Below are 56,306 nucleotides of genomic sequence, written 5' to 3'. Positions count from 1 at the left end.
TTGCCTGCTTTTTTAACAAATAAGAAAGTATTAACTGTCTAGCTCCAGCGCCTTCCCCCCTCGAGGTGTCGGGGGTGACCAGGGCGCTTGCGCTTTTCTAAAAAGAGGAGTCAAAAATATGAATTATCAAGCGATTCTCCCGGCGGCCGGGCAGGGGAAACGAATGGGAGCCGGAAAGAATAAGCTTCTTCTGGAAATTGGGAATGTCCCTGTGTTTATACATACGTTAAGAGTTTTTGAGAGTGACCCGGAGTGCACAGGCATTTTACTGGCCATTAATCCTCAGGATGAGGAAGAAATGTGCAATCTCTTAAAAAAGCATCAGATTAAGAAGGTGGCTGCTATGGTTGAAGGCGGTAAGGAAAGGCAGCATAGCGTCTATAATGCGACCAAGGCAGCTTCGGGCGAGGAAGTAGTGCTGGTTCATGACGCTGCCCGTCCTTTTATTACCCGGGATTTACTGCAGCCTCTGGTGAAAGCAGCCTGGGAAAAAGGAGCTGCTGTTCTGGCAGTGCCGCTGAAGGATACCATTAAAAAAGCTGACGGGCATTTAATCACAGAAACGCTTGAACGTTCCTATCTGTGGGCAGTTCAAACTCCACAGGCCTTTCGCGTTTCTTCCCTGCTTGAGGCACACCGCAAGGCAGACGAAGACGGCTTTTTAGGAACAGATGATGCGAGCCTCGTGGAGCGGTTAGGCAATGAAGTGGTGATTGTTGAGGGAAGTTACGATAATATTAAGCTGACAACGCCGGAAGATATTTATTTTGCGGAAGCAATTATAAAGAAAAGAAGTCATATGTAAAGGGGATTGTGATCATGTTTCGGATTGGACAAGGATTTGATGTTCACCAGTTTGCTGAAGGACGCCCGCTGATTATCGGGGGTATTGAAATACCATATGAGAAAGGGCTTTTAGGGCATTCAGATGCAGATGTCCTGCTGCATACAGTGGCAGATGCCTGCCTTGGGGCCATTGGAGAAGGGGACATTGGACGGCATTTTCCTGATACCGATCCTGAATTCAAGGATGCCGATTCGGCAAAGCTGCTGCAGCATGTATGGGGAATCGTAAAAGAAAAAGGGTATGAGCTGGTTAATGCAGACTGCACCATCATCGCCCAGAAACCGAAGATGGCTCCACATATCGGTAAAATGCAGGAGCGGATTGCAGAGCTTCTGGAAACCGAGAAAGAAAATATTAATGTGAAAGCAACAACTACAGAAAAGCTTGGCTTTACGGGACGGGAAGAGGGAATCGCTTCCCAGGCCGCTGTTTTGCTGAAAAAGATAGAGAACCGTTAAAATTACCTTTCAGAAGAAAAACCTGAGTGTTAAAATATAGCTTACGATAAACTCAAGATTCAAGATTTTAAGGAGGCAGTCAGTATGTCAAATGAAATCCGCGTCCGCTACGCTCCGAGTCCGACTGGGCATTTACATATCGGAAATGCGAGAACGGCGCTTTTTAACTATTTGTTTGCAAGAAGCAAAGGCGGAAAGTTCATCATCCGCATTGAGGATACAGATAAGAAACGGAATATTGAAGGCGGCGAGGAAAGCCAGCTTCATTATTTAAAGTGGCTTGGCATGGATTGGGATGAAAGCATTGACAGGGAAGGCGAATACGGCCCGTACCGCCAATCTGAAAGAAATCATATCTATGAAACCTACTACAAAGAATTGCTCGAAAAAGGGCATGCCTATAAATGCTATTGTACGGAAGAGGAGCTGGAAGCAGAGCGTGAAGCTCAATCTGCAAAAGGCGATACTCCTGCTTACTCAGGAAAATGCCGCCATCTGACAGAGGAAGAAAGAGCTGCGCTTGAAGCTGAGGGCAGAAAGCCGAGCATCCGCTTCCTTGTTCCAAAAGGCCAGATGCTGACATTCAATGACATGGTAAAAGGGGAAGTGTCATTCGAGTCGGATGGCTTCGGGGATTATGTCATCGTCAAGAAAGATGGCACGCCTACCTACAACTTTGCGGTAGCAGTGGATGATCACCTGATGAAAATCTCTCATGTTCTGCGCGGGGATGACCATATTTCCAATACGCCTAAGCAGCAGATGATTTATGAAGCATTGGGCTGGGACCTTCCGGTGTTTGGCCATATGACTTTAATTGTCAATGAAAGCCGCAAAAAACTGAGCAAGCGCGATGAGACGATCATTCAGTTCATTGAACAATACGAAGAGCTCGGCTACTTGCCGGAAGCACTCTTTAACTTTATTGCGCTTCTTGGCTGGTCTCCTGCAGGGGAGGAAGAGATTTTCTCGAAAGAAGAATTCATCGATATCTTTGATGAAAACCGCCTTTCAAAATCTCCGGCCCTTTTCGATAAGCAGAAGCTTGAATGGATGAATAACCAGTACATGAAGAAGCTAGATCAGGAGCGATTGGTGTCCATTTCAGCCCCTCACCTGGTGAAGGCAGGGAAGATCAGCGAAAACTGGCAGCAGGAAAACGAAGAGTGGGTTAATAGCCTGATCACTCTTTACCAGGAAAAAATGAGCTTTGGCGCTCAGATTGTCGAGCTTTCAGAACTGTTCTTCACAGCGGAAATGACCGTTGATGAAGAAGCGAAGGAAGTTCTGGCTGAAGAGCAGGTTCCTGAAGTGCTGTCTGCATTCCTGACGGAAATTGACGCACTTGCAGAATTCAAAGCAGATGAAATTAAAGCGGCTATGAAGGCTGTGCAGAAATCAACAGGACACAAGGGCAAAAAGCTCTTCATGCCTATCCGTTCCGCAACGACCGGCCAAACCCATGGACCGGATCTGCCGCAGGCTATCGAGCTTTTAGGAAAAGAAAAAGTAAAATCTCGTTTAATGAGCATTATTGGTTAACATCTTGGAGAAAATGTAATATAGTATTAAGTAAATTATTCTATATTGAAAAGTGTTGAAGAGGAAAAGTAAGAAAAAAGATGCTTTTTAGAGAAAACCATCACCGGCTGAAAGTGGTTTAAGCCTCTCTTTATTCTGAAGTGCGCCTCTGAGCCTCAATTCGAACGGATGCCATGCTTCCAAGTAGATTTGAGCGGAAACTTATCCGTTAACAAGTTAAAGTTGAGGCTGTTTTAGCCTAAACAGAGTGGAACCGCGCGTAAAGCGTCTCTGTCCGATTGTGGCAGAGGCGCTTTTTTTATATGCAAAATCCGCAACAAATTAGTATATGAGAAAAACATTAATAAAAAAGAAGATCTACGTCAGGAGGGGAAATGAACCATGTTTGCAAGAATGAAGGAAGATATCGAAGTGGTATTTGAACAGGATCCGGCAGCAAGAAGTTATTTGGAAGTAATATTAACCTACTCAGGATTGCATGCTGTCTGGTCACACCGCATTGCCCACGCTCTTTTTAAGCGGAAGTTTTATTTTCTTGCAAGAGTGGTTTCCCAGATCAGCCGCTTTTTCACAGGAATTGAAATTCATCCGGGAGCAAAGATCGGCAGACGCTTTTTTATCGACCATGGCATGGGGGTTGTCATCGGGGAAACATGTGAAATCGGTGATAATGTAACAGTTTTTCAGGGTGTGACACTGGGAGGAACCGGGAAGGAAAAAGGCAAGCGCCATCCTACCATTAAGGACAATGCGCTGATTGCAACAGGGGCGAAGGTTTTGGGCTCAATTACAATTGGCGAGAATTCTAAGGTGGGTGCAGGCTCTGTTGTTCTTCATGAGGTTCCGCCAAATTCAACAGTAGTCGGGATTCCTGGAAGAGTGAAAATTCGGGATGGTGTGAAAATCAGCAAGGATTTAAATCATTGTGATCTTCCCGATCCAATTGCAGACCGGTTTAAGGAACTGGAAGGGGAGCTGCGGGAATTAAAAATGGAAGTGGAAACATTGAGGAAAGAAAGGAGCCAGATTCATGGCCATTCAAATCTATAATACACTTACTCGTCAAAAAGAAGATTTTATTCCCCTGGAAGAGGGAAAAGTGAAAATGTATGTGTGCGGGCCAACCGTTTATAACTATATCCATATAGGGAATGCCCGTCCGCCGATTGTATTTGATACGGTAAGAAGATATCTTGAGTTCCGCGGCTTCGATGTACAGTACGTCTCCAATTTTACGGATGTGGATGATAAGCTGATCCGCGTGGCTAATGAATTGGGAACGGATGTTCCGGCAGTTGCAGAACGGTTCATTAATGCCTATTTCGAGGACGTTTCTGCTCTCGGCTGCAGAAGGGCTGATGTCCACCCGAGAGTGACAGAAAGCATCGATATCATTATTGAATTTATCCAGACATTGATTGATAAAGGCTTTGCGTATGAATCAGAGGGAGATGTCTATTACCATACACGGAAATTTGATGAGTACGGCAAGCTTTCCCATCAGTCCATTGATGAATTGCGTGTCGGCGCCCGCATTGCGGTCGGGGAGAAGAAACAGGACTCCCTTGACTTTGTTCTTTGGAAAGCGGCGAAGGAAGGGGAAATCGCGTGGGAGAGTCCTTGGGGGCAAGGAAGACCCGGATGGCATATCGAATGCTCGGCGATGGCGAAGAAATACCTTGGGGAAATGATTGACATCCATGCCGGCGGTCAGGATCTGGCCTTCCCGCATCATGAAAATGAAATTGCCCAGTCGGAAGCACTGACAGGAAAAACCTTCGCCCGCTACTGGATGCATAACGGGTATATTAATATCGACAACGAAAAAATGTCCAAATCACTGGGGAATTTCGTCCTGGTTCATGACATTATCCAAAAGCATGACCCGCAGGTTTTAAGATTTTTCATGCTGTCGGTTCATTACAGGCATCCGATCAACTACAGCGATGAGCTTCTGGAAAACACACGGACAGGGCTTGAGCGCATTAAAACGTCTTATCACAATTTGCAGCACCGCAGAGAAGCAAGTGTGAACCTGACCGATAATAATCAGGAGTGGCTGGATAAAATTACGGCTCTTCATGAGCAGTTCATTCAAGATATGGATGATGATTTTAACACAGCGAATGCTGTATCCATTTTGTTCGAACTGTCTAAGCTTGCGAATTATTATCTGATGGAGAAAAACACAGCTGTGGAAGTGATCGATGCTTTCATGAAAGAATTTGAAACGCTGTTTGATGTATTGGGACTTTCACTTGAAGAGGCACATGCAGACCTTCTGGATGAGGAAATCGAACAGCTGATTGAAGAGAGGCAGCAGGCCAGAAAAGAGCGAAATTTCGAACGGGCAGATAAAATCCGCGATCAGCTGAAAGAAATGAATATTATCCTTGAAGATACACCGCAGGGAATCAGATGGAAAAGAGGCTAAGCAATGCTTCACTATGAAAACAAAGTAGATGAAAAACAATTGAATAGTCTTGCCCTGGCGTATATGGGAGATGCAGTATTTGAAACCTATATACGGCACCATCTCCTGCAAAATGGACGGGTCCGGCCTCATTTTCTCCATAAGGAGGCGACCCGGTATGTTTCTGCAAAAGCCCAGTCCCTGATCATTCATGAATTAATAGACGCTAAGCGGCTGACTGAAGAAGAACTGGCAGTTGTCCGCAGGGGGCGGAATGCCAAGTCCGGTTCAGTGCCGAAAAATACAGATGTCCAAACATACAGATACAGCACAGCTTTTGAATCACTGATCGGCTATCTGTTTTTAGCGAAAAGACAGGAGCGCATGGAAGAGCTGATTCTGGAATCCATTGATTTAGTTGAGAAAAAGAAAGGAGGAGCGGTAAAATGAGCCAGGATTTTATCATTGGGAAGAATCCCGTCATTGAAGCGTTGAAGTCAGAGAGGGATATTAATAAGATTTTTATTGCAGAAGGTTCGCAGGGCGGGCAGATGCAGCAGGTAATCGGTTTGGCGAAGTCAGCCGGGGTCCTCGTCCAGTTTGTACCCAAGAAAAAAATAGATGGGATGGCAGAGGGAAATCATCAAGGTGTCATCGCACAGGTTGCTGCCTATCAATACGCAGAAATCGATGATCTGTTTGCAGCTGCAGAAAAGAAAAATGAAGCACCATTCTTCCTGCTGCTGGATGAAATTGAAGATCCGCACAATCTGGGATCCATCATGAGAACGGCCGATGCAGTCGGTGCCCATGGGATCATTATTCCGAAGAGGAGAGCGGTCGGGCTGACAGCAACGGTAGCTAAAGCATCAACAGGGGCGATCGAGTATATTCCGGTTGTCCGTGTTACCAATATGTCCAGGACGATTGATGAATTAAAAGAAAGAGGCGTCTGGATCGCCGGTACGGATGCAAAAGGAAAACAGGACTACCGCCAGATGGATGGAGCGATGCCTTTAGGCCTTGTGATTGGCAGTGAAGGAAAAGGAATGGGCCGCCTGATACGTGATAAATGCGACTTCCTAATTAACCTGCCGATGGCTGGACATGTTACTTCCCTTAATGCATCAGTTGCGGCTGCACTGCTCATGTATGAGGTTTATCGGAAACGGCACCCGCTTGAGGGATAAAAATGGACATCCTTCTTGTTGACGGATACAACATAATTGGTGCTTGGCCGGAACTCAGGGAGCTCAAAAACAAGGATTTATCATCTGCCAGAGACCGTCTGATTGAAAAAATGGCCGAGTACCAGGGATATTCCGGGTACAGAGTGATTGTCGTGTTTGATGCCCACTATGTAAAGGGCACTGAAAAAAAGTTTAAAAATTCAAAGATCGAAGTTATTTTTACGCGGAATAATGAAACGGCCGATGAACGCATCGAAAAACTGGCTATCGATCTCAGTAATATTAAAACTCAAATTCATGTAGCAACCTCCGATTTCACAGAGCAGTGGGTCATATTTGGCCAGGGGGCCCTAAGGAAATCAGCGAGGGAGCTCTTGAATGAAATGAATTTGATTGAAAGCAGCATCGAAAAAAAAGTAAAAAAAATTCAGGAGAAAAAGCCAGTTTCCAAGATACATCTCAGCGATGAAGTGGCAGAAATTTTTGAAAAATGGCGCAGAGGAGGCCAATGAGCGGTTGACGCTTGAAAAAACCGTGCTGTATAATGTTTCTAACCATGCTTGTACGGTCGGGGGGATCTAAGTGAGTGCTGACTTCAAGACAATCGACGAAAATCTTATAGACTTTATACAGCTAGAGGACGAAGAAATAGTGGAGCTCGTGCATAAGGGCGAGAGTGAGGCGCTGGATTATCTGATTCATAAGTACCGCAACTTTGTCCGGGCAAAAGCAAGATCCTATTTTTTGATTGGCGCAGATAAAGAAGATATTGTACAAGAGGGAATGATCGGCTTATACAAGGCGATCCGTGATTTTAAAGAGGACAAGCTGTCTTCATTTAAAGCGTTTGCCGAGCTGTGCATCACCAGGCAAATCATCACCGCCATTAAGACGGCGACCCGCCAAAAGCATATTCCGCTGAACTCGTATGTGTCTCTGGACAAGCCCATTTATGATGAGGAATCAGACAGAACGCTTATGGATGTTATCTCCGGGGCGAAGGTTATGGACCCTGAAGAGCTGATTATCAACCAGGAAGAATTTGATCATATTGAAGTGAAAATGTCCGAGCTTCTGAGTGACCTTGAACGCAAGGTGCTTGCCCTTTATTTGGACGGGCAGTCCTATCAGGAAATTTCCGAAGAACTGAACCGCCATGTGAAGTCGATTGACAATGCTCTGCAGCGGGTGAAAAGAAAGCTGGAAAGATATCTGGAAGTGCGGGAATTTTCCCTGTAGACAGAATTTGCCAACACCTTGCTTTTTTTTGCAGTTATTGACATGATTTAGGGTGCGTGTTAAAGTTTTAAGGGCGTAATGTGACTTAGTAGGTGGAAATGATGACGAAAAAAGTAATATTGGCATGCTCTGTATGTGGTTCCAGGAATTATTCCACTGCGGGCAAAGATGATGCTGTACGGCTGGAATTGAAGAAATTCTGCAGCACATGCAGTGCTCATACGATCCATAAAGAAACAAAGTGATTATATAGATAAGAAGTTTGTTCTTTTAATAGACTGAAGCTGAGTGTTTTAGGCAGATTGGAAGACCGGTCTGATTTTGAAGCCGCTTTCGCTTCTTGTTAAAGGATATATCTTTCGAAAGTTGGGGGTTACGAAATGCAGCGCATCGTGAATTTTTTCCGTGAAGTTGGCCGGGAAATGAGAAAGGTCAGCTGGCCTAAACGCAAAGAGCTGACAAGCTATACTGTTACCGTACTGGCTACAGTTACGTTTTTCGCTCTGTTTTTTGCAGTGCTTGACCTGGGAATTTCTGAATTGATTCGTATAATTCTTGAATAACCCCTGAGTTTCCATGGTATAATGGAGAATAACACAGGAAACATTTGCAAAGCCCGGAAACGGGTTTTTTAATTTGGAGAAAAATAATAAATTGTTGAATACAGGGAGGGAAGGACGAACAAGTCCTCGTGAATGGAAAAGAATTGGTATGTTGTTCATACGTACTCCGGCTATGAAAATAAAGTAAAAGCCAATCTGGAGAAACGTGTTGAATCAATGGGTATGCAAGATAAGATCTTTCGGGTGGTAGTCCCTGAAGAAGAAGAAACAGAATTTAAGAACGGCAAGAAAAAGGTAGTGAAGCGCAAGGTATTCCCTGGTTATGTACTGGTGGAAATCGTGATGACAGATGATTCCTGGTATGTAGTAAGAAATACTCCGGGTGTAACCGGATTTGTAGGTTCGGCAGGTTCAGGCTCAAAGCCGACTCCGCTATTGCCTGAGGAAGTTACTCAAGTTCTTAAGCATATGGGTGTTGAAGAAGCCCGCTTTGATATCAACTTTGAGATCGGCGAAACGGTAAAGGTGAACGAAGGTCCGTTTGCGAACTTCACAGGCTCTATTGAAGATATTGATAAAGATAAGGCAAAGATTAAAGTGCTTGTGAACATGTTTGGCCGCGACACTCCGGTTGAACTTGATTTTTCACAGATTGAAAAACTGTAAGAATCAGCCTTCTGTGAAAGTACTTTTATATATCTTTGTAAAAAAACTTGAAATTGGCTTTGAAAAGTGATAATATTTCAAAGGTCAGTATGTCTCGGACAAAGAGACTGGACAGTAGTTAAAAGTTCTTTATCTTAATATAAAGACTATAAGTTGAGTGGGAGGGAACTTTCCCTATTACCACATCACGGACTTTAAGGAGGTGTGTCTCGTGGCTAAAAAAGTAATCAAACTTGTAAAGCTGCAAATCCCTGCAGGTAAAGCGAACCCTGCACCACCGGTTGGACCGGCACTAGGTCAAGCAGGTGTTAACATCATGGGATTCTGTAAGGAATTTAACGCTCGAACAGCTGAACAAGCTGGCTTAATCATTCCTGTTGAAATCACGGTTTTTGAAGACCGTTCATTTACATTTATTACGAAAACTCCTCCTGCTGCAGTTCTTCTTAAGAAGGCGGCTGGAATCGAGTCTGGTTCTGGTGAACCAAACCGTAATAAAGTAGCAACAGTCAAGCGTGACAAGGTACGCGAGATTGCTGAAACAAAGATGCCTGATCTAAACGCTGCAAGCGTAGAAGCTGCAATGCGTATGGTTGAAGGTACTGCACGCAGCATGGGTATCGTTATCGAAGACTAATCCATGTATGAAGCAGATTAAGGGATGAGGTTGCGACGTTGAATTTGGTTTCACTCGCAACCTTTGTTCTGTCAAGAGCGGGCGCCTTAATGGGCGCCTCCGCTTTTCGTGTTGAGCAGCGGCGCCTAGCACCTCGAGGTCATAAGCCAATCCTCCCGGAAAGGTAAAGAACACCTTTCAGTGAGGCTCGTCTTATGCTTGTCGGGGCTGACCAAGGCGCCTCCGCTTTTACTCGTGGGAGGTTATTCCGCTAAAACCACAATCAAGGAGGAAATAAAAATGGCTAAAAAAAGTAAGAAGTACGCAGAAGCTGTGAAGCTTGTTGATTCTTCAAAAGCTTACCCGATTGCTGAAGCAATTGAACTTACGAAGAAAACTAATTTTGCAAAATTTGATGCAACTGTTGAGGTAGCATTCCGCCTTGGAGTTGACCCTAAGAAAGCTGACCAGCAAATCCGTGGAGCAGTAGTTCTTCCAAACGGAACTGGTAAAACTCAGCGCGTTCTTGTATTCGCTAAAGGCGAAAAAGCGAAAGAAGCAGAAGCAGCTGGAGCAGATTTCGTAGGCGATTCTGAATACATCAACAAAATCAGCCAAGGCTGGTTCGACTTTGATGTAATCGTTGCTACACCTGACATGATGGGTGAAGTTGGTAAACTTGGCCGCGTATTAGGACCTAAAGGCTTAATGCCAAACCCTAAGACTGGCACAGTTACTTTTGACGTTCAAAAAGCAGTTAACGAAATCAAAGCAGGTAAAGTTGAATACCGTGTTGACAAAGCTGGTAACATCCACGTGCCAATCGGTAAAGTATCTTTCGAAGACGAAAAGCTTGTTGAAAACTTCAACACTATTTTCGACACAATGATGAAAGTGAAGCCTGCTGCTGCTAAAGGAACTTACATGAAGAACGTTTCTGTTACTTCTACAATGGGACCTGGCGTTAAAGTAGATCCTTCATCTGTTGCAGTAAAATAGAAAAGCGTAAGCGCCTTGCCCAGCCCCGACAAGCATAAGACGAGCCTCACTGAAAGGTGTTCTTTACCTTTCCGGGAGGATTGCCTTATGACCTCGAGGGGCTAGGCGCTGAAGCTGGACAATAATAACAATTGACATTCTGAAATACATGCTGTAATATGTATTTTGTTGTTAAAATATAATAACATTTGTGCCGTAGACAGCAGGTGCTTTATTGCTTAATTTCCTGCCGAGGTATTACGATAGAATTGCTTTTTCTCGCTATTGTATACTTCCTCCATGTCTGCAAAGTCGTGGAGGTTTTTTATTGAACGGTATGAATGTAGAAAATTCTACAGGAGGTGTAAGGATGAGCAGCATTATCGAACAAAAGAAACAAATCGTAGACGAAATTGCTGATAAACTTAAATCAAGTGTATCAACAGTTGTTGTTGACTACCGTGGTCTTTCTGTTGCTGAAGTTACTGAACTTCGTAAACAGCTTCGTGAAGCTGGCGTGGAATTCAAAGTATACAAGAATTCAATGACTCGCCGTGCTGCTGAAGCTGCTGAACTTTCCGGTTTAAACGAGTCTTTAACTGGACCTAACGCAATCGCGTTCAGCACAGAAGATGTAGTTGCTCCAGCGAAAATCCTTAATGATTTCGCGAAAAAGCATGAAGCACTTGAAATTAAAGCAGGTGTAATCGAAGGGAATATCGCTTCAGTAGAAGATGTCAAAGCTCTTGCTGAACTACCATCACGCGAAGGCTTGCTTTCTATGCTACTCAGCGTACTTCAAGCACCTATCCGCAATCTTGCTCTTGCTGCAAAAGCTGTTGCAGATCAAAAAGAAGAACAAGGCGCGTAAGTTGATTTTAGCGTTAAACTAATAGATTCAAACCAAAAATAAGGAGGAAACATAATCATGACTAAAGAACAAATCATTGAAGCAGTTAAATCTATGACTGTTTTAGAACTAAACGACTTAGTAAAAGCTATTGAAGAAGAATTTGGTGTAACTGCTGCTGCTCCTGTAGCAATGATGGGCGGAGCTGCTGCTGGTGGCGCTGCTGAAGAGCAAACTGAATTTGAAGTTGTTCTTACTTCTGCAGGCGACCAAAAAATCAAAGTTATCAAAGTGGTACGTGAAATCACAGGTCTTGGACTTAAAGAAGCGAAAGAACTTGTTGACAACACTCCAAAAGCTCTTAAAGAAGGCGTTTCTAAAGAAGAAGCTGAAGAAGTTAAAGCTAAGCTTGAAGAAGTTGGAGCTGGCGTTGAAGTTAAGTAATAGCCTTTATGAAAAGTCCGCTGCTTAAGCGGGCTTTTTGTTTTGGGGTCGAAATTACATTATTCTTTAACTTTTTGCTTTTTAGTGGGCAATCTTATATAATTCCTTCGAACCCACATAATTTGTGATTCTCCTTTTATCTTCTTATATATACTCCTGGAGGTGATTTCATGTCTGACCACTACTATTCCAAAACACAGCAAGTTGATAGCAGCCCTAAAACCTGGAGCTATACTTTAAAGGAATTTCCTTTCTGTTTTAAAACAGACAACGGTGTTTTTTCAAAGGGTGAAGTGGATTTTGGGTCTAAATTATTGATCGAAACATTTGATCAGCCGGAAGCGGATGGGAATATTCTCGATGTCGGCTGCGGATATGGGCCTATCGGGCTGACTGCTGCAAAGCTTATGCCGGAACGAACTGTTCATATGGTTGATGTAAATGAGAGGGCGCTTGGACTTGCGAAGGAAAATGCTGAATTGAATGGCATAAAAAATGTCCAAATCTATGAAAGTGACCGCCTTGAAAGTACAAAGGGCAATAAGTTTGCGGCTATCCTGACAAATCCGCCAATCCGCGCCGGGAAAAGGATAGTGCATGATATTTTTGAACAAAGCTTTGAGGCTCTGATATCGGGCGGAGAGCTATGGGTTGTCATCCAGAAAAAGCAGGGTGCACCATCTGCGATCGATAAACTGACAGAGTTATTCGGTGAAGTGGAGACAGCAGAAAAGAAAAAAGGCTATTTAATATTAAGAGCAAAAAAAGATTGACTTGACTTTTTTGCTATGATAGTATTGTAAAATGCCAACATATTATATTCCTATTTATAACTAATATTTATCTAATAGTTGTATAAAATTGGTTTTAATGGGAAAGCTAACAAAATAATAGTCGTATTGTGAAAATGTGGTTTTTGAAGTGAAAACCCTTTTTCTTTTTGTCTTATAAGAATGGAAGCTTGGCTCATGTCCCTGTGCTTTTTTTGGGGGAGAAGCCTGCTTCTGGGCCAGTTTTACTGGCTGGCTTCGTGCGCCATCGGTCCAGTCGCTAATACCTGAACCGATAGGCAGGCGCTCATCGCTTTTCTTATAGGATGATATAAATTGCTATTAGCAACAATAACGCTTGATTTGAGGGGTGAATCAGTTGACAGGTCAACTAGTTCAGTATGGACGACACCGCCAACGTAGAAGTTACGCACGAATCAGTGAAGTTTTAGAATTACCAAATCTAATCGAAATCCAAACCTCTTCTTATCAATGGTTTCTTGATGAGGGTTTACGAGAAATGTTCCATGATATTTCTCCGATTGAAGACTTTACTGGTAATTTGTCGCTTGAATTTATTGATTACAGCCTTGGCGAACCAAAATATTCCGTTGAGGAATCGAAAGAACGAGATGTTACATATTCTGCACCTTTACGTGTGAAAGTGCGTCTTGTAAACAAAGAAACAGGCGAAGTTAAAGACCAGGATGTCTTTATGGGTGACTTCCCGCTTATGACAGAGACAGGTACGTTCGTTATTAATGGAGCGGAACGTGTCATTGTATCCCAGTTAGTGCGTTCTCCGAGCGTATACTTCAGTGGAAAGCTTGATAAAAACGGGAAAAAAGGCTATTCAGCAACCGTAATCCCGAACCGCGGCGCATGGCTTGAGTATGAAACAGATGCCAAAGACGTCGTATACGTCAGAATAGATCGTACTCGGAAACTGCCCGTTACGGTTCTTTTGCGTGCACTTGGGTTCGGCTCTGATCAAGAGATCATCGATTTGGTTGGAGACAACGAGTACATTCGCAATACGCTTGAGAAAGACAATACGGAAAGCACAGATAAAGCTCTCCTTGAAATCTATGAGCGTCTCCGTCCGGGCGAGCCGCCAACGGTCGAAAATGCGAAAAGCTTGCTTGTCTCAAGATTCTTTGATCCAAAGCGTTATGACCTTGCGAACGTTGGACGCTATAAGATCAATAAGAAGCTTCATATTAAAAACCGCCTGTTTGGCCAAAAACTGGCTGAAACGCTTGTGGATCCAGAAACTGGCGAAATCATTGCGGAAAAAGGAGTTACACTTGACCGCCGTACATTAGACCGCATTCTTCCTAACCTTGAGAAGGATATCGGCTTCAAAACGGTAAGCTTATTAGGCGGAGTAGTAAATGATGAAGTATTGCTTCAGTCTATTAAGATTTACGCGCCTAATGAAGATGGCGAAAAGGTCATCAATGTGATCGGCAATGCCTATGTGGAAGAAGCAGTGAAAAACATTGCACCTTCTGACATCATTGCATCTATCAGCTATTTCTTTAACCTTCTGCACTCTGTAGGAGATACAGATGATATTGACCATCTTGGAAACAGACGTCTTCGTTCAGTCGGAGAACTATTGCAGAACCAGTTCCGCATCGGTTTATCCCGTATGGAGCGTGTGGTCCGCGAGAGAATGTCCATCCAGGATACAAATACGATTACACCTCAGCAGCTGATTAATATCCGTCCTGTTATTGCGTCAATTAAAGAGTTCTTTGGAAGCTCTCAGTTGTCCCAGTTCATGGACCAGACGAATCCGCTTGCTGAACTTACGCATAAGCGCCGTCTTTCTGCGTTAGGGCCGGGTGGTCTGACGCGTGAACGTGCCGGTTTCGAAGTCCGTGACGTTCACTACTCTCACTATGGCCGTATGTGTCCGATTGAAACGCCGGAGGGACCAAACATCGGTCTGATTAACTCCTTATCTTCCTTTGCGAAGGTGAACCGCTTCGGATTTATCGAAACACCATATCGCCGAATCGACCCTGAGACCGGAAAAGTCACATCCCGCATCGACTATCTGACAGCCGATGAAGAGGATAACTATGTAGTGGCTCAGGCAAATGCGCTTCTTGGTGACGATGGTTCATTCCTTGACGAAGAAGTAGTTGCCCGTTTCAAAGGTGAGAACACAGTTGTCAAGCGCGACCGTGTTGACTACATGGATGTATCGCCGAAACAGGTAGTATCTGCTGCGACAGCATGTATCCCGTTCCTTGAAAACGATGACTCCAACCGTGCCCTCATGGGAGCGAACATGCAGCGTCAGGCTGTGCCATTGATGCAGCCGGAGGCGCCAAGAGTCGGAACTGGTATGGAGTATGTATCAGGTAAAGACTCAGGTGCTGCAGTCATCTGTAAGCATGAAGGAATTGTTGAGCATGTAGAGGCCCGCGAAGTTTGGGTTCGCCGCATTCAAAACGTAGATGGCCAGGAAGTTAAAGGCGATCTTGATAAATACAGAATGCTTAAATTCATTCGATCCAACCAGGGAACCTGCTACAACCAGCGTCCTATCGTCGCTGTTGGCAACCGTGTAACAAAAGGAGAAATCCTTGCTGACGGTCCTTCCATGGAACTCGGTGAATTAGCTCTTGGACGCAACGTTCTTGTAGCGTTCATGACTTGGGATGGCTATAACTACGAGGATGCGATCATCATGAGTGAGCGCCTTGTAAAAGATGATGTTTATACATCCATCCATATTGAAGAATATGAATCAGAATCACGCGATACAAAGCTTGGACCTGAAGAGATCACAAGAGATATCCCTAACGTTGGGGAAGATGCACTGCGCAACTTGGACGAACGCGGAATTATCCGTACAGGTGCGGAAGTAAAAGATGGCGATCTTCTGGTTGGTAAAGTAACTCCTAAAGGGGTAACGGAACTGACAGCTGAAGAAAGGCTATTGCACGCAATCTTTGGTGAAAAAGCACGTGAAGTCCGTGATACATCCCTTCGTGTGCCACATGGCGGAGGCGGTATTGTACTGGATGTTAAAGTGTTTAACAGAGAAGACGGAGACGAGCTTCCTCCAGGGGTTAACCAGCTTGTACGTGTATATATCGTTCAGAAGCGTAAAATCTCTGAAGGTGACAAGATGGCCGGACGTCACGGTAACAAAGGTGTTATCTCCCGTATTTTACCGGAAGAAGATATGCCTTACCTGCCGGATGGCACTCCAGTAGACATCATGTTAAACCCTCTTGGGGTTCCATCGCGTATGAACATCGGACAGGTGCTTGAGCTTCACCTTGGTATGGCTGCCAGAGCTCTTGGCATCCATGTTGCATCTCCTGTATTCGATGGTGCACGTGAGGAAGATGTATGGTCAACGATCGAAGAAGCAGGCATGGCGCGTGATGCGAAGACTGTCCTTTATGATGGACGTTCAGGCGAGCCATTCGACAACCGTGTATCTGTCGGTGTCATGTATATGATCAAACTGGCACACATGGTTGACGATAAGCTTCATGCCCGTTCAACAGGACCTTACTCTCTTGTTACGCAGCAGCCATTGGGCGGTAAAGCTCAGTTCGGCGGACAGCGTTTCGGTGAGATGGAGGTATGGGCACTTGAAGCATATGGTGCTGCCTATACACTTCAGGAAATCTTAACAGTTAAGTCCGATGACGTTGTTGGACGTGTTAAGACTTATGAATCAATCGTCAAAGGCGAGAATGTACCTGAGCCAGGTGTACCGGAATCATTCAAGGTACTGATCAAAGAGCTTCAAAGTTTAGGTATGGATGTTAAGATCCTATCCGGCGATGAAGAAGAAATTGAAATGCGCGACATGGAAGATGAAGATGAAGTTCAGCAGGCTGAATCATTGACAATCGCTCCGGAAAAGCAAAACGAAGAGCAAGCAGTTACGAAAGAATAATTTCATATAAATTCCTTAATCCCTTGGCGCTCCGCCTTACATGGCGGATGCCGCTGGGGATATTATTGGCACTTTGCTGCTGTTTGAGCAATAAGGGTAAAACCCGGAGATCAAAAGGGAGGTAGGCCCCTTGCTAGATGTAAACAATTTCGAGTATATGAAAATAGGTCTTGCTTCACCGGATAAGATACGTTCTTGGTCACATGGTGAAGTTAAGAAACCTGAAACGATCAACTATCGTACATTAAAACCAGAAAAAGACGGTCTATTCTGCGAGCGCATTTTCGGACCGACGAAAGACTGGGAATGTCACTGTGGAAAGTATAAGCGTGTTCGATATAAAGGCGTGGTCTGTGACCGATGCGGCGTTGAAGTAACACGCGCGAAAGTCCGCCGTGAAAGAATGGGCCATATTGAACTTGCAGCCCCTGTATCCCACATTTGGTATTTCAAGGGCATCCCAAGCCGTATGGGTCTTGTGCTGGACATGTCTCCGCGTGCACTTGAAGAAGTTATTTACTTCGCTTCTTATGTTGTAACGGATCCTGGCGTTACGGCTCTTGAGAAGAAGCAGCTGCTTTCTGAAAAAGAGTACCGTGCATACCGTGAAAAATACGGAAACAAGTTCCAGGCTTCCATGGGTGCTGAATCCATTAAGAAGCTTCTTTCTGACATAGATCTCAACAAAGAAGTAGATTCCCTTAAAGAGGAATTGAAAACCGCCCAGGGCCAGCGACGCACTCGTGCAATCAAGCGCCTGGAAGTACTTGAAGCTTTCCGTGGTTCTGGAAATGAACCGTCCTGGATGATTCTCGACGTTCTTCCGGTTATTCCTCCGGAGCTTCGTCCGATGGTACAGCTGGATGGTGGACGTTTTGCCACTTCCGACCTGAATGATTTGTACCGCCGTGTAATTAACCGCAACAACCGTTTGAAGCGTTTATTGGACCTTGGTGCTCCAAGCATTATCGTTCAGAACGAAAAACGCATGCTTCAGGAAGCTGTAGATGCGCTAATTGATAACGGCCGCCGCGGAAGACCGGTAACTGGACCAGGAAACCGTCCGTTAAAATCCCTATCGCATATGCTTAAAGGAAAACAAGGACGCTTCCGCCAGAACTTGCTTGGTAAGCGTGTTGACTATTCGGGACGTTCGGTTATCGTCGTAGGACCAAACTTAAAAATGTACCAGTGCGGACTTCCAAAAGAAATGGCATTGGAATTATTTAAGCCGTTCGTTATGAAGGAATTGGTGGAGAAGGGCTTAGCTCACAACATCAAATCTGCAAAGCGCAAAATTGAAAGAGTACAGCCGGAAGTTTGGGATGTTCTTGAAAGTGTTATTAAAGAGCACCCTGTATTGCTTAACCGTGCTCCGACTCTTCACAGACTCGGCATTCAGGCATTCGAACCGACATTGGTTGAAGGACGCGCTATTCGTCTTCACCCGCTTGTATGTACTGCTTACAACGCAGACTTTGACGGTGACCAAATGGCTGTTCACGTGCCGCTTTCATCTGAAGCACAGGCAGAAGCACGCTTGCTGATGCTGGCAGCACAGAACATTCTGAATCCGAAAGACGGTAAGCCAGTTGTTACTCCTTCTCAGGATATGGTACTGGGTAACTATTACCTGACACTTGAAAGAGCCGGCGCCGTTGGCGAAGGTATGATTTTTAAAGATACAAGCGAAGCGCTGCTTGCTTATCAAAATGGATATGTGCACTTGCATACAAGAGTAGCTGTCCATGCTGGATCCTTAAATAATCAGACTTTCACTGAAGAACAAAACAAGAAGCTTTTATTAACTACGGTTGGTAAGCTTATTTTCAACGAAATTCTGCCTGAAACATTCCCTTACATTAATGAGCCTACAAAAGAAAACCTGGAGATTGAAACTCCTGCGAAATATTTTGTAGAGCCTGCTACTGATGTAGCTGCCGTTATCAAGGAAATGCCGCTGGTAGATCCGTTTAAGAAAAAGATCCTTGGAAACATCATTGCGGAAGTCTTCAAACGCTTCAAAATTACGGAAACGTCTAAAATGCTTGACCGCATGAAGAACCTTGGATTCAGGCACTCCACAAAAGCCGGTATCACAGTCGGTGTTGCTGATATCGTAGTATTAAGGGAGAAGCAGGAAATTATCCAGGAAGCACAGGGCAAGGTTGATAATGTAATGAAACAGTTCAGACGCGGTCTTATTACCGAAGACGAGCGTTATGATCGTGTTATTTCAATCTGGAGTGCAGCGAAAGATAATATCCAGGCAAAACTAATGAATTCATTGGATAAATCCAACCCGATCTTCATGATGAGTGACTCTGGTGCCCGTGGTAACGCGTCCAACTTCACTCAGTTAGCCGGTATGCGCGGACTGATGGCCAACCCGGCTGGACGTATCATTGAATTACCGATCAAATCGAGTTTCCGTGAAGGATTAACAGTACTCGAGTACTTTATTTCCACACACGGTGCCCGTAAAGGTCTTGCCGATACGGCTCTTAAAACAGCTGACTCAGGTTACCTGACTCGCCGCCTTGTAGATGTTGCGCAGGATGTCATCGTTCGTGACGACGATTGCGGAACTGACCGCGGCTTGCTTATCGCATCTCTTAAGGATGGCACTGAAGTCATTGAAGCGCTTGAAGAGCGTCTGATTGGCCGATATGCAAGAAGGAACATCAAACATCCTGAGACAAATGAAGTGATCGTGCCTGAAAATGGTTTGATTACTGAAGATTTAGCAGTCGAAGTTGTTTCAGCCGGCATTGAAAAGGTATGGATCCGTTCAGCATTCACTTGCAACACCCGCCATGGTGTATGTAAGAAATGCTACGGCCGCAACTTGGCTACCGGCCAAGAGGTTGAAGTTGGTGAAGCAGTAGGTATTATCGCTGCCCAATCCATCGGTGAACCAGGTACACAGTTAACAATGCGTACCTTCCATACCGGTGGTGTAGCAGGAGACGATATCACTCAAGGTTTACCGCGTATCCAGGAAATTTTCGAAGCGCGTAACCCTAAAGGTCAGGCAGTTATTTCAGAAATCGATGGTGTTGTAGTCGGCCTGAACGAAGGCCGCGACCGCCAGCAGGAAATTGTTGTTCAGGGTGAAGTTGAGTCCAAGACCTACACAGCACCTTACACAGCCCGCTTAAAAGTAGCTGTAAACGACAAAGTAGTGCGTGGTCAGGAACTGACTGAAGGTTCCATTGACCCTAAAGAGTTAATTAAAGTGAGAGATGTAACAGCTGTTCAGGAATACTTGCTGCGTGAAGTTCAAAAGGTATACCGCATGCAGGGTGTTGAAATCGGCGATAAGCACATCGAAGTAATGGTCCGCCAGATGCTTCGCAAAGTGCGTGTAATTGATGCGGCAGAAACAGATGTGCTTCCAGGTACATTGCTTGATATCCATCAATTTACAGATGCCAATGAAAAAGCCATTCTTGCTGGTAAAATGCCTGCAACAGGACGTCCGGTTCTGTTGGGTATCACAAAAGCATCTCTTGAAACAGATTCATTCTTATCAGCAGCATCCTTCCAGGAGACAACAAGAGTTCTTACCGATGCAGCGATCAAAGGCAAGCGCGATGAGCTTCTTGGCCTGAAAGAAAATGTAATTATTGGTAAGCTTGTCCCTGCTGGAACAGGCATGCAGCGATACAGAAGAGCAGAGCCTTATACAAACGAGGAAGCTGCTGAAGATACTGTTACTGTAGAATAATGTAATCATTGCGGTGCTTGCTTATTTGAAAGCAAGTGCCGCATTTTATAGTGAATAAACGAAATAAAAATCATTTTGCTTATTGACATTGAAATATGAAGGTGTTACTATTGCAAAGGTGCTCCTATTCACCGGATACTTTGGAGGATGTCGTAAATGTCTTATGATAAAGTATTGCAGGCAAAAAGTATTATTGTAGGAACAAAGCAAACAGTCAAAGCTCTTAAACTGGGAACAATCGATGAAGTCGTAGTCGCCAGTGATGCTGATCCTAGGGTTACAGCAAAAGTGGTTAGTACAGCGACTGAAATGGACGTTCCGATTGTATATGTCGATTCGATGAAAAAACTCGGAAAGGCATGTGGAATCGAAGTTGGGGCAGCAACTGTTGCCATATCTATTTAAAAACTGTTTTTGTAGATTGGTATCTGCAAGAACTTTGTTTTTGCAACAAAATGAACCACCTGGATGTGTGGGCTTAAACAAATTCGAAGGGAGGAAAAATCAAATGCCTACTATTAATCAATTAGTGCGCAAGCCTCGTCAAACTAAGTCTGAGAAGTCAAACTCACCTGCTCTTAACAAAGGCTACAACAGCTTCAAGAAAGCTCAAACAAACGTAGCTTCACCTCAAAAGCGTGGTGTTTGTACTCGTGTTGGTACAATGACTCCAAAGAAACCGAACTCTGCATTACGTAAATATGCTCGTGTTCGTTTAACAAATGGTATCGAGGTTAATGCTTACATCCCTGGTATCGGGCACAACCTTCAAGAGCACAGTGTTGTTCTTATCCGTGGAGGACGTGTAAAAGACTTACCGGGTGTGCGTTATCACATCGTGCGCGGCGCTTTAGATACTGCTGGTGTTAACAACCGTATGCAAGGCCGTTCTAAATACGGTGCTAAGCGTCCAAAAGCAGCTAAAAAATAATTCTAATTAATAGACAACCATCTTTGAAAGGAGGAACAATCCATGCCACGTAAAGGTCCTGTAGCAAAAAGAGACGTATTGCCGGATCCGATTTACAACTCAAAACTAGTTAGCCGTCTGATCAACAAAATGATGACTGATGGTAAGAGAGGTAAATCTCAAGCAATTCTTTACTCTGCGTTCGATATCATCAGCGAGCGCACTGGCAAAGAACCAATGGAAGTTTTCGATCAGGCGCTTAAAAACATCATGCCTGTACTTGAAGTTAAAGCACGCCGTGTAGGTGGTGCAAACTACCAAGTACCAGTTGAGGTGCGTCCTGACCGCCGTACTACTCTTGGTCTTCGCTGGTTAGTAAACTATGCGCGTCTTCGCGGTGAAAAGACTATGGAAGAGCGTTTAGCTAACGAAATCCTTGATGCAGCTAACAACACTGGTGCATCTGTTAAGAAACGTGAAGATACACACAAAATGGCAGAAGCAAACAAAGCGTTTGCTCACTACCGCTGGTAAGATATACTGCTTAATTAAAATAACACTCATACTAGGAAGGAGAAAGACCCAATGGCTAGAGAGTTCTCCTTAGAAAATACTCGTAATATCGGTATCATGGCTCACATCGATGCCGGTAAAACAACAACTACTGAGCGTGTACTTTACTACACAGGCCGTATCCACAAAATCGGTGAAACACACGAAGGTGCTTCACAGATGGACTGGATGGAGCAGGAGCAAGAGCGTGGAATCACAATCACTTCTGCTGCGACAACTGCACAGTGGAAAGGTCACCGCGTTAACATCATTGACACTCCTGGACACGTAGACTTCACAGTTGAAGTTGAACGTTCACTTCGTGTTCTTGATGGTGCAGTAGCTGTACTTGACGCGCAGTCAGGTGTTGAGCCGCAAACTGAAACAGTTTGGCGTCAGGCTACTACTTACGGAGTACCACGTGTGGTATTCGTAAACAAAATGGATAAAATCGGTGCAGACTTCTTGTACTCATTGAAGACTCTTCATGATCGTCTTCAAGCGAATGCAGCTGCAATTCAATTACCGATTGGTGCTGAAGATCAGTTCGAAGGCATCATCGACTTAATTGAAATGAAAGCTACATTCTACGGAAACGACTTGGGTACTGATATCGAAGACCGTGATATTCCAGCTGAATACATGGATCAAGCAGAAGAATACCGTGAAAAGCTAATTGAAGCGGTAGCTGAACTTGATGAAGAATTAATGGAGAAATACCTTGGCGGTGAAGAAATCACTAACGAAGAGCTTAAAGCTGCTATTCGTAAAGGTACAGTAAACGTTGAATTCTACCCAGTTATCTGTGGTTCTGCGTTCAAAAACAAAGGTGTTCAAAAAATGCTTGATGCAGTAATCGACTACCTTCCATCTCCTCTTGATGTACCTTCTATTAAAGGTACACTACCGGATACAGAAGAAGAGGTTACTCGTCCATCAAGCGATGATGCACCATTCTCAGCACTTGCATTTAAAGTTATGACCGACCCTTACGTTGGTAAACTTACATTCTTCCGTGTGTATTCCGGTACATTAAACTCTGGTTCATATGTACAGAACTCTACTAAAGGAAAGCGTGAGCGTGTAGGACGTATCCTGCAAATGCATGCGAATTCCCGTGAAGAGATCTCAGTAGTACACTCTGGTGATATCGCAGCTGCTGTAGGTCTTAAAGACACTACTACAGGGGATACTCTATGTGATGAAAAGAATCTTGTTATTCTTGAGTCTATGGAATTCCCAGAGCCGGTTATCTCATTATCTATCGAGCCTAAATCAAAGGCTGACCAAGATAAGATGACAACTGCTCTTCAAAAACTTCAAGAAGAAGATCCTACATTCCGCGCTCATACTGACCAGGAAACTGGACAGGTTATCATCGCGGGTATGGGTGAGCTTCACCTTGATATCCTTGTTGACCGTATGAGACGTGAATTTAAAGTGGAAGCTAACGTAGGTGCTCCTCAGGTTGCATACCGTGAAACTTTCCGTGGTTCAGCTAAGGTTGAAGGTAAATTTGCACGTCAATCCGGTGGACGCGGACAGTTCGGTCACGTTTGGATCGAATTCAGTCCTAATGAAGAAGGTAAAGGCTTCGAATTCGAAAACGGAATCGTTGGTGGTGTCGTTCCTCGTGAATACATCCCAGCTGTTCAAGCGGGTCTTGAAGATTCGCTGGATAGAGGAGTACTTGCCGGATTCCCATTGGTAGACATCAAAGCCCGTTTATTTGACGGTTCTTACCATGATGTTGACTCCTCTGAAATGGCGTTTAAGATTGCTGCATCTATGGCACTTAAAAACGCTGCGTCAAAATGTAATCCTGTAATTCTTGAGCCGGTTATGAAGGTTGAAGTCGTAATCCCTGAAGAATACATGGGAGACATCATGGGTGATGTAACATCACGCCGTGGACGCGTTGAAGGTATGGAAGCTCGCGGTAACGCGCAAGTAGTTCGTGCGATGGTTCCACTATCAGAAATGTTTGGATATGCAACTTCATTGCGTTCTAATACGCAGGGCCGCGGTACATTCTCAATGCACTTTGACCACTATGAAGAAGTACCAAAATCAATTTCTGAAGAAATCATCAAAAAAAATAAAGGTGAATAATTGATTTTACCTTTTCAATAAAGTATAACTACTATTGTAGGCTAAAAGCGCTGTGGAAAGGGAAACCTCTTCACAGCATAAAATACTTAACTTTTATTATCTGAAGGAGGAAATTTCAAATGGCAAAAGCTAAATTTGACCGTTCAAAACCCCATGTTAACATCGGTACTATCGGACACGTTGACCATGGTAAAACTACTTTAACTGCAGCTATCACAACTGTTCTTTCTAAAAAAGGCGGCGGTGAAGCACGCGGATACGATCAAATCGACGCGGCTCCAGAAGAGCGCGAGCGTGGAATCACAATCTCAACTGCACACGTTGAGTACGAAACTGATAACCGTCACTATGCACACGTTGACTGCCCAGGTCACGCTGACTATGTTAAAAACATGATCACTGGTGCTGCACAAATGGACGGCGGAATCCTAGTTGTTTCTGCTGCTGACGGCCCAATGCCACAAACTCGTGAGCACATCCTTCTTTCTCGTCAGGTTGGTGTTCCTTTCCTTGTTGTATTCATGAACAAGTGTGACATGGTTGACGATGAAGAACTACTTGAATTAGTAGAAATGGAAGTTCGTGACCTTCTTTCTGAGTACGAATTCCCTGGTGATGACATTCCTGTAATCAAAGGTTCTGCTCTTAAAGCTCTTGAAGGAGAAGCTGAGTGGGAAGCTAAAATCGAAGAACTTATGGCAGCAGTTGACGAGTACATCCCAACTCCAACTCGTGACACTGACAAGCCATTCATGATGCCTGTTGAGGATGTATTCTCAATCACTGGCCGTGGTACTGTTGCTACAGGACGTGTTGAGCGTGGACAAGTTAAAGTCGGTGACGTTATCGAAATCATCGGTCTTGCTGAAGAGCCAAAATCAACTACTGTAACTGGTGTAGAAATGTTCCGTAAGCTTCTTGACTATGCTGAAGCTGGAGACAACATTGGTGCCCTTCTTCGTGGTGTTGCACGTGAAGATATCCAACGTGGACAAGTACTTGCTAAGCCAGGTTCAATCACTCCACACACTAAGTTCAAAGCTGAAGTATACGTTCTTTCAAAAGAAGAAGGTGGACGTCATACTCCATTCTTCACTAACTACCGTCCTCAGTTCTACTTCCGTACAACTGATGTAACTGGTATCTGTAATCTTCCTGAAGGCGTAGAAATGGTTATGCCTGGAGATAACATCGAAATGACTGTAGAACTAATCGCTCCAATCGCTATCGAAGAAGGTACTAAGTTCTCTATCCGTGAGGGTGGACGTACTGTAGGCGCTGGCGTAGTTGCTACAATCACTGAGTAATCTCAATTAATAAAAACAGATGGGTGACGACCCATCTGTTTTTTTATTTGCTTCCTCCCTAATTCAATACATAAACAGATGAATGGAATTTAAAATCCTCATTTCAAATTTACTAATATTTCCTGCATTCCTGCTTGTGGTTCACGGATAGAGAACATTCCTCCTCTAAAAAACTCCCGATTAAAACCGCTTTTCTTCTATATATAATCTCCACTTAATTTTTCTACTCAATTACTCACAGTGCAAATAGTTAGACTTCTTCCTATACTCTTGAAAACTCAATACACAGCAGTTATAATAGTAAAAGTGTGCGGAACAAAAAGAAATAACATATACATGTTGCATTTCATTTATTGTTTCTGTATAATAGACAATGTTGGTCTTTGACTGCGATGATGTGAAAGGTTGCTGACACACCCGGCCGCTTTGCCATGGCGAGTGTGTGGGAAATTTTCACGGAGAATGTCTATCTTAAAATAGGCGAAAAGGAGGGAAAATAATGGCAAAACAAAAAATTCGTATTCGTTTAAAAGCGTATGATCACAGAATTCTTGATCAATCAGCAGAAAAGATTGTTGAGACTGCAAAACGTTCTGGTGCGGCTGTTTCAGGTCCGATTCCATTACCAACTGAAAAGTCTATTTACACAATCCTACGTGCGGTTCACAAGTACAAAGACTCTCGTGAGCAGTTCGAAATGCGTACGCATAAACGTCTTATCGACATCGTTAACCCAACACCACAAACGGTTGATTCTCTAATGCGTTTAGACTTACCGTCTGGTGTAGATATCGAAATCAAACTTTAATCAATAAATAATCATAAGAAACTTAGGAGGTGTGACTAATGACCAAAGGAATCTTAGGAAGAAAGATTGGTATGACTCAAGTATTTGCTGAAAACGGTGATCTTATCCCGGTAACAGTGGTTGAGGCAGCTGCTAACGTTGTTCTTCAAAAGAAATCAGTTGATACTGATGGATATGAAGCAATCCAGATTGGATTCGAAGACAAGCGGGACAAGTTGTCCAACAAACCTGAAAAAGGGCATGTTGCTAAAGCAAACACTGCTCCTAAGCGCTTCGTACGCGAATTCCGCGGAGCTGATTTAGGACAATATGAAGTTGGTCAGGAAGTCAAAGTTGATATTTTCGCAGAAGGCGATACTGTTGATGTAACAGGAATTTCAAAAGGTAAAGGTTTCCAGGGTGCCATCAAGCGCCACGGACAATCTCGCGGGCCTATGGCTCACGGTTCTCGTTATCATCGTCGCCCTGGTTCAATGGGTCCTGTAGCTCCAAACCGTGTATTCAAAGGTAAATTATTACCTGGTCGCATGGGTGGAGAACAAGTGACTGTACAAAACCTTGAAATCGTAAAAGTTGATGTTGAACGCAACCTTCTTTTGATCAAAGGTAATGTACCTGGTGCCAGAAAAGCATTAGTAAAAATCAAAAGTGCGGTTAAAGCATAATAATTAAACCGGAAAGGAGGAAAACAGAATGCCGAAAGTAGCATTGTTTAACCAAAGCGGATCTAAAGTTGGTGATATCGAACTTAATGATGCGATCTTTGGTATCGAGCCCAACCAGCACGTACTATTCGAAGCTGTTGTTATGCAAAGAGCTTCATTACGTCAAGGGACTCATAAAACTAAAATTCGTTCTGAAGTAGCGGGCGGAGGACGTAAGCCATGGCGCCAAAAAGGCACAGGCCGTGCACGTCAAGGTTCTATCCGTTCACCACAATGGCGCGGAGGCGGTACTGTATTTGGTCCTGTACCACGCAGCTACAGCTACAAACTGCCTAAAAAGGTTCGCCGTCTGGCAATCAAATCTGCGTTATCTTCTAAAGTATTAGAAGAAAACATCCTAGTATTAGAAGGCCTTGCTTTCGAAGCTCCTAAAACTAAAGACTTTAAAGGTGTATTATCTGGTCTTTCTGTTGGTTCAAAAGCACTTATCGTAACTGCTGACCTAGATGAGAACGTAGCACTATCTGCTCGCAACATCCCTGGTGTAACAGTTGTATCTGCTTCTGGAATCACTGTTTTAGATGTTTTAAACCATGATAAGCTTATCATGACGAAAGCAGCGGTTGAAAAAGTAGAGGAGGTGCTTGCATAATGGATGCACGCGATATCATTAAGCGCCCCGTAATCACTGAACGTTCTACTGACATTATGGCTGATAAAAAATATACGTTCGAAGTTGACGTACGTGCTAACAAGACTCAAGTTAAAGACGCTGTAGAGCAAATCTTTGGCGTTAAAGTTGAGAAAGTTAACATCATGAACTACAAAGGTAAGTTCAAGCGTATGGGCAAATTCGGCGGATACACTAACAAACGCCGTAAAGCGATCGTTAAATTAACAGCTGAAAGCCAAGAAATCGAGCTATTTGAAGCTTAATTCACTATAACTAGAAGAGGAGGGAAACGAAATGGCGATTAAAAAGTATAAACCTACCTCTAATGGTCGTCGCGGCATGACGGTTTCTGATTTCGCAGAAATCACGACTAACCAACCAGAAAAGTCTTTACTTGCTCCTTTAAAGAGAAAAGGCGGCCGTAACAACCAAGGTAAGTTGACAGTTCGTCATCAAGGCGGCGGTCATAAACGTCAATATCGTATCATCGATTTTAAACGTAACAAAGATGGCATTCCAGGACGCGTTGCCACAATCGAGTATGATCCAAACCGCTCTGCAAATATTGCACTAATTAACTATGTAGATGGAGAAAAGCGTTACATCCTTGCACCTAAGAACTTACAGGTGGGTATGGAAGTAATGGCTGGTCCTGAAGCAGATATCAAAGTGGGTAATGCACTTCCACTAGTTAACATTCCAGTGGGTACAGTAATCCACAACATCGAATTAAAACCTGGTAAAGGCGGACAATTAGTACGTTCTGCTGGTACTTCTGCACAAGTTCTTGGTAAAGAAGGCAAGTACGTATTAGTTCGTTTAAACTCTGGTGAAGTTCGCATGATTCTTGCTGAATGCCGTGCGACTGTTGGTCAAGTCGGAAACGAGCAGCACGAGCTTATTAACATTGGTAAAGCAGGTCGTTCACGCTGGTTAGGCAAGCGCCCAACTGTACGTGGATCTGTAATGAACCCTAACGATCACCCACACGGTGGTGGTGAAGGACGTGCGCCAATCGGACGTAAGTCTCCAATGTCTCCTTGGGGCAAACCAACACTTGGTTACAAGACTCGCAAGAAGAACAACAAATCAGATAAATTTATCGTACGTCGTCGTAAAAAATAACGGGATTGTACTACGGTTCCAATTAAGAACCGTAGAGCAATCACGAAGGGAGGTTCAATCATGGGTCGCAGCTTAAAAAAAGGACCTTTTGTTGATGAACATTTAATGACAAAGATCGAAAAGCTTAATGAAACAGAAAGCAAGCAAGTTACTAAAACTTGGTCTCGCCGTTCTACGATCTTCCCACAATTCATCGGACACACAATCGCAGTTTATGATGGTCGTAAACATGTGCCTGTATACATCACTGAAGACATGGTAGGCCACAAGCTTGGAGAATTCGCTCCAACTCGTGCGTACAAAGGCCATGGCAATGATGATAAGAAAACAAGACGTTAATGAGAGGAGGGCATTCTAATGCAAGCTAAAGCTGTTGCAAGAACAGTTCGTATTGCTCCTCGTAAAGCTCGTTTAGTCGTAGATTTAATTCGAGGAAAGCAAGTAGGCGAAGCAGTAGCGATTTTAAACCTTACACCTAAAGCTGCTTCTCCAATCGTAGAGAAAGTTTTAAAATCTGCACTAGCTAACGCTGAGCACAACTACGAAATGGACGTTAACAACCTGGTAGTTGCTCAAGCATTCGTAGACGAAGGACCAACTTTAAAACGTTTCCGTCCTCGCGCTATGGGCCGTGCAAGCCAAATCAACAAGCGCACTAGCCATATTACTATCGTTTTATCAGAAAAGAAGGAGGGATAATCAGTGGGTCAAAAAGTAAATCCAGTCGGTTTGCGTGTCGGTGTCATCCGTGATTGGGAGTCAAAATGGTACGCAGGCAAAGACTATGCTGATCTTTTACACGAAGACCTTAAGGTTCGTGAGTACATCTCAAAGCGTCTAAGCGAAGCTTCTGTTTCTAAAGTAGAAATCGAACGTGCTGCTAATCGCCTGAACATCACTATCCACACTGCGAAACCAGGAATGGTTATCGGTAAAGGTGGTACTGAGGTTGAAGCACTTCGTAAGTCACTTAACTCATTAACCGGCAAGCGTGTTCACATCAACATTCTTGAAATTAAAAGAGCAGATATCGATGCGAAATTGGTTGCGGAAAACATTGCTCGTCAATTAGAAAACCGCGTATCTTTCCGTCGTGCTCAAAAACAAACTATTCAACGTGCAATGCGCGCTGGCGCTAAAGGTATCAAAACAATGGTATCTGGTCGTTTAGGCGGTGCTGATATAGCTCGTTCAGAATCATACAGCGAAGGAACAGTTCCACTTCATACTCTTCGTGCTGATATCGATTATGCTGCAGTTGAAGCTGATACAACTTACGGTAAATTGGGCGTAAAAGTATGGATCTATCGTGGAGAGGTCCTTCCTACGAAGAAGAAAACTGGGGAAGGAGGCAAATAATATGTTATTGCCAAAGCGCGTAAAATATCGTCGTGTACACCGCGGAAAAATGCGTGGTCAATCAAAAGGCGGAACTGAAGTAAACTTCGGTGAATATGGCCTTCAAGCTCTAGAAGCTTCTTGGATCACTAACCGTCAAATCGAATCTGCACGTATTGCAATGACTCGTTACATGAAACGTGGCGGTAAAGTTTGGATTCAAATTTTCCCACACAAGCCTTACACTGCAAAGCCTCTAGAAGTCCGCATGGGTTCTGGTAAAGGTGCTCCTGAAGGATGGGTAGCAGTTGTAAAGCCTGGTAAAGTAATGTTCGAAATCGCTGGTGTATCTGAAGAGATCGCTCGTGAAGCATTACGTCTTGCAGCACACAAACTTCCACTTAAGTGCAAGTTTGTAAAACGAGAAGAAATTGGTGGTGAATCAAATGAAAGCTAATGAAATTCGTGACCTGACCACTGCCGAAATTGAACAAAAAGTAAAATCATTAAAAGAAGAGCTTTTCAACCTTCGCTTTCAATTGGCGACTGGACAACTTGAAAACACAGCTCGCATTCGTGAAGTACGCAAAGCGATTGCCCGCATGAAAACTGTTATTCGTGAAAGAGAAATCGGCTTTAGCAAGTGATATTGAGAGGAGGTTCGCACAATGAGTGAACGCAACCAACGCAAAGTTTACACTGGACGCGTCGTTTCTGACAAAATGGATAAGACAGTAACGGTTCTTGTCGAAACTTACAAAAAGCATCCACTTTACGGTAAACGCGTTAAGTACTCTAAAAAGTTCAAGGCTCATGATGAGCAAAACCAAGCAAAAACTGGCGATATCGTTCGTATTATGGAAACTCGTCCACTATCTGCGACTAAACGCTTCCGTCTTGTAGAAGTAGTTGAAAAAGCAGTTATTATCTAATTGTTCGGTTGGGAGATTTATCCCGAAGGGAGGTTACACACATGATTCAACAAGAATCACGTTTAAAAGTTGCTGACAACTCTGGTGCTCGTGAAGTACTTACAATCAAAGTTCTTGGTGGCTCTGGCCGCAAAACTGCTAACATCGGTGATGTTATCGTTTGTACAGTGAAACAAGCAACACCAGGTGGCGTTGTTAAAAAAGGTGATGTTGTTAAAGCGGTAGTTGTTCGTACTAAGAGCGGTGTACGCCGTAATGACGGTACTTACATTCGTTTCGATGAAAACGCATGTGTAATTATTCGTGATGACAAAGGACCACGCGGAACTCGTATCTTCGGACCGGTTGCACGTGAACTACGTGAAAACAACTTCATGAAAATTGTATCATTAGCTCCAGAAGTATTATAAATAACAAATCAAATTGCCTTTAAGGAGGTGCGCGCAGATGCATGTGAAAAAAGGTGACAAAGTTATGGTCATCTCTGGTAAGGATAAAGGCAAAACGGGCGTTATTCTTGCAGCGTTTCCTAAACAAAGCCGAGTGCTTGTTGAAGGAGTTAACATTGTAAAGAAACACTCTAAGCCTTCTCAGATGAACCCGCAAGGCGGAATCATCAGCCAAGAGGCACCTGTTCATGTATCAAACGTTATGCCTGTTGATCCTAAATCTGGTGAACCAACTCGTGTAGGCTATAAAACGGTTGATGGCAAAAAAGTACGTGTTGCAACAAAATCCGGTGAATTTCTAGATAAATAAGTTCAAAGAAGAAGGGAGGTACAATGAATGAACCGCCTAAAAGAAAAGCATTCAAAAGAAATTACTCCTGCTCTAATGAGCAAGTTTAACTATAAATCAGTTATGCAAGCACCTAAGCTTGACAAAATCGTTATCAACATGGGTATTGGTGACGCTGTTCAAAACGCTAAAGCACTAGATAAAGCTGTTGAGGAATTAACTTTGATCACTGGTCAAAAGCCGGTTATCACTCGCGCTAAGAAATCAATCGCTGGCTTCCGTCTTCGTGAAGGTATGCCAATCGGTGCGAAGGTTACTCTTCGTGGAGAGCGCATGTATGAGTTCTTTGATAAGTTAGTATCTGTATCTCTTCCACGTGTGCGTGACTTCCGCGGTATCTCTAAGAAGTCATTTGACGGCCGTGGTAACTATACTCTAGGTGTCAAAGAACAGTTAATCTTCCCTGAGATTGATTACGATAAAGTAAGCAAAGTTCGTGGTATGGATATCGTTATCGTAACTACAGCTAACACTGATGAAGAAGCTCGTGAACTTTTAACTCAATTTGGAATGCCATTCCAAAAGTAATCGCTAAATAGAGGGAGGCGAAAACGTGGCTAAAAAGTCAATGATTGCGAAGCAAAAACGCACGCCTAAACACAAGGTACAGGAGTACACTCGCTGCGAACGCTGTGGACGTCCACATTCTGTATACCGTAAATTTAAGCTTTGTCGTATTTGTTTCCGTGAATTAGCATATAAAGGACAAATTCCTGGCGTGAAAAAAGCTAGCTGGTAAACCCCAAGCATGGGAAGGAGGTAAAAACAATGGTCATGACAGATCCAATTGCAGACTTGCTAACTCGCATCCGTAATGCGAACATGGTTCGTCACGAAAAATTAGAAGTTCCTGCTTCTAACATCAAGAAAGAAATTGCAGAGATCTTAAAGCGTGAAGGTTTTGTACGTGATGTTGAGCTTATCGAAGATAACAAGCAAGGCATCATCCGCATTTTCCTAAAATACGGTTCAAACAACGAACGCGTTATCACTGGTCTTAAGCGTATCAGTAAGCCTGGTCTTCGTGTATACGCAAAGGCTGATGAAGTACCTCGCGTACTTAACGGTCTTGGAATCGCACTAGTTTCTACTTCTCAAGGAGTTATCACTGATAAAGATGCCCGCGCTAAACAAGTCGGCGGAGAAGTATTAGCATACGTTTGGTAATAGAGTTTTTCATGAATGGAGGTGCAATTAAATGTCTCGTATAGGTAAAAAACCAATCGAAATTCCAACTGGTGTTACTGTTACTAACGACAATAACACGGTTACTGTGAAGGGTCCTAAAGGTGAACTAACTCGTTCATTCAACCAGGATATCGAAATCAAGGTGGAGGACAGCGTAATCAACGTATCCCGTCCATCTGATGCGAAAGAACACCGCGCATTGCACGGAACTACTCGCGCACTTCTAGCTAACATGGTTGAGGGTGTGTCAAAAGGATTCGAAAGAGGACTAGAGCTTATCGGTGTCGGTTACCGTGCTCAAAAACAAGGCAAAAAGCTTGTTTTAAACGTTGGTTACTCTCATCCTGTTGAAATCGAACCTGAAGAAGGTATTGAAGTTGAAGTGCCATCTAACACAAAGATCATGGTTAAAGGTACTGACAAAGAACGTGTTGGTGCATTGGCTGCCAACATCCGTGATGTTCGTCCTCCAGAGCCTTACAAAGGTAAAGGTATCCGCTATGAAGGCGAATATGTTCGTCGTAAAGAAGGTAAAACTGGTAAGTAATGCCGCTTAGGTAAACGAAAGGAGTGACCGAAATGATTACGAAGGCTGATAAAAATGCAGTTCGTAAGAAAAGGCATGCTCGTGTGCGTGCGAAACTTTCTGGAACTGCGGCTCGTCCTCGTCTAAATGTGTATCGTTCAAACAAGCACATTTATGCTCAACTTATTGATGATGTAAACGGAGTTACTGTAGCAAGTGCTTCTACACAAGATAAAGAAGTAAACCTTGATGCAACTAGCAACGTTGATGCAGCAGTTAAGGTCGGAGAATTAGTTGCAAAGCGCGCAGTCGAAAAAGGCGTTAAAGCTGTCGTTTTCGATCGTGGTGGCTATCTATATCATGGACGTGTTCAAGCATTAGCTGATGCAGCACGTGAAAATGGTTTAGAATTTTAATAGACAAAGGAGGGACACAAAAAGATGCGTCGTATTGATCCAAACAAACTTGAACTTGAAGAGCGCGTAGTTACGATTAATCGTGTAGCAAAGGTTGTTAAAGGTGGACGTCGTTTTCGTTTCTCTGCTCTTGTAGTAGTAGGTGACAAAAACGGTCACGTTGGCTTTGGTACAGGTAAAGCACAGGAAGTTCCTGAAGCGATCCGCAAAGCTATGGAAGATGCTAAGAAAAACTTAGTCGAAGTACCTATGGTTGGAAGTACAATTCCTCACCAGGTAATCGGTCACTTCGGTGCTGGAGAAATCCTTCTTAAGCCTGCTTCTGAAGGTACTGGAGTAATCGCCGGCGGTCCAGTTCGTGCGGTTCTTGAATTAGCTGGTGTTGGTGATATCTTATCTAAATCTTTAGGTACTAACACACCAATCAACATGGTTCGCGCCACTTTGAACGGTTTAACTCAATTAAAACGTGCTGAGGACGTAGCGAAATTACGTGGTAAATCAGTAGAAGAACTGTTAGGATAAGGAGGGATATCAAATGGCGAATAAACTTGAAGTAACCCTCACTCGCAGCGTGATTGGTCGCCCGCAAGACCAGCGCGAAACAGTTAAGGCTCTTGGCTTACGCAAAATGCACCAAACAGTTGAGCATCAAGATAATCCTGCTATCCGCGGAATGATCAACAAAGTTGCTCACCTTGTTGTGGTAAAAGAAAAATAAATCTATTCTTCTACAAATAAGGAGGTGCCAACATGAAACTTCATGAATTAAAGCCTGCAGAAGGTTCTCGTGGGGAACGCAAACGCAAAGGCCGTGGTATCGGTTCCGGTAATGGTAAAACTGCTGGTAAGGGTCATAAAGGTCAAAACGCTCGTTCTGGCGGCGGTGTCCGTCCTGGATTCGAGGGTGGTCAAACACCTTTATTCCAACGCTTGCCTAAACGCGGTTTCACTAACATCAACCGTAAAGAGTACGCGATTGTGAACCTTGATGCTCTAAACCGTTTCGAAGATGGAGCTGAAGTAACTCCAGCGCTTCTTATCGAAACTGGTGTAGTAAGCAACGAAAAAGCAGGAATCAAGATTCTTGCAAAAGGCAAAGTTGAGAAAAAGCTTACAGTTAAAGCTCATAAATTCTCCTCTGCTGCAAAGGAAGCTATTGAAGCTGCCGGCGGTCAAACTGAGGTGATTTAATGTTTCAGACAATCTCCAATTTTATGCGTGTGGGTGATATAAGACGAAAGATTATCTTCACCCTTTTAATGCTGGTTGTATTTCGCATCGGTACATTTATCCCTGTACCGGGCGTAAATGCAGAGCTATTAAAAGCCCAGGATGAACTTAATGTATTCGGTGTTCTGAATACATTCGGCGGCGGGGCGCTCCTAAACTTCTCCATTCTTGCAATGGGTATCATGCCGTACATTACGGCATCCATCATTGTGCAGCTTCTGCAGATGGATGTTGTTCCTAAGTTTACGGAATGGTCAAAGCAGGGAGATGTTGGACGCCGTAAGTTAGCTCAGTTTACCCGTTACTTTACTATCGTGCTTGGTTTTATCCAGGCTCTCGGTATGTCTTATGGGTTTAATAACCTAGCAGGCGGAATGCTGATTGAGAATCCGGGAATTACCTCTTATCTATTGATTGCTGTGGTATTGACTGCCGGAACTGCATTTCTAATGTGGCTTGGTGAGCAGATTACATCAAAAGGTGTAGGAAATGGTATTTCCATCATTATCTTTGCTGGTATCGTGGCTGGAATTCCTTCAACGGTTAACCAGATTTACGCTCAGCAGTTTGAAAATGCTGGAGAGCAGCTATTCCTTCGCATTGTGACAATCGTGCTTATCCTGATCGCAGTCATTGCTATTGTTGTAGGAACGATCTTCATCCAACAGGCATTAAGAAAGATTCCTATTCAATATGCTAAGCGTGTAACAGCAGGACAAAATTCTGCTGGCGGACAATCAACTCATCTTCCGTTAAAAGTTAATGCAGCTGGTGTAATTCCAGTAATCTTTGCGATTTCTTTCATCATCACGCCAAGAACCATTGCCGGTTTCTTTGAGCAGAGTGATGTTACGCTATGGATTCAAAGAATATTTGACTATACGTCTCCAATCGGAATGGTCATCTATAGTGCATTAATCATTGCTTTTACTTATTTCTATGCTTTCATTCAGGTGAACCCGGAACAAGTTGCGGAAAACCTGAAGAAGCAGGGCGGTTATATCCCGGGCATCCGTCCAGGAAATAACACGCAGGAATATCTGACTCGCGTCTTATACCGTTTAACTTTTGTCGGTGCGCTATTCCTGACAGTGATTTCAATTCTGCCGGTATTCTTCATCAATATCGCCGGATTGCCTGAATCTGCTCAAATTGGAGGCACAAGCCTGTTGATCGTTGTCGGTGTTGCACTGGAAACGATGAAGCAGCTTGAAGCACAGCTGGTTAAACGTCATTATAAAGGTTTCATTAAATAATTTGGTTGTAGGGGACGCATGTTCCCTTATACCATTTGGAGACTAGGGGGAAATTGACGTGAATTTAGTTTTAATGGGGCTCCCTGGTGCCGGTAAAGGTACACAAGCCGAGAAGATCGTCCAAAAATACGGCATCCCTCATATTTCTACCGGAGATATGTTCCGTGCGGCTATTAAAGACGAAACGGACCTAGGCCTTAAAGCAAAATCATTCATGGATAAAGGCGAGCTTGTTCCTGATGAGGTAACAATCGGCATTGTACGTGAACGATTAAGCAAGGATGATTGTGAAAAAGGCTTTTTGCTGGATGGCTTCCCAAGAACGGTTGCCCAAGCAGATGCCCTTGAAAACATCCTTTCTGATTTAAACAAGAAAATCAATTATGTTATTAATATTGATGTTGATCAGAGTATTCTAATGGAACGTCTTACAGGACGCCGCATCTGTAAAGACTGCGGAGCTACTTATCATTTAGTATTCAATCCCCCAGCGAAAGACGGAGTGTGTGATCGCTGCGGCGGTGAGCTGTATCAGCGTGCTGATGATAATGAAGCGACTGTTCAGAATCGGCTTGACGTTAATATTAAACAAACAAAACCGTTGCTTGATTTCTACGAAACGAAAGGTTATCTGCGCAATATTGATGGTCAGCAGGATATTAATAAAGTATTTTCTGATCTTGATGCATTGCTCGGGGGCTTACAATGATCATTTGCAAAACCCCGCGTGAGCTTGAAATAATGCGTGAGGCCGGCAGAATCGTAGCACTTACACATCAGGAACTGAAAAAACATATAGCACCCGGTATCACAACCCGCGAACTGGATGTTATTGCTGACCGGTTTATCCGTAAACACGATGCAATTCCATCATTCAAAGGGTATAATGGTTTCCGCGGCAGCATTTGTGCTTCAGTTAACGATGAACTTGTTCATGGCATTCCTGGTGGTCGAGTTTTAAATGACGGTGATATAATCAGCATTGATATCGGTGCTAAATATAACGGTTATCATGGTGACTCAGCCTGGACTTATGCTGTTGGCCAAATTGATGAAGAATCCGAGCGTCTGATGGATGTGACAGAGGAATCGTTATATAAGGGCCTTGAAGAAGCAAAACCGGGTGAGCGCTTGTCGAACATCTCCCATGCTATCCAAACGTATGCGGAATCTAATGGCTTTTCCATTGTACGCGAGTATGTCGGCCATGGTGTAGGGCAAGACTTACATGAGGATCCTCAAATTCCTCATTATGGACCCCCTAACAGAGGACCGCGCTTAAAGCCGGGAATGGTACTTGCTATTGAACCTATGGTGAATGCAGGAAGTCGTTATGTTAAAACCTTAACCGATAACTGGACAGTAGTAACGGTTGACGGTAAAAGGTGTGCACATTATGAGCATACAATAGCGATCACTGAATCCGGTTATGAAATACTGACAAAAGCCTAAGGTGCAGGTGATTCCATTGGTTGGTTCTGATACGAATCCGCAGCATGGTCAAATTGTTTTGATCAAAAGTGGAAGCGATGCTGGTCAATATGCTATAATTATAAGGTTGTTGGATGAAAGGTATGTTATGCTTGCTGACGGCGGCAGGAAGAAATTCGACCGCCCGAAGAAAAAGAACGTTCAGCATCTGCAATTGCTTAATTATATCTCTCCAGAAGTTCAGACCAGTCTCCAGGAGACCGGCCGTGTAACAAACGGAAAGTTGCGCTTTGCGCTTGCAAAGCATGTAAATGAATTCGTATATGATATGAAGAAGGGAGAATAAAGTTCAATGGCGAAAGACGATGTAATCGAAATAGAAGGCACAGTTATTGATACTTTGCCAAATGCAATGTTTAAGGTAGAATTAGAAAATGGTCATACAGTGCTAGCTCATGTATCCGGTAAGATCCGCATGCACTTCATCCGCATTTTACCTGGAGATAAAGTAACAGTTGAGCTATCTCCATATGATTTAACACGCGGTAGAATCACATATCGTTTTAAATAATCATTGCACTCCGTACTATTAAGGAGGTTAGGATAATGAAAGTAAGACCATCAGTTAAACCAATCTGCGAAAAGTGTAAAGTTATCCGCAGACGTGGAAAAGTAATGGTTATCTGTGAAAACCCTAAACATAAACAAAAACAAGGTTAATTCGAAGGAGGTGCGCTTATACAATGGCACGTATTGCTGGTGTAGATGTTCCACGTGAAAAACGTGTAGTAATCTCATTAACTTATATCTTTGGTATTGGTAAATCTACAGCTCAGAAAGTTTTGGCTGAAGCTGGTGTTTCTGAAGACACTCGTGTTCGTGATCTTACAGAAGATGAACTTAACAAAATCCGTGACATCATCGACAAATTGAAAGTTGAAGGTGACCTTCGCCGTGAGGTTTCACTAAACATCAAACGTCTAATGGAGATCGGAAGCTATCGCGGTCTTCGTCATCGCCGTGGTTTACCGGTTCGCGGACAAAACACTAAAAACAACGCTCGTACACGCAAAGGTCCTCGTAAGACTGTAGCGAACAAGAAGAAATAATCAGTAAAGGAGGTAACTTTAAATGGCTCGTAAAACTAATACACGTAAGCGTCGTGTGAAAAAGAATATTGAACAGGGTATTGCACATATCCGTTCTACTTTCAACAACACAATCGTAACTATCACTGATGTTCATGGGAATGCTATTTCATGGTCAAGTGCTGGAGCTCTTGGATTCAGAGGTTCTCGTAAATCTACTCCATTCGCAGCACAAATGGCAGCAGAAACTGCAGCGAAAACTTCTCAGGAACACGGTATGAAAACCCTTGAAGTAACTGTTAAAGGACCTGGTGCAGGACGTGAAGCTGCAATCCGTGCTCTTCAAGCTGCTGGTCTAGAAGTTACTGCTATCAGAGACGTAACTCCAGTTCCTCATAACGGATGTCGTCCGCCAAAACGCCGCCGTGTATAATTTTTCTGTATAGAATTTGTATCCTTGTCTATAATGGGATATGATACTAATTTTTTAGTTATACAGAACAATTATTCCAGTTGTTGTGCACAAAACGGGAACGTATACATGGGGGAATTTCGGTTAGAGATTGCTAGCCGGGGTTTCGACGTTTTGAAGGAGGGTATATTTTGATGATCGAAATAGAAAAACCAAAAATCGAAACGGTTGAGATCAACGATGATGCCAAGTACGGCAAGTTCGTCGTCGAGCCACTTGAGCGTGGGTATGGTACAACTTTGGGTAACTCCTTACGTCGTATCCTTTTATCCTCACTCCCAGGTGCCGCTGTCACATCGATCCAAATTGATGGGGTACTTCATGAGTTCTCAACAATTGAAGGCGTCGTAGAAGATGTAACATCTATCATTTTAAACATTAAAAAACTAGCACTTAAAATCTACTCTGATGAAGAAAAAACATTGGAAATCGATGTTCAGGGTGAGGGTGTAGTGAAGGCAGCTGACGTAACACATGACAGCGATGTTGAAATCCTAAATCCGGATCTTCATATTGCTACTCTTGGTTCGAATGCCCACCTGCGCATGCGTTTAACTGCAAGACGCGGACGAGGCTATACACCAGCTGACCAAAACAAGAGAGAAGATCAGCCAATCGGTGTGATTCCGATCGATTCCATCTACACTCCAGTATCTCGTATTTCTTACCAGGTAGAGAATACACGTGTGGGTCAAATGACTAACTTTGATAAGTTAACATTCGATGTTTGGACTGACGGCAGTACAGGTCCTCAAGATGCGGTTGCTCTTGGAGCGAAGATCTTAACTGAGCATTTGAATATCTTTGTCGGTTTAACTGACGAAGCTCAAAATGCTGAAATCATGGTTGAAAAAGAAGAAGACCAAAAAGAGAAAGTACTTGAGATGACAATTGAAGAACTCGACTTGTCTGTCCGTTCTTACAACTGCTTAAAGCGCGCTGGCATCAATACTGTTCAGGAATTAGCCAATAAGACTGAAGAGGATATGATGAAAGTCCGTAACCTTGGCAGAAAGTCACTTGAGGAAGTAAAACATAAATTAGAAGATCTTGGACTGGGCTTACGCAAAGACGATTGATTAATGAAGATTAATTGATTATCTGCATGTTTGCTTTCAGCAGATTGAATGACTTCAACAAAGGAGGGAAACTTTCATGGGATACAGAAAGTTAGGACGCACTAGCTCACAACGTAAAGCTATGCTGCGTGACTTAGCAACAGATCTAATCATCAATGAGCGCATCGAAACAACTGAAGCTCGTGCGAAAGAACTTCGTTCAGTTGTTGAGAAAATGATCACTCTTGGAAAGCGCGGCGACTTGCATGCACGCCGTCAAGCAGCTGCATTTGTTCGCAACGAGGTAGCTAACGCTGAAACTGACCAGGATGCTGTTCAAAAATTATTCAGCGACATCGCAACTCGTTATGAAGAGCGCCAAGGTGGATACACTCGTATTATGAAACTTGGACCTCGTCGTGGAGACGGTGCGCCAATGGTAATCATCGAGTTAGTATAATTTTTTAAGGAAAGGGCGCGGGACGGTTTCATAGAACTTGTTCTTTGCCCTTTTTCTATAAAAACGGCTGTTTCCTTAATTTGTGAGGAACGCCTAAATCAGGCCAAAAACGAGCGTTACGATGAGCATGTACAGCTAGTAAACAGGGATGGTTGAGCAATAGATTCCCCATTGCCTGGTACATTGACTCGTCTAGCTCATGCACCTCTTCCGAAAAGAAGAAATGCGCCCGGCAGTATACTGCCTGACGGAATGAGGTGCAGGCTTTTTTAAATTCCTCAGGTTCATAGACAAAAGGAAATTGAGGTCTCTGAACATTTATACAATAGCAAGAACCAACCACCATACTGCGTCAGTATGAGCTTTTAATAGGGAGGCATAATAGGCATCCAATAAGCTTAGATAGCAGAAATCCAGATTTTCTTCTGTATTACAAGTGTGGGAGAATGGTATCATTCAACGCTTGCTATCCAGTAACATAACCTATTATCGAACTATTTCAAGCTCGCCAACAATGGCGGGTTTTTTCATTATTAGAGCAGAGCTGAGAGGAGGACTTCAAATGACCGAGCCGCTGGTAGAATTTAAAAATGTTTCGTTTAAGTACGATGCAGAAGCTGCATATGCGCTGGATAATGTCTCTTTTAATATATATAAAGGAGAATGGCTTGCAATAGTCGGGCATAATGGCTCCGGAAAATCTACACTTGCCAAATTGCTTAATGGCCTCCATTTTCCTCTGGAAGGAGGCATAACAGTAGGCGGAATTTCATTGAGTGAAGAAACGGTTTGGGAAGCAAGAAAGAAGATTGGCATGGTTTTTCAGAATCCGGATAACCAATTTGTCGGAACGACCGTACGGGATGATGTGGCTTTTGGTTTAGAAAACCATGGTATTGAAAGAAGTGACATGGTTCATCGTGTTACAGAATCACTGGAGAAGGTCAAAATGACTTCATTTCTTAATCAAGAGCCGCACCATCTTTCCGGCGGCCAGAAACAAAGAGTGGCGATTGCAGGCGTTATTGCCTTAAGACCGGATATTATTATTCTCGATGAGTCAACATCCATGTTGGACCCAAGAGGGCGTGAAGAGGTACTTGAAACTGTCAGAGAGCTCAAGCGGGATTATCAGATGACGGTCATCTCCATCACTCATGACCTGGAGGAGGCAGCAAAAGCTGACCGCATCATAGTCATGAACAAAGGACAGCTATATCGGGAAGGCACGCCTGAGGAAATCTTTCAAATGGATGAGGAGCTTGTTAAGCTGGGATTGGATATTCCTTTTCCTGTGAAGCTTAGCAAGGTGTTACGGGAAAAAGGACTGCCTTTATCCAGGCATTATTTATCTGAAGAAGAGTTGGTGGAAGAATTATGGACATCTCACTCCAAAATGTAGAATACCGTTATCAGGTTCATACGCCATTTGAACGTCTTGCCATAAAGGATGTCTCCATCGATATTCCATCTGGCACGTTTCTCGCGATCATCGGCCATACCGGATCAGGCAAGTCGACTGTCCTCCAGCACCTAAATGCCCTGCTTAAGCCGACCGAAGGCCAGGTAGTGATTGGAGAGCGGATGATCACCCCTGTAAAGAAACAAAAAAACCTGAAAGAAATCCGTCAAAGGGTCGGTATCGTATTTCAATTTCCTGAGCATCAGCTGTTTGAAGAAACGGTCGAGAAAGATATTTGCTTTGGCCCCATGAACTTCGGAGTATCAGAAGAGGAAGCCAAAAAAAGAGCCAAAGCAGCAATAGGACAGGTGGGCCTGCCGGAAGAAATTTTAAGCAAGTCCCCATTTGACCTGTCAGGCGGCCAAATGAGACGTGTAGCCATAGCCGGAGTACTGGCTATGGAGCCTGATGTCATTGTCCTGGATGAGCCTACTGCAGGACTTGATCCGCGGGGCCGGAAGGAAATCATGGATATGTTCTACAGCCTTCATGGGACAAGGGGACTCTCTACGGTGCTTGTGACACATAGCATGGAGGATGCTTCCCGCTATGCTGATCAGATTGTCATCATGCACAACGGTGAAGTCTACAAAAAGGGAACGCCGGAAGAAATTTTTTCTTCTCCGGAAGGCTTGCTTAAGCTAGGCCTCGATGTTCCGGAGGTTGTCCGCTTTCAGCTAAAGATGGAAAAGTCACTTAATATCCGTCTTTCTAAAACTTGTCTGACAATGGACGAGCTGACGGATGAGATTGCTGCTGTGATGAAAAGGGGGACAGCTAGATGATGGACAAAATGATTTTTGGGCGCTATGTACCGGCCGAGTCTGTCATCCATAGAATGGATCCCCGTTCAAAGCTGGTTCTTATTTTCTTATTCGTGTGCATTGTCTTTCTGGCAAATAATATGCTGACATACGGTCTTCTGACGGTTTATACCTTTTTTATGATTGCTTTATCGAAGGTGCCGATCCGGTTTATCTATACAGGATTGAAGCCGGTCCTCCTGCTTGTTATTTTCACTTTATTCCTTCATCTGTTTTTGACAAAAGAGGGTGAAGTTCTCTTCCGGTTCGGGTGGATTACGATTTATGAGGAAGGTTTGAGGCAGGGTATATTTATTTCTTTGCGCTTCTTCCTGCTCATTCTGATGACTTCCATTCTGACTTTGACCACGACTCCGATTGAAATAACGGATGGTCTGGAAAGTCTGCTCAATCCATTAAATAAAATCAAGTTTCCGGTGCATGAACTGGCTTTGATGATGTCGATTTCACTTCGCTTCATTCCGACACTCATGCAGGAAACCGATAAAATCATGAAGGCCCAGACAGCCAGGGGAGCCGATTTTACAAGCGGGCCGATTAAAGAACGTATTAAAGCTATCATACCTCTCTTAATTCCTTTGTTTGTCAGCTCGTTCAAGCGGGCTGAAGAGCTTGCTGTAGCGATGGAGTCACGCGGCTATAGAGGCGGGGAAGGCAGAACGAAATACAGGCAGCTTAGCTGGGGCCTGAAGGATACGGCAATGCTCGCCATGCTTGCAGTCCTGGCCCTGGTGTTATTCCTGCTGAGAACGTAATGGGGTGACCTTATGCAAAGATTTAAATGTATGGTGACGTATGACGGCACCCTTTTTGCAGGCTACCAGGTGCAGCCTGGCAAGCGGACTGTACAGGGAGAGCTGGAACGGGCTTTAAAGAAGCTTCATAAAGGAGAAGACATCAGGGTGACTGCCTCAGGCAGAACCGATGCAGGGGTCCATGCAAAGGGCCAGGTGATCCATTTCGATTCCCCTTTGAATATTCCGATTGAAAAATGGGGAATCGCCCTTAATTCCCTGCTGCCGGATGATGTGGCCATCAGCGGGACGGAGACAGTGTCAGATGACTTTCATGTCCGTTTTGATGCCAAAGGAAAGGAATATCGGTACTTCGTGCACCGTTCATCCGGGAGAGACCCGTTTAAACGACATTATGCCTATCAGTACCCGTACCCAATAAATACGGATGCGATCAGACAAGCGGCAGCTGGTTTAATAGGAACACATGATTTTACAAGCTTCTGCTCCGCCAAGACGGAAGTGGAGGATAAGGTCAGGGAACTTCAGGAGATAGATGTGCAGGAAGAAGGGGATATGCTCATCTTCCGCTTTAGAGGAACTGGCTTTTTATATAATATGGTCCGTATCCTGACCGGCACCCTCCTGGAAGTCGGCACAGGGGAAAGAGACCCTGATTCCATGCCATCTGTCCTTCAGGAAAAAAACAGATCAGCTGCAGGAAAAACAGCGCCTCCCCAAGGTTTATATTTGTGGGAAGTTTTTTATTAAAATTTTGGAAAAAACATTCGAGGAACCGCGGGGGCGCGTTGTAAAGCCAAACGCAAATAAAAAAAGATTTTAAAACAACTAAACCAGGTGTAACATTCGCTTGACATTAGGCTGTCAAAGTTATAATATAGCATATGGTATTATTATTAAAACCACGATAAGCCCCGGAACTTATTGTGTCGAATAGATAAACCAAAAAATTGATTATGAATGGAATTATTAGGAGGGAAACTGATGCGTACAACGTTTATGGCGAATTCAAACAATATCGAACGTAAATGGTACGTGATTGATGCTGAAGGCAAAACTCTTGGTCGTCTTGCTAGTGAAGTAGCGTCAATCCTACGTGGTAAACATAAACCAACTTTTACACCACATGTTGATACTGGTGATCATGTAATTCTTATCAACGCTTCAAAAATCGAACTTACTGGGAAAAAGCTTACTGACAAGATCTACTACCGTCACAGCATGCACCCAGGCGGTCTAAAAACAAGAACTGCTCTTGAAATGCGTACAAACTACCCTGAGAGAATGCTTGAGCTTGCTATCAAAGGCATGCTTCCAAAGAACTCTCTTGGCCGTCAAATATTCAAGAAATTACACGTATATGCTGGTAGCGAACATAAGCACCAAGCACAACAACCTGAAGTTTACGAACTTCGTGGATAATTTTTAGGGAGGTTATTAACTTGGCACAGGTTCAATATATTGGTACTGGTCGTCGTAAGAGCTCCGTTGCACGTGTTCGTTTAGTTCCAGGCGACGGTAAAATCATCATCAATGGTCGTGAAATCACAGAATACATTCCTTTTGCAGCTTTACGTGAAGTTGTAAAACAGCCGCTTGTAGCTACTGAAACAGTTAACAGCTACGACATTCTTGTAAATGTAAACGGCGGTGGATACACTGGTCAAGCTGGCGCAATCCGCCACGGCATCGCTCGTGCATTGCTTCAAGCTGATCCTGAATTCCGTCCAACATTAAAGCGCGCAGGACTATTAACTCGTGACGCACGTATGAAAGAGCGTAAGAAATACGGTCTTAAAGGTGCTCGTCGTGCTCCTCAGTTCTCAAAGCGTTAATTATCAGCGTTTCAAAGACTCTCAACCAATTTGGTTGGGGGTCTTTTTTATTGCTGAAAACGATTTTCTTCCATTACTTAATTGTTGAAAACATTAAGTAGGCGATTTGCATAGGATAGTGCGAACGTTATAAAGGAAGTGAAAATATGTATAATGCGCCATATATGTATCAATATCCTTATTATGGAGCGCCAATGCCTGTTTTTCGAAACCAGTTGTTTTATCAGCATTTCTCGCAAGGGACAGGGAATTTAAATCTTTATTATTCATCACAATTTACGCAGGGAGCTGCAGGCTTTTCTGGTCATGGCAAACAAACAAATGCCATTAATAATGAAGTGTCTTCCATGCGTGGAAAACGTTCCTTAAACTCGTACCAGGAGAACTATGCTTACAGTTTAGGCATTAAGGCCTTTATATATGGGTATCCCCTTGTCACCATGGAAAGAACAAGGCAGCTGCAATCATTGGTAAAAGTGCCCCACGGCTCAGTATCTACTGTATCCAATGAATTAATTTATTATGATCAGCTTCTTACACCGGATGACAAAGATGTCGTATCACCCAATGTGGATACCCTGTATTGCACTGCCTGGCTGGATCTCACCCGGGGTCCTGTAGTGCTTAATGTTCCGGATACAAATGACAGGTACTATGTCATGCAATTAATGGATGCCTGGACAAATACCTTTTCCAGTATAGGGCGTCGTACTACAGGAACGGGTGCCGGAAAATTTGCGGTAGTGGGTCCTGATTGGAAAGGCACATTGCCTGCAAATGTTCAAGAGGTTAAATCCCCCACAAACACAGTGTGGATTATAGGCCGTATCCTGGTGAAAGGAGAAGGTGATTATGATAATGCTTTGGTTTTACTAAGGCAATTTACATTGACATCATTGGATGGGAATAAAATTCCATTCGTAAAAAATCCTGCAAATCCATTGCTTTTAGAGAATAAGGTGGAAGATCTTGGTGCCCTGGATTTCTTTAAAACGATGACAGACTTAATGATTCTAAATCCTACTATTAATAACGAGGCCCTTGAAAAACAATTTGAGCATATCGGTATTGATCGAACGTACGGCTTCGATGCTAATAAATTAGATACAGAAACAATTGCAGGGCTAAATCGCGCTGCCAGAGATGCATTTCAAATCATTACAAATAGTCTGGAAGAATTAAACCCTAGAATTGATAATGGATGGTTTGTACTTTCTGATTTGGGCACTTATGGGGACCAGTTCCTTAAGAGAGCATATATTGCTTTCAGCGGACTTGGTGTAAACGTGGATGAAGAGTCAACTTTGGTCCGAACTTTTACTGATGATCAAGGGAGTCAGCTAAACGGGAAAAATAAATACATTTTACATTTTAATAAAGATGAGCTGCCTCCGGTAGAAGCTTTCTGGTCCGTAACCATGTATGGCCCGGATTTCTACCTGGTGCCCAATGAAAAGAACCGTTATGCCATTGCGGACCACACCCAGGGTCTTGAATACAACGATGATGGCTCACTTGATATCTATATCCAAAAAGACCGCCCAATAAGTAATGAATCGAATTGGCTTCCGGCACCGGAAGGAGATTTTAATTTAGTGTTAAGGATGTATCAGCCTGCAGCTAAAGTATTAAATGGCACATATGACATACCAGGGGTAAAGCGGGTTCGGTAATTACTCATCAAAGCTTTCAGCCATTTTGGCTGGGAGCTTTTTTCTTATTGATAACTTTTGCCCGCCAGCAAGCTGAGGCTTTATTTCTGCAACGGTGAAAAATTGGAAATTATATTATTGCAAATATCGGGCTGAGAGGGGATTATTCACGCTGAGAGAGCATCAGCGGACTATAGGTTGTGGATGTTAGCGTTTTCATTCACTATCTCGGCCTTATCCTCCCGTCTTTCCCTAATACCCTTGAATCTGTATTTGTGCATGTTACGATAGATAACGTTGATAAAATACGAACGGATATACGAACAGTTTTTCATCTAAAGGAGGATGTCCATGTTAGCCAATAAAACAATCGCATTTTTAGGAGCAGGGTCAATGGCGGAATCCATGATCTCAGGAGTCATTACAGCTGAAAAAATGTCACCCGAACGGGTTTTTGTAACGAATAGGAGCAATGCAGACAGACTGGAAGAGATTCATGATCAGTATGGTGTAAGTGCCATCCCGCAAAACGAGCTTCCATTTGAGGAAATTGATTTATTTATTTTAGCCATGAAGCCAAAAGGGGCAGAAGAAGCCCTTCGTGCGATTAAAGACAAACTATATCCAGGCCAGGTGATTCTTTCCGTGTTGGCAGGCATTACAACAGAGTTCATGGAAGAGCATTTAAATCCGGGGCAGCAGGTAGTGCGTGTGATGCCGAATACTTCAAGCATGATTCAGGAATCTGCGACGGCTGTCGTGGCAGGCAAGAATACGAGCATGGCCAATGTGGAAATGGTTAAGGAATTGCTGGAATGCATGGGGGAAGTGTATATCATCGATGAAGACCAGATGGATGTTTTCACGGGATTAGCTGGAAGCGGTCCTGCTTACTTCTATTATCTGATGGAAAATATGGAGCGGGTAGGGGTGCAAAAAGGGATGGATGAAGAGACTGTCCGCAAAATTGTTGCCCAGACGATATTTGGAGCAGCCAAGATGGTGCTTGAAAAAGAAGAAACGCCAACTTCTTTAAGAGAGAAAGTGACCTCTCCCAATGGCACGACCGCCTCAGGACTGGAAGCACTAAGGAGATACAACGGAGGCGAAGCCATCACTCAGGCAGTTGAGCATGCTGCCAAACGTTCGAAGGAAATCAGTGAAGAATTGGAAGGTGCCCTTGTCACTTCCTAAGGGAAATGGATTTATTAGTTCACAGGAGGTATTGGATGTTGATGAAAGAAAAGCAGATAAAAAGAGTTGTTATTAAGATCGGAAGCAGTTCATTAACAAGCATGCACGGGGAAATCAGCCGCAGAAAGCTTGAAAAATTAGCTGAGCAAATTGTCGAGCTGAAAGATGCCGGCTATGAAACAGCAGTTGTGTCATCAGGTGCTGTTGCAGCAGGATATAGGAAGCTTGGCTGCCTTGACCGGCCTTCTTCTCTTCCGGAAAAACAGGCTGCAGCTTCAATTGGCCAGGGGCTATTAATGGAATCTTACTCAGAACTCTTTTTATCTCATGGCTACGTAGCTTCACAAATCTTGATTACCAGAAGCGATTTCTCTAATGAAAATCGCTATGGCAATATGCATAACACCATGAATGTGCTGCTGGAGCGAGGCATCATCCCGATCATAAATGAAAATGACACGGTTACGGTCGATCGCTTGCGCTTCGGAGACAATGATACTCTGGCTGCGAAAGTGGCAGGTCTGATTGATGCAGATTTACTGATTATTTTATCTGATATTGACGGCCTTTATGACAGCAACCCTAATGATAATCCTCATGCGACTCTTCTCGAAAGGGTTCACAGCATTACACCTGAAATAGAAGCGGCTGCAGGAGGATCTGGCAGTGCTGTAGGAACAGGCGGCATGAAGTCGAAAATCCAGGCAGTGAAAATTGCAATGGCTGCAGGGATTGACTCCTTCTTAGGAAAAGCAGGAACGGAAAATATTTTAATGGAAGCTGTGGAAAACAGAGCGAGAGGCACCTACTTCACGCCGGAGCCGGATGCCTTTAATCTGGATAATGAAAAGCAGTGGATTGCGTTTCACTCAGGTCCTGAAGGAAAGGTGACCATCAATTCCCACGGGATAGAGGCTATTGTGGATCATCATGAAAATCTGTACTGCTCTGATATTCAGGAAGTCAAAGGGCGATTTAAGGATGGAGCGGTCGTCCGCATTCTGGATGAAGAGGGAAAAGAAATCGGCCTCGGCCGCATCAATTATTCAAACGAACAGTTAAGCGGATATACAGCAGATGAAGAGCTTGAACCGGCCATCGCTCAGGAAACGTTTGTATGCTCCCGCGACTTTAAGCTGCCGGCACTTGTTTAAACTTTTTAGGAGGGATTCAATGACTACTGCATCAGCAGTAAAGATAAATAATGTAGAAGAACAGGCAATAAAAGCAAAAAAGGCTGCCAAAACATTAAGTGTCTTAACAACGGAAGAAAAGAACGAAGCACTCTATACAGTTGCAAAGGCATTGGAGGCTGGATATGAATCGATTCTTGCCGCTAATAAAGCCGATCTTGAAAATGGCAGGGAAAAAGGATTCGAAGCGGCCTATATCGATCGCCTGTCATTATCGAAGGAACGGATTTTTGAATTTGCAGAAGGCCTTCGCCAGGTAGCTGAACTTCCTGATCCGATTGGAGATGTTATGTCGGGCTGGACTTTGGATAATGGGCTGAAAGTGGAAGAGGTTCGTGTTCCGCTTGGTGTCATCGGCATGATTTATGAAGCAAGACCGAATGTAACTGCTGATGCGGCGGGCCTTGCTTTGAAATCAGGAAATGCCATTGTCTTAAAAGGCGGATCATCGGCACTGAACTCAAATCAGGCTATTGTCGAGATTATTCATGAAGCTCTTGAAAACACAAAGATACCTAAAGAAGCCGTCCAATTCATTGCCACTGCAGATAGAGAAGCGACAAAGCAGCTATTCACCATGAAAGAGCATATTGATGTCTTAATTCCGAGAGGCGGCGCATCCCTCATTAAAGCGGTGGTTGAGAATGCGACGGTGCCTGTACTCGAAACAGGAGTTGGGAACTGCCATATCTATGTTGATAAAGAAGCAGATCCGGAAAAAGCGATCAATATCCTCATTAATGCCAAAACGGATCGTCCTGCAGTCTGTAATGCGGCAGAAACACTGATTGTTCACGAAGCATGGCTGGATCAGCATAAAGAATTGCTTGCAGAAGCTCTGAAGAGTCATGGGATAACCGTACATGGCGATGACTCTGCAGCAGCTGCATTGCCTGATGTGGTACCCGCGGGCGAGAGTGATTGGGCCAATGAATATTTAAGCCTGGACTTAGCAGTGAAAACCGTAAATAGCCTTGAACAGGCCATCGATCATATTGATCAATACGGCACCAAGCACTCAGAGGCGATTATTACCGAAAATGGGGAAACAGCCAAAAAGTTTTTACAGCTGACAGATGCTGCGGCGCTGTACCATAATGCGTCGACCAGATTCACGGATGGAGGCGCTCTGGGCTTTGGAGCTGAGATCGGCATTTCCACACAGAAGCTCCATGCGAGAGGACCGATGGGTCTGCCAGCGTTAACAACACGCAAATATCTTATGTCCGGAAATGGGCAGATTCGATAATTTTTTTAGAAAAGCATCAGCTCCGGCTGATGCTTTTTGTTACCTAAACCCATAAAAAATTGGCAGTCCGATTCGCGGTTGCTTTTTGCATTTCTCTCCCGCTGCAGATAAAGACTATCTACAAGGGGTGAGAAACGTGACTGTCATAACGACGTTCAAAGAGAAGAAAAGAGAAAAACAAATCAAATATGAAAAATCAGTCCTTCGGGAAATTTCGATAAAAGCCTTAAAAGAAAAAGTTCAGCATTTTTTTGGTTCTTCCAGATTTGTCTCCGGTCTGATGATGAATGCCGGAATTGAGGAGGCCTGCTATGATGTAGCGATTGAAGCTTATTTGCTGGGGGCAAACTACAGCCGTTTTAGGCGATATGGCGAATCGGTAGAACAGGTCCGTTATCGATGTGAAAAAGAGTATAAGCATTTAGTGGATACACTATATAACTTTTTCCTTTATTGGGGTCATGGTTCGGAAGCTGTTATGAGTGAATCCCTTTATTATATGTGCGAGCAATATGTAAACAGCTGGTGGTCGGAAGGGTTCAATAAAGGGGAGAGAAGGCATAAATTGCGTCTCCACTAAAAAGTGAATTTGTCCTGACCGCTGTCCTGATCGAAGTTCTAGATCTCCGTCTTGTCCCATATATTGAAATGAGGATAAGCAGGAGGGGACTGATTAGGGCGTATGAAGAAAAAGTTAAAAATAGGCGGGTTTGCGATCGGGCTTATCGTCCTTTTTCTTATTTTGCAATATGACTTTACGGATGATGATTCCTGGGAATCATGGAATCTGCCTTTAACCGGGAAGATCATCTTGCTTGATCCCGGTCATGGCGGCCCGGATGGCGGGGCAGGTGACGAAGGGGCACTCGAGAAAGATATTGCGCTGGAAGTATCATTAAAAGTGAGGGATTACCTCCAGGAGCAGGGAGCGCTTGTGCTCATGACGAGGGAGGACGACAGGGACCTCGCACCCGAGGGGACGAAGGGATACAGCCGGAGAAAAGTAGAAGACCTGAAGAAACGGCTTGAAATGATAAATACATCAAATTCAGATTTTTATGTCAGCGTCCATTTAAATTCGATTCCTTCTCCACGATGGAGCGGGGCGCAGACTTTCTATGCGCCCGGGATAAAGGAAAATGCCAAAGCTGCGAAATTCATACAGGACGAACTACGCCGCAACCTGGAGAATACGAAGCGGAACTCCAAGCCTTTAAACAATGTATTTATCTTAAAATACGCCAAAAAGCCGGGTGTCTTGGTAGAAGTGGGATTCTTATCAAATCCGGGGGAACGGGCAAACCTGAAAACGGATGAATATCAGGATAAAATCGCTGCCTCCATCTATAATGGAATTATGCGCTACTATACCAATGAAAAAGAATTGACTGAAACATGGGAATGAAAAGGTGCTGAGAAAGTGCCTTTTCTTTTTTGAATATTTTTCCGGTGTGATACAATTAACTGTAAAGAATTTTCAATATGTTATACTGAAATGGAAACGAATTCAAAAGGCGGGTGCAATGTATGTTAACTGAACAGAAAGTCAGAGAAGCTTTAAGCGGCTTGAAGGAACCATTTATACATAGAACATTGGGCGAACTTAACGCCATTGAAGAAATTAAAATCAAGGAAGAAAAGAATCATGTCAGCGTTAAGATTCAAGTTGCCAAGACGGGTACACCTGAGCAGCTTCAGCTTCAGACGGAAGTCGTCAATCTTTTAAAAGAAGCAGGGGCGGCGACCGTTGGGATCCGCTTCAGCGAGCTTCCGGATGAAGTGCTTTCACAATATAGAGAGGCAGCGGCTGAAGAAGACAAAGGCCTGCTTTCTCCTGGTAATAAGACTGAATTCATTGCCATTGCCAGCGGAAAAGGCGGAGTCGGCAAATCCACTGTTTCAGTAAACCTGGCTGTATCCCTTGCAAGGCTGGGAAAAAAGGTCGGATTGATTGATGCTGATATTTATGGGTTCAGCGTTCCGGATATGATGGGCATTACGAAACGTCCTGTGGTCAGGGGAGAACGAATTCTGCCGGTTGAACGTTTTGGCGTAAAAGTGATCTCTATGGGATTCTTTGTGGAAGATAATGCGCCGATTATCTGGAGAGGGCCGATGCTTGGCAAAATGCTGAACAGCTTCTTCAATGAGGTTGAGTGGGGTGAATTAGACTACCTTCTTCTTGATTTGCCTCCGGGAACAGGAGATGTAGCCCTGGATGTACACACAATGCTTCCTTCCTGCAAGGAAATCGTTGTGACAACTCCGCATCCTACAGCCGCATTTGTTGCTGCCAGAGCTGGTGCGATGGCACTTCGCACGGAGCATGAAATTCTGGGTGTTATCGAGAACATGGCCTACTTTGAGAGTCAATTGACTGGAGAAAGAGAGCACGTATTTGGCCAAGGCGGCGGTGAGAAGCTTGCTGATGAACTGAGGACTGAAGTGTTGGGTCAGCTGCCTCTTCAGCAGCCTGATTGGAATGAAGAAGACTTCGCTCCTTCCATTTATGATGAGGACCATAAGCTTGGTCAAATCTATACGGATATTGCCCGTAAAGTTATCCAAACAATTGAAAGCAAATAATGAAAAAGCCTCTTCCGAAATGGAAGAGGTTTTCTTCTTATAGGGGTTATGCACCGCCGCCCTGGCTGCCACCGCCCTGGGCTTCACCCTGGCCGCCGCCTTCACCACCGCTTTCTTGCCCGCCTTGCTCACCGCCGCCCTTCGTTTCCTCTGCTGCTTTCAGAAGGATGTCCTGGATTTTTGCTTTAAAAAGCGGGCTTTCAAATGTCTCAGTCATGACTTTCTGTATGTGCTCCCGGTATTCCTTGCTTTTAAGGACATCTGTTACTTCTTTTTCAAGCTCGGGATCTTTAAATACTTCTATCATCATTCCTCTGTATTCAGGGTCTTTCATAAGGTCTTTTAAAAGCTTCTCATTTTCCTTCTGCATACTTTTTGCCATGCTTTCGGAAAACTTTGGATCGTCAAAAGACTTCTTCCAAAACTCGGTCCCTTTATCAGAGGTTAGGGTTTTTTCAATGGTTTCACTTACAACCTTTTGGTCCATGACCATCTTTTGCTGCATTTTTTCATCAGCCATTAATTCTTCAAGTGCTTTTTTTCCTTCATCTGTTTTTAATATATCTACAACCATTTTTTTAGTTTGCTCATAATCCATTTGGCCGGCGCCCGATTCACCTTGGCCGCAGCCTGATATGAAAAACACTAGCGCTAATGGAAGGAGCAAACGGAATGTTTTTTTCATGGTGAAGCTCCTTTCAGAGGTGTCCTTACCTTTAGAATGAAGATTTTCAGCAAATATTATGCGCTGGAAATACAATGCCTAGATTTTTCAAACTTTGGTTGGTACAATCAATAAGAATGAATTTATTTATTATGGGGGAAAAATAAATTGACTAGCCGTAATTGGGTAAAGCTTTTTATAACAACTCTTTTAGTCGGAGGAATAACGACTGGGGTTGTCGGGTTTATTGTGCGCTGGGATGAATTTGCGCCTATTTTTACTGACTTCGATTTCCTGGAGATTCTGTCAGTGTTGTTCTGGCTTATCGGTGTAGGATTAATCTTCAGTATTATTAGCCAAATGGGCTTTTTTGCTTATTTGACTGTACATCGCTTTGGATTGGGGATTTTTAAAGGATTATGGAATCCTATTCAGATTGTCCTTATTTTATTTGCTTTATTTGACTTGGTTTATTTCCGCTATAAGGCTTTTGCGGGTGAGGGAGACAGCATGCTTCCGTATATTGGATTTGCAGCATTTCTTCTTATCGTCGCTCTTGTGGTCGCAGCAATTAAAACCAAACAGACCAACCAGCATGCCTTTATTCCTGCAGTATTCTTCATGGTGGTCGTAACCGCCATTGAGTGGGTGCCGGTACTAAGGGTAAACGAAGAAAGCTGGCTATATCTAATGCTGATCCCGTTATTAGTCTGCAACACCTATCAGCTGCTTATTCTTCATAAGCTGAATGAAGATTCTCAAAAGCAAAGAAGCCATATAGCTAAAAAGCCATCCAAATAACGGATGGCTTTTGTTTTATTTTATCGCAGTCTAACGGGCAGTAAGACCCCCCGCTTCAAAACTCAGCGCAATCCAAGGAGGATAAGTGGGGACCAAACTGCCCGTAAAGGCCCGAAAGGAAGAACAAAGACTAAAAACGCCACATCCCTGTGGCAACGTCTTTGTGACCCACTTCCTGTAGGCCTCAACTAACAATCAGTGGGGGATAAAGAAAATCCCCACTGATTGAAGTTTCACTTTATTTCATTTGTCTTTGTCTCGGCATTCGCAATCATTTCTGAGACGGAAACAAAGCTGAGCCCCTTGGATTCTACATCATTTAAAATGAGCGGAAGAGCTTTGGCTGTTTGTTTGGCAGAATCGGATGCATGCAAAAGTACGATATCTCCTTTTTTGGCCTTTGATACATTCTCTGCAATCCTATCGACGCCGGGATTGGTCCAGTCCTTTGAATCGACGCTCCAATGGACAACGGTGAAACCCAACCGGTCAGCAACCTTTAAGGTTTTCTGATCAAAATGCCCTGTTGGGGCGCGCACAAGCTTAATGTCTTTTACATTCAGCTTTCTGAATGCCTCCTGCGCCTTTGCAAGGTCCCTCCTGATTTTATCCTCTTCAAGCTCTGTATAATCTTCATAGCCATAGCCCAGCATTCCGACTTCATAGCCTTCTTTCACAATCCTTGAGACCAAATCCGGATGGCGCTCCGCCCAGGAACCGGCCAGGAAAAAGGTCGCAGATTTCACATTCTCTTTTTTAAGGATATCCAATATGGGCTCTGCTTTAACATCCCCCCATCCTATATTAAAGGTGAGGGCTATATCCTTTTCCCCTTTGTATATCGCCTTAGGCCCGTCTTTTGCTGAAAAAGCAGGCAAATGGACAATACTCTGCATGAAGAGGAACCATGCCGTGAAAAATGCTGCAATGACAACCAGTGAAATTTGTTTTAAAGACTTACCATTCAATACGTAAAAAAAGTTCATAATTGTTCACCTCGTCCGATACCTTCCTAGTTTCATACCTATGCTGAACTTGTCTCCTCCATGTATAAAAAATTTATTCATAAAAAATCATAATTGGAAAAATACTACAAAAAACAAATTTTGTGGAGGGAAACAAAATGATTGGAATGCTTTTAAGCCAAAAAGAACTTAAAGAAATGGAGTACCTGATCAAGCGGGAAATGGATGAAATATTATTTGATTTAAAAGATGACCGAATCGACCACATTGTCAAAAGAGCCATGGAGGAACGATACAAAATTTTATTTGCGTTATTTCAGCGCATGGCCGCGCCGGCAGATTGCCTGAGATACATGCGTTCACGCCAGCATCATGAAAAGAAGGGGTAACTTTTTTTAGGGTATGAAGAAAAAAAATCAAAAAGGTTGTTGACTTCTTATTGGTATCTTGGTATATTAATAAACGTCGCTGATGACGGAAAGCACTAATGACAACAACTTAAAAAAAGTTGTTGACGCCGAAGTTAGCATGTGATATA

71 protein-coding genes, 1 pseudogene and 2 other annotated features are annotated in these 56,306 nt (G+C 43.7%); of the genes and pseudogenes, 70 read left to right on the top strand and 2 right to left on the bottom strand.

Features of this window, described 5'->3' with window-relative positions:
- Positions 1–118: 118 nt before the first annotated feature.
- From ispD to CHI10_RS20255, 68 genes and pseudogenes are all read left to right on the top strand, one after another.
- Entirely contained in the window at positions 119–805 is a 687-nt protein-coding gene (gene ispD, locus CHI10_RS20590) for a 2-C-methyl-D-erythritol 4-phosphate cytidylyltransferase (protein WP_095246018.1), read from the top strand.
- 14 nt (positions 806–819) lie between these two features.
- Positions 820–1,305 (top strand): 2-C-methyl-D-erythritol 2,4-cyclodiphosphate synthase, encoded by a 486-nt coding sequence (gene ispF, locus CHI10_RS20585; protein ID WP_095246017.1) that lies wholly within the window; start codon positions 820–822, stop codon positions 1,303–1,305.
- 84 nt (positions 1,306–1,389) lie between these two features.
- Entirely contained in the window at positions 1,390–2,847 is a 1,458-nt protein-coding gene (gene gltX, locus CHI10_RS20580) for a glutamate--tRNA ligase (protein WP_095246016.1), read from the top strand.
- A gap of 46 nt (positions 2,848–2,893) precedes the next feature.
- Positions 2,894–3,122: a binding site (T-box leader), on the top strand.
- Between the two features lie 106 nt (positions 3,123–3,228).
- Positions 3,229–3,897 carry a serine O-acetyltransferase gene (gene cysE, locus CHI10_RS20575; protein WP_095246015.1) on the top strand — a complete coding sequence of 223 codons (669 nt, stop codon included), beginning with the start codon at positions 3,229–3,231 and terminating at the stop codon, positions 3,895–3,897.
- On the top strand, positions 3,878–5,281 hold the full coding sequence (gene cysS, locus CHI10_RS20570; RefSeq protein ID WP_095246014.1) for a cysteine--tRNA ligase: 1,404 nt from the start codon (positions 3,878–3,880) through the stop codon (positions 5,279–5,281). Before cysE ends, cysS begins: the two co-directional genes overlap by 20 nt.
- A 3-nt stretch (positions 5,282–5,284) precedes the next feature.
- On the top strand, positions 5,285–5,710 hold the full coding sequence (locus CHI10_RS20565) for a Mini-ribonuclease 3 (protein ID WP_095246013.1): 426 nt from the start codon (positions 5,285–5,287) through the stop codon (positions 5,708–5,710).
- Positions 5,707–6,450, top strand: a complete 744-nt coding sequence (gene rlmB / locus CHI10_RS20560) for a 23S rRNA (guanosine(2251)-2'-O)-methyltransferase RlmB (protein WP_095246012.1) — start codon at positions 5,707–5,709, stop codon at positions 6,448–6,450. The genes CHI10_RS20565 and rlmB overlap by 4 nt, the downstream gene beginning before the upstream one ends.
- A 2-nt stretch (positions 6,451–6,452) precedes the next feature.
- Positions 6,453–6,962 carry an NYN domain-containing protein gene (locus CHI10_RS20555; protein ID WP_095246011.1) on the top strand — a complete coding sequence of 170 codons (510 nt, stop codon included), beginning with the start codon at positions 6,453–6,455 and terminating at the stop codon, positions 6,960–6,962.
- A gap of 70 nt (positions 6,963–7,032) precedes the next feature.
- A complete protein-coding gene (sigH, locus tag CHI10_RS20550; protein WP_009336536.1) occupies positions 7,033–7,689 on the top strand; it encodes an RNA polymerase sporulation sigma factor SigH in 657 nt (218 codons plus the stop codon).
- 101 nt (positions 7,690–7,790) lie between these two features.
- Complete coding sequence (gene rpmG / locus CHI10_RS20545; protein ID WP_095246010.1) at positions 7,791–7,934, top strand: 50S ribosomal protein L33; 144 nt, start codon at positions 7,791–7,793, stop codon at positions 7,932–7,934.
- A gap of 135 nt (positions 7,935–8,069) precedes the next feature.
- Positions 8,070–8,252: a preprotein translocase subunit SecE gene (secE, locus tag CHI10_RS20540; RefSeq protein ID WP_035332319.1), complete on the top strand. Its 183-nt coding sequence runs from the start codon at positions 8,070–8,072 to the stop codon at positions 8,250–8,252.
- Between the two features lie 132 nt (positions 8,253–8,384).
- Complete coding sequence (gene nusG, locus CHI10_RS20535; protein ID WP_095246009.1) at positions 8,385–8,918, top strand: transcription termination/antitermination protein NusG; 534 nt, start codon at positions 8,385–8,387, stop codon at positions 8,916–8,918.
- A 211-nt stretch (positions 8,919–9,129) separates the two neighbouring features.
- Positions 9,130–9,555, top strand: coding sequence for a 50S ribosomal protein L11 (rplK, locus tag CHI10_RS20530; RefSeq protein WP_009336545.1), 426 nt, complete (start codon positions 9,130–9,132; stop codon positions 9,553–9,555).
- A gap of 279 nt (positions 9,556–9,834) precedes the next feature.
- Positions 9,835–10,533 carry a 50S ribosomal protein L1 gene (gene rplA, locus CHI10_RS20525; RefSeq protein WP_076262019.1) on the top strand — a complete coding sequence of 233 codons (699 nt, stop codon included), beginning with the start codon at positions 9,835–9,837 and terminating at the stop codon, positions 10,531–10,533.
- Between the two features lie 175 nt (positions 10,534–10,708).
- Positions 10,709–10,848 (top strand) — a sequence feature (ribosomal protein L10 leader region).
- A gap of 34 nt (positions 10,849–10,882) precedes the next feature.
- Positions 10,883–11,383, top strand: coding sequence for a 50S ribosomal protein L10 (rplJ, locus tag CHI10_RS20520; RefSeq protein WP_095246008.1), 501 nt, complete (start codon positions 10,883–10,885; stop codon positions 11,381–11,383).
- Between the two features lie 57 nt (positions 11,384–11,440).
- Entirely contained in the window at positions 11,441–11,806 is a 366-nt protein-coding gene (gene rplL / locus CHI10_RS20515) for a 50S ribosomal protein L7/L12 (RefSeq protein ID WP_095246007.1), read from the top strand.
- A gap of 170 nt (positions 11,807–11,976) precedes the next feature.
- Complete coding sequence (locus tag CHI10_RS20510) at positions 11,977–12,579, top strand: class I SAM-dependent methyltransferase (protein ID WP_095246006.1); 603 nt, start codon at positions 11,977–11,979, stop codon at positions 12,577–12,579.
- 376 nt (positions 12,580–12,955) lie between these two features.
- A complete protein-coding gene (gene rpoB, locus CHI10_RS20505) occupies positions 12,956–16,510 on the top strand; it encodes a DNA-directed RNA polymerase subunit beta (protein ID WP_095246005.1) in 3,555 nt (1,184 codons plus the stop codon).
- Between the two features lie 130 nt (positions 16,511–16,640).
- Positions 16,641–20,240 carry a DNA-directed RNA polymerase subunit beta' gene (gene rpoC, locus CHI10_RS20500; protein ID WP_095246004.1) on the top strand — a complete coding sequence of 1,200 codons (3,600 nt, stop codon included), beginning with the start codon at positions 16,641–16,643 and terminating at the stop codon, positions 20,238–20,240.
- A gap of 156 nt (positions 20,241–20,396) precedes the next feature.
- Positions 20,397–20,645, top strand: a complete 249-nt coding sequence (locus CHI10_RS20495) for a 50S ribosomal protein L7ae-like protein (protein ID WP_095246003.1) — start codon at positions 20,397–20,399, stop codon at positions 20,643–20,645.
- Between the two features lie 103 nt (positions 20,646–20,748).
- Positions 20,749–21,171: a 30S ribosomal protein S12 gene (rpsL, locus tag CHI10_RS20490; protein WP_009336562.1), complete on the top strand. Its 423-nt coding sequence runs from the start codon at positions 20,749–20,751 to the stop codon at positions 21,169–21,171.
- A 42-nt stretch (positions 21,172–21,213) separates the two neighbouring features.
- Entirely contained in the window at positions 21,214–21,684 is a 471-nt protein-coding gene (rpsG, locus tag CHI10_RS20485; protein ID WP_095246002.1) for a 30S ribosomal protein S7, read from the top strand.
- 51 nt (positions 21,685–21,735) lie between these two features.
- Entirely contained in the window at positions 21,736–23,814 is a 2,079-nt protein-coding gene (fusA, locus tag CHI10_RS20480) for an elongation factor G (RefSeq protein WP_095246001.1), read from the top strand.
- A gap of 119 nt (positions 23,815–23,933) precedes the next feature.
- Positions 23,934–25,121, top strand: coding sequence for an elongation factor Tu (gene tuf, locus CHI10_RS20475; RefSeq protein ID WP_095246000.1), 1,188 nt, complete (start codon positions 23,934–23,936; stop codon positions 25,119–25,121).
- A 499-nt stretch (positions 25,122–25,620) separates the two neighbouring features.
- Positions 25,621–25,929: a 30S ribosomal protein S10 gene (gene rpsJ / locus CHI10_RS20470; protein ID WP_009336571.1), complete on the top strand. Its 309-nt coding sequence runs from the start codon at positions 25,621–25,623 to the stop codon at positions 25,927–25,929.
- A gap of 38 nt (positions 25,930–25,967) precedes the next feature.
- Positions 25,968–26,594 carry a 50S ribosomal protein L3 gene (gene rplC, locus CHI10_RS20465; protein ID WP_095245999.1) on the top strand — a complete coding sequence of 209 codons (627 nt, stop codon included), beginning with the start codon at positions 25,968–25,970 and terminating at the stop codon, positions 26,592–26,594.
- 28 nt (positions 26,595–26,622) lie between these two features.
- Positions 26,623–27,246, top strand: coding sequence for a 50S ribosomal protein L4 (gene rplD, locus CHI10_RS20460; protein ID WP_095245998.1), 624 nt, complete (start codon positions 26,623–26,625; stop codon positions 27,244–27,246).
- A complete protein-coding gene (rplW, locus tag CHI10_RS20455; RefSeq protein WP_179289093.1) occupies positions 27,243–27,530 on the top strand; it encodes a 50S ribosomal protein L23 in 288 nt (95 codons plus the stop codon). The genes rplD and rplW overlap by 4 nt, the downstream gene beginning before the upstream one ends.
- Positions 27,531–27,561: 31 nt before the next feature.
- On the top strand, positions 27,562–28,392 hold the full coding sequence (gene rplB / locus CHI10_RS20450; protein WP_095245997.1) for a 50S ribosomal protein L2: 831 nt from the start codon (positions 27,562–27,564) through the stop codon (positions 28,390–28,392).
- 60 nt (positions 28,393–28,452) lie between these two features.
- Entirely contained in the window at positions 28,453–28,731 is a 279-nt protein-coding gene (rpsS, locus tag CHI10_RS20445; RefSeq protein WP_009336580.1) for a 30S ribosomal protein S19, read from the top strand.
- An 18-nt stretch (positions 28,732–28,749) separates the two neighbouring features.
- Positions 28,750–29,091, top strand: coding sequence for a 50S ribosomal protein L22 (gene rplV, locus CHI10_RS20440; protein ID WP_009336582.1), 342 nt, complete (start codon positions 28,750–28,752; stop codon positions 29,089–29,091).
- Between the two features lie 3 nt (positions 29,092–29,094).
- Complete coding sequence (gene rpsC / locus CHI10_RS20435; protein ID WP_095245996.1) at positions 29,095–29,751, top strand: 30S ribosomal protein S3; 657 nt, start codon at positions 29,095–29,097, stop codon at positions 29,749–29,751.
- 1 nt (position 29,752) lies between these two features.
- Positions 29,753–30,187 (top strand): 50S ribosomal protein L16, encoded by a 435-nt coding sequence (gene rplP / locus CHI10_RS20430; protein ID WP_095245995.1) that lies wholly within the window; start codon positions 29,753–29,755, stop codon positions 30,185–30,187.
- Positions 30,177–30,377: a 50S ribosomal protein L29 gene (gene rpmC / locus CHI10_RS20425; protein ID WP_009336588.1), complete on the top strand. Its 201-nt coding sequence runs from the start codon at positions 30,177–30,179 to the stop codon at positions 30,375–30,377. Before rplP ends, rpmC begins: the two co-directional genes overlap by 11 nt.
- A gap of 21 nt (positions 30,378–30,398) precedes the next feature.
- Complete coding sequence (rpsQ, locus tag CHI10_RS20420; RefSeq protein ID WP_009336589.1) at positions 30,399–30,662, top strand: 30S ribosomal protein S17; 264 nt, start codon at positions 30,399–30,401, stop codon at positions 30,660–30,662.
- A gap of 41 nt (positions 30,663–30,703) precedes the next feature.
- Positions 30,704–31,072 carry a 50S ribosomal protein L14 gene (gene rplN / locus CHI10_RS20415; protein ID WP_009336590.1) on the top strand — a complete coding sequence of 123 codons (369 nt, stop codon included), beginning with the start codon at positions 30,704–30,706 and terminating at the stop codon, positions 31,070–31,072.
- Positions 31,073–31,109: 37 nt separating this feature from the next.
- Complete coding sequence (gene rplX / locus CHI10_RS20410; RefSeq protein WP_095245994.1) at positions 31,110–31,421, top strand: 50S ribosomal protein L24; 312 nt, start codon at positions 31,110–31,112, stop codon at positions 31,419–31,421.
- Positions 31,422–31,448: 27 nt separating this feature from the next.
- Positions 31,449–31,988: a 50S ribosomal protein L5 gene (gene rplE, locus CHI10_RS20405; protein WP_095245993.1), complete on the top strand. Its 540-nt coding sequence runs from the start codon at positions 31,449–31,451 to the stop codon at positions 31,986–31,988.
- A 25-nt stretch (positions 31,989–32,013) separates the two neighbouring features.
- Positions 32,014–32,199 (top strand): 30S ribosomal protein S14, encoded by a 186-nt coding sequence (rpsN, locus tag CHI10_RS20400; RefSeq protein WP_009336593.1) that lies wholly within the window; start codon positions 32,014–32,016, stop codon positions 32,197–32,199.
- Between the two features lie 29 nt (positions 32,200–32,228).
- Positions 32,229–32,627 (top strand): 30S ribosomal protein S8, encoded by a 399-nt coding sequence (rpsH, locus tag CHI10_RS20395; RefSeq protein WP_095245992.1) that lies wholly within the window; start codon positions 32,229–32,231, stop codon positions 32,625–32,627.
- A 31-nt stretch (positions 32,628–32,658) separates the two neighbouring features.
- Positions 32,659–33,195, top strand: a complete 537-nt coding sequence (rplF, locus tag CHI10_RS20390) for a 50S ribosomal protein L6 (RefSeq protein ID WP_095245991.1) — start codon at positions 32,659–32,661, stop codon at positions 33,193–33,195.
- A 32-nt stretch (positions 33,196–33,227) separates the two neighbouring features.
- On the top strand, positions 33,228–33,590 hold the full coding sequence (gene rplR, locus CHI10_RS20385) for a 50S ribosomal protein L18 (RefSeq protein WP_095245990.1): 363 nt from the start codon (positions 33,228–33,230) through the stop codon (positions 33,588–33,590).
- A 24-nt stretch (positions 33,591–33,614) separates the two neighbouring features.
- Entirely contained in the window at positions 33,615–34,115 is a 501-nt protein-coding gene (gene rpsE / locus CHI10_RS20380) for a 30S ribosomal protein S5 (protein ID WP_095245989.1), read from the top strand.
- A gap of 13 nt (positions 34,116–34,128) precedes the next feature.
- Complete coding sequence (gene rpmD / locus CHI10_RS20375) at positions 34,129–34,311, top strand: 50S ribosomal protein L30 (RefSeq protein WP_009336598.1); 183 nt, start codon at positions 34,129–34,131, stop codon at positions 34,309–34,311.
- 32 nt (positions 34,312–34,343) lie between these two features.
- The gene (gene rplO / locus CHI10_RS20370; RefSeq protein ID WP_035332284.1) at positions 34,344–34,784 is read left to right on the top strand and encodes a 50S ribosomal protein L15; all 441 of its coding nucleotides are present in this window, start codon (positions 34,344–34,346) and stop codon (positions 34,782–34,784) included.
- On the top strand, positions 34,784–36,079 hold the full coding sequence (gene secY / locus CHI10_RS20365) for a preprotein translocase subunit SecY (protein WP_095245988.1): 1,296 nt from the start codon (positions 34,784–34,786) through the stop codon (positions 36,077–36,079). The genes rplO and secY overlap by 1 nt, the downstream gene beginning before the upstream one ends.
- Before the next feature lie 58 nt (positions 36,080–36,137).
- Positions 36,138–36,788, top strand: a complete 651-nt coding sequence (locus CHI10_RS20360) for an adenylate kinase (RefSeq protein ID WP_095245987.1) — start codon at positions 36,138–36,140, stop codon at positions 36,786–36,788.
- Positions 36,785–37,531 (top strand): type I methionyl aminopeptidase, encoded by a 747-nt coding sequence (map, locus tag CHI10_RS20355; RefSeq protein WP_076262059.1) that lies wholly within the window; start codon positions 36,785–36,787, stop codon positions 37,529–37,531. Before CHI10_RS20360 ends, map begins: the two co-directional genes overlap by 4 nt.
- A 16-nt stretch (positions 37,532–37,547) precedes the next feature.
- Positions 37,548–37,906: pseudogene (locus tag CHI10_RS20350) on the top strand (KOW domain-containing RNA-binding protein).
- Positions 37,863–38,081, top strand: coding sequence for a translation initiation factor IF-1 (gene infA / locus CHI10_RS20345; RefSeq protein ID WP_066192222.1), 219 nt, complete (start codon positions 37,863–37,865; stop codon positions 38,079–38,081). Before CHI10_RS20350 ends, infA begins: the two are co-directional and overlap by 44 nt.
- Positions 38,082–38,116: 35 nt before the next feature.
- On the top strand, positions 38,117–38,230 hold the full coding sequence (gene rpmJ / locus CHI10_RS20340) for a 50S ribosomal protein L36 (RefSeq protein WP_000868344.1): 114 nt from the start codon (positions 38,117–38,119) through the stop codon (positions 38,228–38,230).
- A gap of 23 nt (positions 38,231–38,253) precedes the next feature.
- Entirely contained in the window at positions 38,254–38,619 is a 366-nt protein-coding gene (gene rpsM / locus CHI10_RS20335; protein WP_009336605.1) for a 30S ribosomal protein S13, read from the top strand.
- 22 nt (positions 38,620–38,641) lie between these two features.
- Positions 38,642–39,031, top strand: a complete 390-nt coding sequence (gene rpsK / locus CHI10_RS20330; protein ID WP_095245986.1) for a 30S ribosomal protein S11 — start codon at positions 38,642–38,644, stop codon at positions 39,029–39,031.
- A gap of 173 nt (positions 39,032–39,204) precedes the next feature.
- Positions 39,205–40,149 carry a DNA-directed RNA polymerase subunit alpha gene (locus tag CHI10_RS20325; protein WP_048011509.1) on the top strand — a complete coding sequence of 315 codons (945 nt, stop codon included), beginning with the start codon at positions 39,205–39,207 and terminating at the stop codon, positions 40,147–40,149.
- Positions 40,150–40,225: 76 nt separating this feature from the next.
- On the top strand, positions 40,226–40,588 hold the full coding sequence (rplQ, locus tag CHI10_RS20320; RefSeq protein ID WP_009336608.1) for a 50S ribosomal protein L17: 363 nt from the start codon (positions 40,226–40,228) through the stop codon (positions 40,586–40,588).
- Positions 40,589–41,150: 562 nt separating this feature from the next.
- The gene (locus tag CHI10_RS20315) at positions 41,151–41,990 is read left to right on the top strand and encodes an energy-coupling factor ABC transporter ATP-binding protein (protein ID WP_095245985.1); all 840 of its coding nucleotides are present in this window, start codon (positions 41,151–41,153) and stop codon (positions 41,988–41,990) included.
- A complete protein-coding gene (locus CHI10_RS20310) occupies positions 41,966–42,835 on the top strand; it encodes an energy-coupling factor ABC transporter ATP-binding protein (protein WP_095245984.1) in 870 nt (289 codons plus the stop codon). The genes CHI10_RS20315 and CHI10_RS20310 overlap by 25 nt, the downstream gene beginning before the upstream one ends.
- Positions 42,832–43,629 carry an energy-coupling factor transporter transmembrane component T family protein gene (locus CHI10_RS20305; protein WP_095245983.1) on the top strand — a complete coding sequence of 266 codons (798 nt, stop codon included), beginning with the start codon at positions 42,832–42,834 and terminating at the stop codon, positions 43,627–43,629. The genes CHI10_RS20310 and CHI10_RS20305 overlap by 4 nt, the downstream gene beginning before the upstream one ends.
- A 12-nt stretch (positions 43,630–43,641) precedes the next feature.
- Positions 43,642–44,379 (top strand): tRNA pseudouridine(38-40) synthase TruA, encoded by a 738-nt coding sequence (truA, locus tag CHI10_RS20300; protein WP_095245982.1) that lies wholly within the window; start codon positions 43,642–43,644, stop codon positions 44,377–44,379.
- 234 nt (positions 44,380–44,613) lie between these two features.
- Complete coding sequence (gene rplM, locus CHI10_RS20295) at positions 44,614–45,051, top strand: 50S ribosomal protein L13 (protein WP_095245981.1); 438 nt, start codon at positions 44,614–44,616, stop codon at positions 45,049–45,051.
- A gap of 20 nt (positions 45,052–45,071) precedes the next feature.
- Positions 45,072–45,464, top strand: a complete 393-nt coding sequence (gene rpsI, locus CHI10_RS20290) for a 30S ribosomal protein S9 (protein ID WP_048011502.1) — start codon at positions 45,072–45,074, stop codon at positions 45,462–45,464.
- Between the two features lie 146 nt (positions 45,465–45,610).
- Complete coding sequence (locus CHI10_RS20285) at positions 45,611–47,137, top strand: DUF1254 domain-containing protein (RefSeq protein WP_095245980.1); 1,527 nt, start codon at positions 45,611–45,613, stop codon at positions 47,135–47,137.
- A 330-nt stretch (positions 47,138–47,467) separates the two neighbouring features.
- Positions 47,468–48,310 (top strand): pyrroline-5-carboxylate reductase, encoded by an 843-nt coding sequence (gene proC, locus CHI10_RS20280; RefSeq protein ID WP_095245979.1) that lies wholly within the window; start codon positions 47,468–47,470, stop codon positions 48,308–48,310.
- A gap of 35 nt (positions 48,311–48,345) precedes the next feature.
- Positions 48,346–49,464: a glutamate 5-kinase gene (gene proB, locus CHI10_RS20275; protein ID WP_095245978.1), complete on the top strand. Its 1,119-nt coding sequence runs from the start codon at positions 48,346–48,348 to the stop codon at positions 49,462–49,464.
- Between the two features lie 19 nt (positions 49,465–49,483).
- Positions 49,484–50,752, top strand: coding sequence for a glutamate-5-semialdehyde dehydrogenase (locus tag CHI10_RS20270; protein ID WP_095245977.1), 1,269 nt, complete (start codon positions 49,484–49,486; stop codon positions 50,750–50,752).
- 136 nt (positions 50,753–50,888) lie between these two features.
- Positions 50,889–51,332, top strand: coding sequence for a YbaK family protein (locus CHI10_RS20265; RefSeq protein WP_095245976.1), 444 nt, complete (start codon positions 50,889–50,891; stop codon positions 51,330–51,332).
- A 102-nt stretch (positions 51,333–51,434) separates the two neighbouring features.
- A complete protein-coding gene (gene cwlD / locus CHI10_RS20260) occupies positions 51,435–52,157 on the top strand; it encodes an N-acetylmuramoyl-L-alanine amidase CwlD (protein WP_095245975.1) in 723 nt (240 codons plus the stop codon).
- A 122-nt stretch (positions 52,158–52,279) separates the two neighbouring features.
- Positions 52,280–53,338, top strand: coding sequence for an Mrp/NBP35 family ATP-binding protein (locus CHI10_RS20255; RefSeq protein ID WP_095245974.1), 1,059 nt, complete (start codon positions 52,280–52,282; stop codon positions 53,336–53,338).
- A 46-nt stretch (positions 53,339–53,384) separates the two neighbouring features.
- Here the strand turns inward: CHI10_RS20255 and gerD are convergent, their stop codons facing one another.
- On the bottom strand, positions 53,385–54,023 hold the full coding sequence (gene gerD / locus CHI10_RS20250; protein ID WP_095245973.1) for a spore germination lipoprotein GerD: 639 nt from the start codon (positions 54,021–54,023) through the stop codon (positions 53,385–53,387).
- 147 nt (positions 54,024–54,170) lie between these two features.
- Between gerD and CHI10_RS20245 the strand changes: the two genes are divergently transcribed.
- Positions 54,171–54,803 carry a KinB-signaling pathway activation protein gene (locus CHI10_RS20245; protein ID WP_095245972.1) on the top strand — a complete coding sequence of 211 codons (633 nt, stop codon included), beginning with the start codon at positions 54,171–54,173 and terminating at the stop codon, positions 54,801–54,803.
- A gap of 233 nt (positions 54,804–55,036) precedes the next feature.
- On the opposite strand, the gene pdaB is transcribed toward CHI10_RS20245, so the two are convergent.
- Positions 55,037–55,789 (bottom strand): polysaccharide deacetylase family sporulation protein PdaB, encoded by a 753-nt coding sequence (gene pdaB / locus CHI10_RS20240; RefSeq protein WP_095245971.1) that lies wholly within the window; start codon positions 55,787–55,789, stop codon positions 55,037–55,039.
- A gap of 137 nt (positions 55,790–55,926) precedes the next feature.
- On the opposite strand from pdaB, the gene CHI10_RS20235 reads away from it, so the two are divergent.
- A complete protein-coding gene (locus CHI10_RS20235; RefSeq protein ID WP_095245970.1) occupies positions 55,927–56,157 on the top strand; it encodes a hypothetical protein in 231 nt (76 codons plus the stop codon).
- Positions 56,158–56,306: the final 149 nt, after the last annotated feature.

Origin of the sequence: Bacillus sp. 7894-2 (genome assembly GCF_002272225.1) — a bacterium.
GTDB lineage: Bacteria > Bacillota > Bacilli > Bacillales > Cytobacillaceae > Cytobacillus.
The sequence above is the reverse complement of the archived record's forward strand: the minus strand, read 5'-3'. Positions and strand labels throughout refer to the sequence as shown.

Coding starts and splice junctions, on each gene's coding strand:
- rpsG (WP_095246002.1), top strand. CDS start 21,214: ATGCCACGTAAAGGTCCTGTAGCAAAAAGAGACGTATTGCCGGATCCG.
- rpmC (WP_009336588.1), top strand. CDS start 30,177: ATGAAAGCTAATGAAATTCGTGACCTGACCACTGCCGAAATTGAACAA.
- gerD (WP_095245973.1), bottom strand. CDS start 54,023: ATGAAAAAAACATTCCGTTTGCTCCTTCCATTAGCGCTAGTGTTTTTC.
- rplQ (WP_009336608.1), top strand. CDS start 40,226: ATGGGATACAGAAAGTTAGGACGCACTAGCTCACAACGTAAAGCTATG.
- rplP (WP_095245995.1), top strand. CDS start 29,753: ATGTTATTGCCAAAGCGCGTAAAATATCGTCGTGTACACCGCGGAAAA.
- rplR (WP_095245990.1), top strand. CDS start 33,228: ATGATTACGAAGGCTGATAAAAATGCAGTTCGTAAGAAAAGGCATGCT.
- CHI10_RS20270 (WP_095245977.1), top strand. CDS start 49,484: ATGACTACTGCATCAGCAGTAAAGATAAATAATGTAGAAGAACAGGCA.
- rpsL (WP_009336562.1), top strand. CDS start 20,749: ATGCCTACTATTAATCAATTAGTGCGCAAGCCTCGTCAAACTAAGTCT.
- CHI10_RS20510 (WP_095246006.1), top strand. CDS start 11,977: ATGTCTGACCACTACTATTCCAAAACACAGCAAGTTGATAGCAGCCCT.
- rpmG (WP_095246010.1), top strand. CDS start 7,791: ATGACGAAAAAAGTAATATTGGCATGCTCTGTATGTGGTTCCAGGAAT.
- rplA (WP_076262019.1), top strand. CDS start 9,835: ATGGCTAAAAAAAGTAAGAAGTACGCAGAAGCTGTGAAGCTTGTTGAT.
- gltX (WP_095246016.1), top strand. CDS start 1,390: ATGTCAAATGAAATCCGCGTCCGCTACGCTCCGAGTCCGACTGGGCAT.
- rpmD (WP_009336598.1), top strand. CDS start 34,129: ATGGCGAATAAACTTGAAGTAACCCTCACTCGCAGCGTGATTGGTCGC.
- CHI10_RS20325 (WP_048011509.1), top strand. CDS start 39,205: ATGATCGAAATAGAAAAACCAAAAATCGAAACGGTTGAGATCAACGAT.
- fusA (WP_095246001.1), top strand. CDS start 21,736: ATGGCTAGAGAGTTCTCCTTAGAAAATACTCGTAATATCGGTATCATG.
- rplN (WP_009336590.1), top strand. CDS start 30,704: ATGATTCAACAAGAATCACGTTTAAAAGTTGCTGACAACTCTGGTGCT.
- CHI10_RS20305 (WP_095245983.1), top strand. CDS start 42,832: ATGATGGACAAAATGATTTTTGGGCGCTATGTACCGGCCGAGTCTGTC.
- rpsH (WP_095245992.1), top strand. CDS start 32,229: ATGGTCATGACAGATCCAATTGCAGACTTGCTAACTCGCATCCGTAAT.
- infA (WP_066192222.1), top strand. CDS start 37,863: ATGGCGAAAGACGATGTAATCGAAATAGAAGGCACAGTTATTGATACT.
- CHI10_RS20235 (WP_095245970.1), top strand. CDS start 55,927: ATGATTGGAATGCTTTTAAGCCAAAAAGAACTTAAAGAAATGGAGTAC.
- cysE (WP_095246015.1), top strand. CDS start 3,229: ATGTTTGCAAGAATGAAGGAAGATATCGAAGTGGTATTTGAACAGGAT.
- rplB (WP_095245997.1), top strand. CDS start 27,562: ATGGCGATTAAAAAGTATAAACCTACCTCTAATGGTCGTCGCGGCATG.
- rpsQ (WP_009336589.1), top strand. CDS start 30,399: ATGAGTGAACGCAACCAACGCAAAGTTTACACTGGACGCGTCGTTTCT.
- rpmJ (WP_000868344.1), top strand. CDS start 38,117: ATGAAAGTAAGACCATCAGTTAAACCAATCTGCGAAAAGTGTAAAGTT.
- rplM (WP_095245981.1), top strand. CDS start 44,614: ATGCGTACAACGTTTATGGCGAATTCAAACAATATCGAACGTAAATGG.
- tuf (WP_095246000.1), top strand. CDS start 23,934: ATGGCAAAAGCTAAATTTGACCGTTCAAAACCCCATGTTAACATCGGT.
- proC (WP_095245979.1), top strand. CDS start 47,468: ATGTTAGCCAATAAAACAATCGCATTTTTAGGAGCAGGGTCAATGGCG.
- rplX (WP_095245994.1), top strand. CDS start 31,110: ATGCATGTGAAAAAAGGTGACAAAGTTATGGTCATCTCTGGTAAGGAT.
- rpsK (WP_095245986.1), top strand. CDS start 38,642: ATGGCTCGTAAAACTAATACACGTAAGCGTCGTGTGAAAAAGAATATT.
- CHI10_RS20495 (WP_095246003.1), top strand. CDS start 20,397: ATGTCTTATGATAAAGTATTGCAGGCAAAAAGTATTATTGTAGGAACA.
- CHI10_RS20555 (WP_095246011.1), top strand. CDS start 6,453: ATGGACATCCTTCTTGTTGACGGATACAACATAATTGGTGCTTGGCCG.
- rplE (WP_095245993.1), top strand. CDS start 31,449: ATGAACCGCCTAAAAGAAAAGCATTCAAAAGAAATTACTCCTGCTCTA.
- CHI10_RS20310 (WP_095245984.1), top strand. CDS start 41,966: ATGGACATCTCACTCCAAAATGTAGAATACCGTTATCAGGTTCATACG.
- ispD (WP_095246018.1), top strand. CDS start 119: ATGAATTATCAAGCGATTCTCCCGGCGGCCGGGCAGGGGAAACGAATG.
- pdaB (WP_095245971.1), bottom strand. CDS start 55,789: ATGAACTTTTTTTACGTATTGAATGGTAAGTCTTTAAAACAAATTTCA.
- secY (WP_095245988.1), top strand. CDS start 34,784: ATGTTTCAGACAATCTCCAATTTTATGCGTGTGGGTGATATAAGACGA.
- rplL (WP_095246007.1), top strand. CDS start 11,441: ATGACTAAAGAACAAATCATTGAAGCAGTTAAATCTATGACTGTTTTA.
- rpsM (WP_009336605.1), top strand. CDS start 38,254: ATGGCACGTATTGCTGGTGTAGATGTTCCACGTGAAAAACGTGTAGTA.
- cysS (WP_095246014.1), top strand. CDS start 3,878: ATGGCCATTCAAATCTATAATACACTTACTCGTCAAAAAGAAGATTTT.
- CHI10_RS20565 (WP_095246013.1), top strand. CDS start 5,285: ATGCTTCACTATGAAAACAAAGTAGATGAAAAACAATTGAATAGTCTT.
- ispF (WP_095246017.1), top strand. CDS start 820: ATGTTTCGGATTGGACAAGGATTTGATGTTCACCAGTTTGCTGAAGGA.
- rlmB (WP_095246012.1), top strand. CDS start 5,707: ATGAGCCAGGATTTTATCATTGGGAAGAATCCCGTCATTGAAGCGTTG.
- CHI10_RS20285 (WP_095245980.1), top strand. CDS start 45,611: ATGTATAATGCGCCATATATGTATCAATATCCTTATTATGGAGCGCCA.
- rplC (WP_095245999.1), top strand. CDS start 25,968: ATGACCAAAGGAATCTTAGGAAGAAAGATTGGTATGACTCAAGTATTT.
- rplJ (WP_095246008.1), top strand. CDS start 10,883: ATGAGCAGCATTATCGAACAAAAGAAACAAATCGTAGACGAAATTGCT.
- CHI10_RS20315 (WP_095245985.1), top strand. CDS start 41,151: ATGACCGAGCCGCTGGTAGAATTTAAAAATGTTTCGTTTAAGTACGAT.
- map (WP_076262059.1), top strand. CDS start 36,785: ATGATCATTTGCAAAACCCCGCGTGAGCTTGAAATAATGCGTGAGGCC.
- rpsE (WP_095245989.1), top strand. CDS start 33,615: ATGCGTCGTATTGATCCAAACAAACTTGAACTTGAAGAGCGCGTAGTT.
- cwlD (WP_095245975.1), top strand. CDS start 51,435: ATGAAGAAAAAGTTAAAAATAGGCGGGTTTGCGATCGGGCTTATCGTC.
- rplD (WP_095245998.1), top strand. CDS start 26,623: ATGCCGAAAGTAGCATTGTTTAACCAAAGCGGATCTAAAGTTGGTGAT.
- rplO (WP_035332284.1), top strand. CDS start 34,344: ATGAAACTTCATGAATTAAAGCCTGCAGAAGGTTCTCGTGGGGAACGC.
- proB (WP_095245978.1), top strand. CDS start 48,346: ATGTTGATGAAAGAAAAGCAGATAAAAAGAGTTGTTATTAAGATCGGA.
- truA (WP_095245982.1), top strand. CDS start 43,642: ATGCAAAGATTTAAATGTATGGTGACGTATGACGGCACCCTTTTTGCA.
- rpsJ (WP_009336571.1), top strand. CDS start 25,621: ATGGCAAAACAAAAAATTCGTATTCGTTTAAAAGCGTATGATCACAGA.
- secE (WP_035332319.1), top strand. CDS start 8,070: ATGCAGCGCATCGTGAATTTTTTCCGTGAAGTTGGCCGGGAAATGAGA.
- rpsS (WP_009336580.1), top strand. CDS start 28,453: ATGGGTCGCAGCTTAAAAAAAGGACCTTTTGTTGATGAACATTTAATG.
- nusG (WP_095246009.1), top strand. CDS start 8,385: ATGGAAAAGAATTGGTATGTTGTTCATACGTACTCCGGCTATGAAAAT.
- rplV (WP_009336582.1), top strand. CDS start 28,750: ATGCAAGCTAAAGCTGTTGCAAGAACAGTTCGTATTGCTCCTCGTAAA.
- CHI10_RS20255 (WP_095245974.1), top strand. CDS start 52,280: ATGTTAACTGAACAGAAAGTCAGAGAAGCTTTAAGCGGCTTGAAGGAA.
- rplF (WP_095245991.1), top strand. CDS start 32,659: ATGTCTCGTATAGGTAAAAAACCAATCGAAATTCCAACTGGTGTTACT.